Origin of the sequence: Nocardia sp. NPDC057353 (genome assembly GCF_042667085.1) — a bacterium.
In the GTDB taxonomy this organism is placed as follows: Bacteria; Actinomycetota; Actinomycetes; order Mycobacteriales; family Mycobacteriaceae; genus Nocardia.
Map to the genome: position 1 here is coordinate 54,380 of NZ_JBHVAK010000012.1, position 55,990 is coordinate 110,369.

At 73.3% G+C, this 55,990-nt stretch carries 52 protein-coding genes and 2 pseudogenes (2 of these 54 cut by a window edge); 18 read left to right on the plus strand and 36 right to left on the minus strand.

All coding sequences use genetic code 11. The features are described from left to right. Together ACFUUZ_RS08830 and ACFUUZ_RS08835 are read right to left on the minus strand one after the other, a co-directional pair. Positions 1-1,430 carry the 5' portion of a cation:proton antiporter gene (locus tag ACFUUZ_RS08830; RefSeq protein ID WP_378694037.1) on the minus strand. The gene continues 163 nt to the left of window position 1, outside the view, so only the first 1,430 of its 1,593 coding nucleotides appear in the window; it begins with the start codon at positions 1,428-1,430; its stop codon lies off the left edge, out of view. A 12-nt stretch (positions 1,431-1,442) separates the two neighbouring features. Then, positions 1,443-2,105 carry a TetR/AcrR family transcriptional regulator gene (locus ACFUUZ_RS08835; RefSeq protein WP_378694039.1) on the minus strand — a complete coding sequence of 221 codons (663 nt, stop codon included), beginning with the start codon at positions 2,103-2,105 and terminating at the stop codon, positions 1,443-1,445. A 44-nt stretch (positions 2,106-2,149) separates the two neighbouring features. Between ACFUUZ_RS08835 and ACFUUZ_RS08840 the strand changes: the two genes are divergently transcribed. Further along, complete coding sequence (locus ACFUUZ_RS08840; RefSeq protein ID WP_378694041.1) at positions 2,150-2,827, plus strand: SGNH/GDSL hydrolase family protein; 678 nt, start codon at positions 2,150-2,152, stop codon at positions 2,825-2,827. Here the strand turns inward: ACFUUZ_RS08840 and ACFUUZ_RS08845 are convergent. Continuing rightward, complete coding sequence (locus tag ACFUUZ_RS08845; protein WP_378694043.1) at positions 2,800-3,756, minus strand: helix-turn-helix transcriptional regulator; 957 nt, start codon at positions 3,754-3,756, stop codon at positions 2,800-2,802. The two genes, ACFUUZ_RS08840 and ACFUUZ_RS08845, sit on opposite strands and share 28 nt — an antisense overlap. Before the next feature lie 93 nt (positions 3,757-3,849). Here ACFUUZ_RS08845 and ACFUUZ_RS08850 point away from each other — a divergent pair, with 93 nt between their 5' ends. Next, positions 3,850-4,260, plus strand: a complete 411-nt coding sequence (locus ACFUUZ_RS08850) for a VOC family protein (protein ID WP_378694045.1) — start codon at positions 3,850-3,852, stop codon at positions 4,258-4,260. A 3-nt stretch (positions 4,261-4,263) separates the two neighbouring features. Here the strand turns inward: ACFUUZ_RS08850 and ACFUUZ_RS08855 are convergent, their stop codons facing one another. The 10 genes from ACFUUZ_RS08855 to ACFUUZ_RS08900 form a co-directional block, all read right to left on the minus strand. Continuing rightward, entirely contained in the window at positions 4,264-5,061 is a 798-nt protein-coding gene (locus ACFUUZ_RS08855) for an HAD family hydrolase (RefSeq protein ID WP_378694047.1), read from the minus strand. 140 nt (positions 5,062-5,201) lie between these two features. Next, positions 5,202-7,457 carry a hypothetical protein gene (locus tag ACFUUZ_RS08860; RefSeq protein ID WP_378694049.1) on the minus strand — a complete coding sequence of 752 codons (2,256 nt, stop codon included), beginning with the start codon at positions 7,455-7,457 and terminating at the stop codon, positions 5,202-5,204. 592 nt (positions 7,458-8,049) lie between these two features. Then, the gene (locus ACFUUZ_RS08865) at positions 8,050-9,642 is read right to left on the minus strand and encodes an FAD-dependent oxidoreductase (protein ID WP_378694051.1); all 1,593 of its coding nucleotides are present in this window, start codon (positions 9,640-9,642) and stop codon (positions 8,050-8,052) included. 1 nt (position 9,643) lies between these two features. Then, positions 9,644-10,648 (minus strand): diiron oxygenase, encoded by a 1,005-nt coding sequence (locus ACFUUZ_RS08870; protein WP_378694053.1) that lies wholly within the window; start codon positions 10,646-10,648, stop codon positions 9,644-9,646. A gap of 135 nt (positions 10,649-10,783) precedes the next feature. Further along, positions 10,784-11,773, minus strand: a complete 990-nt coding sequence (locus ACFUUZ_RS08875) for a sulfate/molybdate ABC transporter ATP-binding protein (protein ID WP_378694055.1) — start codon at positions 11,771-11,773, stop codon at positions 10,784-10,786. After that, positions 11,770-12,576 (minus strand): sulfate ABC transporter permease subunit CysW, encoded by an 807-nt coding sequence (cysW, locus tag ACFUUZ_RS08880; RefSeq protein ID WP_378694056.1) that lies wholly within the window; start codon positions 12,574-12,576, stop codon positions 11,770-11,772. The genes ACFUUZ_RS08875 and cysW overlap by 4 nt, the downstream gene beginning before the upstream one ends. Continuing rightward, positions 12,573-13,415 carry a sulfate ABC transporter permease subunit CysT gene (gene cysT, locus ACFUUZ_RS08885; protein ID WP_378694140.1) on the minus strand — a complete coding sequence of 281 codons (843 nt, stop codon included), beginning with the start codon at positions 13,413-13,415 and terminating at the stop codon, positions 12,573-12,575. The genes cysW and cysT overlap by 4 nt, the downstream gene beginning before the upstream one ends. 117 nt (positions 13,416-13,532) lie before the next feature. Beyond that, complete coding sequence (locus ACFUUZ_RS08890) at positions 13,533-14,591, minus strand: sulfate ABC transporter substrate-binding protein (RefSeq protein WP_378694057.1); 1,059 nt, start codon at positions 14,589-14,591, stop codon at positions 13,533-13,535. A gap of 157 nt (positions 14,592-14,748) precedes the next feature. Continuing rightward, positions 14,749-14,838 (minus strand): Ms4533A family Cys-rich leader peptide, encoded by a 90-nt coding sequence (locus ACFUUZ_RS08895; RefSeq protein WP_357021258.1) that lies wholly within the window; start codon positions 14,836-14,838, stop codon positions 14,749-14,751. Positions 14,839-14,933: 95 nt separating this feature from the next. Then, a complete protein-coding gene (locus tag ACFUUZ_RS08900) occupies positions 14,934-15,203 on the minus strand; it encodes a hypothetical protein (RefSeq protein ID WP_378694058.1) in 270 nt (89 codons plus the stop codon). 55 nt (positions 15,204-15,258) lie between these two features. On the opposite strand from ACFUUZ_RS08900, the gene ACFUUZ_RS08905 reads away from it, so the two are divergent. Beyond that, entirely contained in the window at positions 15,259-17,292 is a 2,034-nt protein-coding gene (locus ACFUUZ_RS08905; RefSeq protein WP_378694059.1) for a glycoside hydrolase family 15 protein, read from the plus strand. Positions 17,293-17,302: 10 nt separating this feature from the next. Here the strand turns inward: ACFUUZ_RS08905 and ACFUUZ_RS08910 are convergent, their stop codons facing one another. The 3 genes from ACFUUZ_RS08910 to lepA form a co-directional block, all read right to left on the minus strand. Continuing rightward, positions 17,303-19,108 (minus strand): dynamin family protein, encoded by a 1,806-nt coding sequence (locus tag ACFUUZ_RS08910; RefSeq protein WP_378694061.1) that lies wholly within the window; start codon positions 19,106-19,108, stop codon positions 17,303-17,305. Positions 19,109-19,226: 118 nt separating this feature from the next. Next, on the minus strand, positions 19,227-21,410 hold the full coding sequence (locus tag ACFUUZ_RS08915; protein WP_378694063.1) for a hypothetical protein: 2,184 nt from the start codon (positions 21,408-21,410) through the stop codon (positions 19,227-19,229). A gap of 202 nt (positions 21,411-21,612) precedes the next feature. Next, a complete protein-coding gene (lepA, locus tag ACFUUZ_RS08920; protein WP_378694065.1) occupies positions 21,613-23,502 on the minus strand; it encodes a translation elongation factor 4 in 1,890 nt (629 codons plus the stop codon). 51 nt (positions 23,503-23,553) lie between these two features. Between lepA and ACFUUZ_RS08925 the strand changes: the two genes are divergently transcribed. Then, positions 23,554-24,105 (plus strand): type II toxin-antitoxin system PemK/MazF family toxin, encoded by a 552-nt coding sequence (locus tag ACFUUZ_RS08925; protein WP_378694067.1) that lies wholly within the window; start codon positions 23,554-23,556, stop codon positions 24,103-24,105. A gap of 11 nt (positions 24,106-24,116) precedes the next feature. Here the strand turns inward: ACFUUZ_RS08925 and ACFUUZ_RS08930 are convergent, their stop codons facing one another. From ACFUUZ_RS08930 to ACFUUZ_RS08945, 4 genes are all read right to left on the minus strand, one after another. After that, positions 24,117-24,905: an aquaporin gene (locus ACFUUZ_RS08930; protein ID WP_378694068.1), complete on the minus strand. Its 789-nt coding sequence runs from the start codon at positions 24,903-24,905 to the stop codon at positions 24,117-24,119. A 65-nt stretch (positions 24,906-24,970) separates the two neighbouring features. Beyond that, a complete protein-coding gene (locus ACFUUZ_RS08935) occupies positions 24,971-25,813 on the minus strand; it encodes a transglutaminase domain-containing protein (protein WP_378694070.1) in 843 nt (280 codons plus the stop codon). Then, entirely contained in the window at positions 25,810-26,772 is a 963-nt protein-coding gene (locus tag ACFUUZ_RS08940) for an alpha-E domain-containing protein (RefSeq protein ID WP_378694072.1), read from the minus strand. The genes ACFUUZ_RS08935 and ACFUUZ_RS08940 overlap by 4 nt, the downstream gene beginning before the upstream one ends. Next, positions 26,772-28,406, minus strand: a complete 1,635-nt coding sequence (locus ACFUUZ_RS08945) for a circularly permuted type 2 ATP-grasp protein (protein ID WP_378694074.1) — start codon at positions 28,404-28,406, stop codon at positions 26,772-26,774. Before ACFUUZ_RS08945 ends, ACFUUZ_RS08940 begins: the two co-directional genes overlap by 1 nt. Positions 28,407-28,623: 217 nt before the next feature. On the opposite strand from ACFUUZ_RS08945, the gene rpsT reads away from it, so the two are divergent. Together rpsT and ACFUUZ_RS08955 are read left to right on the plus strand one after the other, a co-directional pair. Continuing rightward, a complete protein-coding gene (gene rpsT / locus ACFUUZ_RS08950) occupies positions 28,624-28,884 on the plus strand; it encodes a 30S ribosomal protein S20 (RefSeq protein ID WP_378694076.1) in 261 nt (86 codons plus the stop codon). Positions 28,885-29,047: 163 nt separating this feature from the next. After that, positions 29,048-29,296 (plus strand): hypothetical protein, encoded by a 249-nt coding sequence (locus ACFUUZ_RS08955; protein ID WP_378694077.1) that lies wholly within the window; start codon positions 29,048-29,050, stop codon positions 29,294-29,296. A 284-nt stretch (positions 29,297-29,580) separates the two neighbouring features. Here the strand turns inward: ACFUUZ_RS08955 and holA are convergent, their stop codons facing one another. Continuing rightward, complete coding sequence (gene holA / locus ACFUUZ_RS08960) at positions 29,581-30,552, minus strand: DNA polymerase III subunit delta (protein WP_378694079.1); 972 nt, start codon at positions 30,550-30,552, stop codon at positions 29,581-29,583. 180 nt (positions 30,553-30,732) lie between these two features. On the opposite strand from holA, the pseudogene ACFUUZ_RS08965 reads away from it, so the two are divergent. Next, positions 30,733-30,849 (plus strand): annotated as a pseudogene (locus ACFUUZ_RS08965) (hypothetical protein); the annotation flags it as partial. Between the two features lie 81 nt (positions 30,850-30,930). On the opposite strand, the pseudogene ACFUUZ_RS08970 reads toward ACFUUZ_RS08965, so the two are convergent. Both ACFUUZ_RS08970 and ACFUUZ_RS08975 read right to left on the minus strand, forming a co-directional pair. Continuing rightward, positions 30,931-32,190 (minus strand): annotated as a pseudogene (locus ACFUUZ_RS08970) (ComEC/Rec2 family competence protein); the annotation flags it as partial. A gap of 281 nt (positions 32,191-32,471) precedes the next feature. After that, positions 32,472-33,335 (minus strand): ComEA family DNA-binding protein, encoded by an 864-nt coding sequence (locus ACFUUZ_RS08975; protein WP_378694080.1) that lies wholly within the window; start codon positions 33,333-33,335, stop codon positions 32,472-32,474. A 464-nt stretch (positions 33,336-33,799) separates the two neighbouring features. Here ACFUUZ_RS08975 and ligD (ACFUUZ_RS08980) point away from each other — a divergent pair, with 464 nt between their 5' ends. The 3 genes from ligD (ACFUUZ_RS08980) (at position 33,800) to ACFUUZ_RS08990 (ending at position 35,949) form a co-directional block, all read left to right on the plus strand. Further along, the gene (gene ligD / locus ACFUUZ_RS08980) at positions 33,800-34,762 is read left to right on the plus strand and encodes a non-homologous end-joining DNA ligase (RefSeq protein ID WP_378694082.1); all 963 of its coding nucleotides are present in this window, start codon (positions 33,800-33,802) and stop codon (positions 34,760-34,762) included. A 27-nt stretch (positions 34,763-34,789) separates the two neighbouring features. Beyond that, a complete protein-coding gene (locus ACFUUZ_RS08985) occupies positions 34,790-35,308 on the plus strand; it encodes a GNAT family N-acetyltransferase (RefSeq protein ID WP_378694084.1) in 519 nt (172 codons plus the stop codon). Between the two features lie 83 nt (positions 35,309-35,391). After that, entirely contained in the window at positions 35,392-35,949 is a 558-nt protein-coding gene (locus ACFUUZ_RS08990) for a TetR/AcrR family transcriptional regulator (RefSeq protein ID WP_378694086.1), read from the plus strand. Between the two features lie 180 nt (positions 35,950-36,129). Here ACFUUZ_RS08990 and ACFUUZ_RS08995 read toward each other — a convergent pair whose 3' ends face one another. From ACFUUZ_RS08995 to ACFUUZ_RS09030, 8 genes are read right to left on the minus strand one after another with little or no spacing between them, the layout of a single operon-like run. Then, the gene (locus ACFUUZ_RS08995) at positions 36,130-36,972 is read right to left on the minus strand and encodes a DegV family protein (RefSeq protein ID WP_378694088.1); all 843 of its coding nucleotides are present in this window, start codon (positions 36,970-36,972) and stop codon (positions 36,130-36,132) included. A gap of 3 nt (positions 36,973-36,975) precedes the next feature. Next, positions 36,976-37,752: a diglucosylglycerate octanoyltransferase gene (gene octT / locus ACFUUZ_RS09000; RefSeq protein WP_378694090.1), complete on the minus strand. Its 777-nt coding sequence runs from the start codon at positions 37,750-37,752 to the stop codon at positions 36,976-36,978. Then, positions 37,742-38,401, minus strand: a complete 660-nt coding sequence (locus ACFUUZ_RS09005) for a histidine phosphatase family protein (RefSeq protein WP_378694092.1) — start codon at positions 38,399-38,401, stop codon at positions 37,742-37,744. The genes octT and ACFUUZ_RS09005 overlap by 11 nt, the downstream gene beginning before the upstream one ends. After that, on the minus strand, positions 38,398-38,820 hold the full coding sequence (gene rsfS / locus ACFUUZ_RS09010) for a ribosome silencing factor (RefSeq protein WP_378694094.1): 423 nt from the start codon (positions 38,818-38,820) through the stop codon (positions 38,398-38,400). Before rsfS ends, ACFUUZ_RS09005 begins: the two co-directional genes overlap by 4 nt. Next, entirely contained in the window at positions 38,817-39,458 is a 642-nt protein-coding gene (nadD, locus tag ACFUUZ_RS09015; RefSeq protein ID WP_378694096.1) for a nicotinate-nucleotide adenylyltransferase, read from the minus strand. Before nadD ends, rsfS begins: the two co-directional genes overlap by 4 nt. Positions 39,459-39,477: 19 nt before the next feature. Beyond that, positions 39,478-40,890, minus strand: a complete 1,413-nt coding sequence (locus ACFUUZ_RS09020; protein ID WP_378694098.1) for a VWA domain-containing protein — start codon at positions 40,888-40,890, stop codon at positions 39,478-39,480. Positions 40,891-40,893: 3 nt separating this feature from the next. Next, positions 40,894-41,772 carry an AAA family ATPase gene (locus ACFUUZ_RS09025; RefSeq protein WP_378694100.1) on the minus strand — a complete coding sequence of 293 codons (879 nt, stop codon included), beginning with the start codon at positions 41,770-41,772 and terminating at the stop codon, positions 40,894-40,896. A gap of 23 nt (positions 41,773-41,795) precedes the next feature. After that, the gene (locus ACFUUZ_RS09030; protein ID WP_378694102.1) at positions 41,796-43,064 is read right to left on the minus strand and encodes a glutamate-5-semialdehyde dehydrogenase; all 1,269 of its coding nucleotides are present in this window, start codon (positions 43,062-43,064) and stop codon (positions 41,796-41,798) included. A gap of 64 nt (positions 43,065-43,128) precedes the next feature. Here ACFUUZ_RS09030 and ACFUUZ_RS09035 point away from each other — a divergent pair, with 64 nt between their 5' ends. From ACFUUZ_RS09035 to ACFUUZ_RS09070, 8 genes are all read left to right on the plus strand, one after another. Continuing rightward, positions 43,129-44,019: a ribokinase gene (locus ACFUUZ_RS09035; protein ID WP_378694104.1), complete on the plus strand. Its 891-nt coding sequence runs from the start codon at positions 43,129-43,131 to the stop codon at positions 44,017-44,019. Positions 44,020-44,177: 158 nt separating this feature from the next. Then, positions 44,178-45,401, plus strand: a complete 1,224-nt coding sequence (locus tag ACFUUZ_RS09040) for an RtcB family protein (RefSeq protein WP_378694106.1) — start codon at positions 44,178-44,180, stop codon at positions 45,399-45,401. Between the two features lie 151 nt (positions 45,402-45,552). Continuing rightward, positions 45,553-47,682, plus strand: a complete 2,130-nt coding sequence (locus tag ACFUUZ_RS09045) for a RecQ family ATP-dependent DNA helicase (protein ID WP_378694108.1) — start codon at positions 45,553-45,555, stop codon at positions 47,680-47,682. A 50-nt stretch (positions 47,683-47,732) separates the two neighbouring features. Next, a complete protein-coding gene (gene ligD, locus ACFUUZ_RS09050) occupies positions 47,733-48,698 on the plus strand; it encodes a non-homologous end-joining DNA ligase (RefSeq protein WP_378694110.1) in 966 nt (321 codons plus the stop codon). A 4-nt stretch (positions 48,699-48,702) separates the two neighbouring features. Beyond that, positions 48,703-49,638 carry a D-isomer specific 2-hydroxyacid dehydrogenase family protein gene (locus ACFUUZ_RS09055; RefSeq protein ID WP_378694112.1) on the plus strand — a complete coding sequence of 312 codons (936 nt, stop codon included), beginning with the start codon at positions 48,703-48,705 and terminating at the stop codon, positions 49,636-49,638. Between the two features lie 96 nt (positions 49,639-49,734). Then, a complete protein-coding gene (locus ACFUUZ_RS09060) occupies positions 49,735-50,436 on the plus strand; it encodes an ESX secretion-associated protein EspG (RefSeq protein WP_378694114.1) in 702 nt (233 codons plus the stop codon). 68 nt (positions 50,437-50,504) lie between these two features. Beyond that, complete coding sequence (locus tag ACFUUZ_RS09065) at positions 50,505-50,879, plus strand: hypothetical protein (RefSeq protein ID WP_378694116.1); 375 nt, start codon at positions 50,505-50,507, stop codon at positions 50,877-50,879. Beyond that, positions 50,876-52,324 carry a hypothetical protein gene (locus ACFUUZ_RS09070; RefSeq protein WP_378694118.1) on the plus strand — a complete coding sequence of 483 codons (1,449 nt, stop codon included), beginning with the start codon at positions 50,876-50,878 and terminating at the stop codon, positions 52,322-52,324. Before ACFUUZ_RS09065 ends, ACFUUZ_RS09070 begins: the two co-directional genes overlap by 4 nt. Before the next feature lie 3 nt (positions 52,325-52,327). Here the strand turns inward: ACFUUZ_RS09070 and proB are convergent, their stop codons facing one another. The 5 genes from proB to ACFUUZ_RS09095 all read right to left on the minus strand — a co-directional run. Then, positions 52,328-53,461, minus strand: a complete 1,134-nt coding sequence (gene proB / locus ACFUUZ_RS09075) for a glutamate 5-kinase (RefSeq protein ID WP_378694120.1) — start codon at positions 53,459-53,461, stop codon at positions 52,328-52,330. Beyond that, a complete protein-coding gene (obgE, locus tag ACFUUZ_RS09080) occupies positions 53,461-54,915 on the minus strand; it encodes a GTPase ObgE (RefSeq protein ID WP_378694122.1) in 1,455 nt (484 codons plus the stop codon). Before obgE ends, proB begins: the two co-directional genes overlap by 1 nt. A gap of 117 nt (positions 54,916-55,032) precedes the next feature. After that, positions 55,033-55,299 (minus strand): 50S ribosomal protein L27, encoded by a 267-nt coding sequence (gene rpmA / locus ACFUUZ_RS09085; RefSeq protein WP_357021081.1) that lies wholly within the window; start codon positions 55,297-55,299, stop codon positions 55,033-55,035. 19 nt (positions 55,300-55,318) lie between these two features. Continuing rightward, positions 55,319-55,630, minus strand: a complete 312-nt coding sequence (rplU, locus tag ACFUUZ_RS09090) for a 50S ribosomal protein L21 (RefSeq protein ID WP_067654543.1) — start codon at positions 55,628-55,630, stop codon at positions 55,319-55,321. A gap of 277 nt (positions 55,631-55,907) precedes the next feature. Then, positions 55,908-55,990: the end of a translation initiation factor IF-2 N-terminal domain-containing protein gene (locus ACFUUZ_RS09095; RefSeq protein WP_378694124.1), read on the minus strand. The gene runs 3,766 nt beyond the window's last position; the window shows 83 of its 3,849 coding nt (coding positions 3,767-3,849); its start codon lies off the right edge, out of view; the stop codon is at positions 55,908-55,910.

The following is a 55,990-nucleotide window of genomic DNA, read 5'->3' on the forward strand; positions in this document are numbered from 1 at the left end:
CCGGCGTGCGGGACCCCGAGTTCGGTGGCGCGCAGCAGCTCGAGCAGTTCGCGGCGCTCGAACTCCGCCTCGGCCGGGTCGGTCTCCGGCAGGATCCGGCGCGCGATCGGCCCGATGGTGCCGCCCTGGATCAGCAGCGAGAGCGTCGCCACCGCGAAGGCAACGAAGACCAGCAGTGAGCGGTGCGGGGCGTCCGCGGGCAGGGTCTGCGCCGCCGCCACCGTGACCGCGCCGCGCATCCCGGCCCAGACCACGACGAACCCCTGCCGCACGCCGAGCGGCTGGGCCCGCAGGTAGTCGATGTCGGAGAGGGCGCGGCGCACCCGGGTGCCGAGCCGCTCGGCCCGGCGGGCGCCGAGCTGTCGCGGCTCGAAGGCGCCCGCGGCGAGCCTGCGCTGGAAGTCGAGCATGCGCGGCTGCACCGCGACGCTGCGCCGGGCCCGGCGGCCGAGCCCGAAGAGCAGCACCCCGACGTAGGCGGCGCGCACCAGCAGGCCGAGCAGCAGCGCGGCCACCGCGATCAGCGCGGCGGTGCCGAGCCCGGCGTGCTCCCGGTGCACCTCGCCGACGATGCCGGAGAGCTGCAGCCCCATGGTCAGGAAGACCAGCCCCTCCAGCACCACCTCGACGGTGCGCCAGTTGATCGAGTCGTTGAGCCGGTTGCGCGGGGAGAGTCTGCGCGGCGCGCCGTACCCGGTGACCAGCCCGGCCACCACCGCCGCGACCAGGCCGGAGCCGCCGAGCAGCTCCGCGGGCACCGAGGCGAGGAAGGGGACGGTGAAGGAGAGCACGGTGTTCACGGTGGCGTCGGGGATCCGGCTGCGCACCGCGAGGGTCGCCCGGCCGACGACCGCGCCGACCGCGGTCGCCACCGCGACCGCGAGCACGAAGCTGCCCAGCGCGGCCCCGAAGGAGAACGCGGCGGCGGTGGCCGCGACGGCGGTGCGCAGCAGCACCAGCGCGGTGGCGTCGTTGAGCAGCGATTCGCCGTCCAGGATGGCCACCACCCGGGGCGGCACCCGGCCGCGCTCGACCATCGAGGTCGCCACGGCGTCGGTGGGGCTGAGCACGGCGCCGAGCGCGATCCCCCACCACACGCTCAGCCCGGGGATCACCGCGGCGAAGAACAGCCCGAGCACCACCGCGCCCGCCACCACGAGCACCACCGAGAGCCCACTGATCGCCCTGAGGTCGCGCCGGAAGTTCATGGCGGGCATGGAGACCGCCGAGGAGTAGAGCAGCGGCGGCAGCAGCACCTGCAGGACCAGCTCCGGGTCGATGTCCAGCTCGGGCACGGCGGGCAGGACGCTGCCGAGCAGCCCGGCGCCGACCAGGAGCAGCGGCGCCGCGATGCCGAGCCGCGGGCCGATGGTGGCGGCCGCGGCGATAAGCACGAGCATGACGACACCGCCCAGCAACAGACCGGTCATCCGCCAACCCTCTCAGGCGACGAGCCGGTCCACCAGGGTCCGCGCGGCGGCGACGCTCGCCGCGTCACCGAGCTGATTGGCGGTATTGGCGGCGGCGACCAGGGCGTCCAGCTGGAAGGCGAGGAGTTCGGGTTCGGCGTCCGGGTGGGCGTGGCCGATCTGGCGGGCGAGGAAGCTCAGCCAGTCGTGGTGGTCGGCGGCGACGGCATCACGCACCGGGCCCGGTCTGCTGTCGAACTCGGCCAGGGTGGCTACCCGGAAGCAACCGCCGCGCAGCACGGGTGCGGTGACGAAGGCGAACCAGCCGTCGATCAGGGCGCGCAGCCGTTCCGCGCCGCGCGGGTGCGCCAGCGCGGGCCGCACCACGTGCTCCACGAAGATCGCGCGGGCGGCGGCCACCGCGGCCTGCTGCAGCGCCTCCTTGGTGCCGAACAGGGTGGCGACGCCGCTCTTGCTGAGCCCGAGTTCGTCCGCGACCCGGGCCAGGCTGAGCCCGGTCAGCCCCTCCACCGAGGCGATGTCGGCCGCGCGGTGCGCGATGGCGGCGCGGGCTCGGTCGCCCTTGGCGCGCCTGCCGTCGGCGGCGGGCGGCGCCGGTTCGGCGGGCGGGTCGTAGGTCACGAAGCCCATTGTGCGGCACCCCTTGTCCAGAAGCACGAACGGTCGTACTGTCATCTTACGCACGATCGTTCGTGTTGTTTTCTTCCGAGGGAGACCCCATGCAGACCTTCACCGAAGCCGACGACCCCGCCCTGCTCACCGTCGAGACCGCCGCCGCGCTGCTCGCGGATGCCCCGTGGCACCGGTTCGCGGTGGTCGGCGATTCCATCGCGCGCGGCATCGGCGACTCCGTCCCCGGCTACCGGGACGCGGGCTGGGCCGACCGGGTGGCGGACGCGCTGCGCCTGGTGCGACCGGAGCTGGCCTACCTGAACACCGGCCGCACCAGCGCCACCAGCGCCGAGGTGCTGACCGGGCAGCTCGACGCCGCCCTCGCCTTCGAGCCCGACCTGGTGCACATCGTGTGCGGCGGGAACGACCTCTTCGCCCCGGAACCGGATCTCGCGGCCACGCACGCCACCCTGGACACGCTCTTCGCGGCCTTCGCGGCGCGCGGCACGCGGATCTCGACCTTCACCCTGACCGATGTCTGGGACCGCGAGCAGATGCGCGCGATGCGCGGCATGCGCGAGCGGATGTCGGCGCTCAACGACGTGATCCGCGCGGTGGCGGCGCGCTACGACGCGGTGCTGCTGGAGCTGTGGCCGCACCCGATCCGGCTGCGCCCCGACCTGATGAGCGCCGACCTCATCCACTTCTCCATGAGCGGGCAGGCCGCGCTGGCCACGGCGGTGGTGCAGCGGCTGGCTCAGGAGCTGGAGGCGGTGCCGCGGTAGCGGGCCAGCAGCTCGGCGCCGATCCTCGCGAGCTCGGCGCGGACCGACTCCGGCTCAACGACCTCGAGTTCCGCGCCCCAGCCCGCGAGCTGCTGGGCGATCATCCGCGAGGTCGGCGCGGTGATCCGGACCCGGGTGCGGCCGTCGTCCGCGGTGCCGAGGACGGTGCAGTGCCTGCCCTGCTGGTCCTCCAGCACCGGGAGCAGGTGCGTGGCGATCAAGACGACCGCGCTCTCGGCGGCGCGGCGCCGCTCCATGGCGCCGACCACCTCGCGCCAGGCCGCCGCCGGGTCGAAGTCGGCGGGCCGCTCGAAGGTCTCGCCGGTGGGCTCGGCGGCGGTGACCCGGTCCAGCCGGAAGGTGCGGCGGCCGCGATCGGTGCCCGCGATGAGGTACCAGATGCCGTCCTTGTTGACCAGGCTCAACGGGTCGACGAGGCGGCTGCTCCGCTCGCCCCTGCGCTGGTACTCCAGGCGGAGCCGGTCGCGCCGGATCACCGCGTCCTGCACCGCGGCGACCAGCGGCGGTGCCGCGGTGGCGTGCGCACCCCAGCCCGCCGGGTCGAGGACGACGGACCCGGCGGCGGCCTCGGCCTCGCCGCGGAAGGTCCGGGGCAGGGCGCGGACCAGTTTGCGCAGCGCCGAGCGCCCCTCAGGCACCGCGCCCGCCGCGGGCCCGGCCAGCAGGAACAGCGCCCTGGCCTCGCCCGCGGTGAGGCCGGTCAGGTCGGTGCGGGCGCCGCCGACCAGCTGCCAGCCGCCGCCCCGCCCCGGCTGCGGGTACACCGGGACCCCGGCCCGACCGAGCGCCTCCAGGTCGCGCCGGGCGGTCGCCACCGAGACCTCCAGCTCGGCGGCGACCTCGGCCGCCGTCACCCGCCCGCGCCCCTGCATGAGCAGCAGCACGGCGACCAGTCTGTCCGCTCGCATGATCGTCATCCTCCCGCACAAAGTGCGCAAAAGATGAGTACTTAACGGCGGAGGATCGATCTCGACACCGAATCCCGACCCGAGGAGACCGACATGCTGCGCGGACTGGCGACGCTCACCTTCTACGCCGACGACCTGGAGGCGGCCAGGGACTGGTACACCGAATTCCTGGGCACCGCCCCCTACTACACCGTCGCGGGCGGCTACTACGAGTGGCGGATCGGCGACTACCAGGCCGAGTTCGGCATCGTGAACCGCGCCTACGCCCCCGCCGGAGCCTGCGGCACGCCGGGCGGCGCCATCGCCAACTGGGCGGTCACGGATCTGCAGGCGACGCTGAACCGACTGCTCGAACTCGGCGCCACGCTCTACGACCCGATCACGCCGCGCGGCGAGGGCACCGGCTTCGTCACCGCGTCGGTGCTCGACCCGTTCGGCAATGTGCTCGGGCTCATGCTGAACCCGCACTACGAGGAGATCCTGGCCAGGACCGGGCCCGCGTAGCGGTCAGCGGAACCAGCGCTCCAGGACGAGGGCGACGCCGTCGTCGAGCACGCCCGCGGTCACCTCGTCCGCCAGTGCCCTGATCTCGGCGGGGGCGTCGGCCATGGCGACCGAGTGACCCGCCCAGGCCAGCATCTCCCGGTCGTTGAGGTGGTCGCCGATGGCGAGGGTGGCCTCCGGCGGCACCTCCAGGGTCTGGCGCAGCTGCTCCAGCGCCCAGCCCTTGGAGACGCCGTGCCTGGAGACGGTGAGCCAGGGGCCGAAGTCGCCGTGGATCCAGGCGGTGCCCGGCACGTCGAACTCGCGCAGCAGCGCCGCCATCTGCTCGTCGGTGCCGCCCGGCCACCAGCCGCTGAGCCGGGGCGTGTGCTCGCTGCCGAGCAGGCCGTGGTCGACCACCCGGACGTGCCCGAGCGGGTAGTCGCTGGGGCCGTCGCCGGTGACCCACATGCCGACCCCGACCTTCTCCACCGCGAGCACCATCTCCGGCGCGCCCGCCCGGAGCGCGGTGATGGCGGGCAGCGGGTCGAAATCGGCGACCGCCAGCGCCTCGCCGCGGGCGACGTCGAGGTGGACGGCGCCGTTGGAGCAGAGGGCGTGGCCGTCGAGCAGGCCGAGCTCGGCCAGGACCGGCGCCACCGAGAGCATGGAGCGGCCGGTGGTCACGACGACGTGCGCGCCCGCGGCGACGGCGGCGCGCACCGCCGCCACCACCCGAGGGCGGACCGGCGAGCCGGACTTCAGCAGGGTGCCGTCGACATCCAGCGCGATCAGCCGCGGTTCTCCCCCGAAAGCATGCACTTCTCCATTCTGCCCCGGCCACCCGGGCGCGCCCGAAGTTTTCCCTCGGCGATCCGGTTCGGGACCGGACCCACCTCGAGCGAGCGCCGCGGGTGGCCGGGCAGGCCGCGGGCTGGTCGCCCGCGGCCCCCGACCGGTCGCTACCGGTCGGAGCCTTTGCCGCCGGAGTTGCCGGAGCCGCCGGAGTTGCCCGCACCGGAGCCGCCGCCCGAGCCGCCCTTGCCGGCCTTGCCGGACCCGGCGTTGCCCGAGCCGCCCCGGTCGGAGCCGTTTCGGCCGGAGCCGCCTCGGTCGCCCGAGCTGTCGTCCCCGGAGTCACGGGCGTTCGAGCCACCGGCCTTGCCGCCGCCCCCCGAGCTGTTCCCGCCGTCGCCGCCGGAGCCGCCGCCACCATTGCCACCGCCGGAGCCGTTGCCACCGTTGCCGCCGTCCCCACCACCGGAGCCGCTGCCACGGTCGCCACCGCCGGAGCCGCTGCCACCGTTCCCGCCACCGGAGCCGTTCCCACCGCTGCCACCGCCGGAGCCGTTCCCGCCGCCGGAGCCATCACCGCCACCGGAGCCGTTCCCACCGTCGCCGGTGGAGCCGTCGCCATCGGAGCCGGTGGAGCTGTCGCCACCGCCTGGGTCGCCACCGCTTCCGGCGCCTGCGCCGCCGCTGCCACCCGCGTCGCCGCTGCCAACCGCACCGGTTCCGCCTGTGCCGGTGCCGCCTGACCCGCCACCCCCCGAGCCGGCAGCGCCCGGACCGCCATTACCCGGACCGGGGTCGCCCGGACCGACACCGGCATTCGGGGCGCCGCCCGAACCCTCGGCACCCGGACCACCGCCGGAGGCGCCGACAGCACCGCTGTTGGCGACCCCTCCGCCGGGGGCGGGCGCACCGGACTCGGCACCGGCCGGACTCGCTCCCGACGTCCCCGCCGCGCCGGCGCTCGTCTCGCCCGCCACCGGCGCCGCGGCGCCTTCCGGCCCGGCGGGCGGCGCACCCGGCGACACCGCGCCGACACCGACGGTCCCCCACCCCGGCCCGATTCCCCGCCGCTCGTCCAGCCCGAAGCCGAAGCGCTGCAGGAACGGCAGCGGATTGGTGAAGCGCGCCGGGTTCGCGTAGGTGCAGTGCTCGGAGGCAGACCGCGGCACACCGTCCCCACCCCTCCCACCTCGGGAGACCGGGGTGAGCGGCGGCCCGAACACCCGAACCGTCGCCGCGCCCGGACTACCGGGCACAACCGGCCCGCCGACCGCGACCGGCACCCCACCACCCGGGACGACCGCGCTCCCGAGCGCGGCAGCCCCCCAGCCGCCCGCCGATGCGGACCCGTATCCCGGCACCAGCGCCACCCCCTGCCCCGGGAGGAACCGATCGAAGCTCGGCCCGGATTGCGCAGCGGGACCACCGAACACCGTCGCGGCGGACATGGCCAGCGCGGAGACCAGTGCGGCGCTGGAGAACACGCCGATGGGCGCGACGGGCTCGGCGCGCCGCAGCGGCGGCGCCAGGGTGCGCACCGCGAAGTGCGCGGCGCCGAGCGCGACGGTGTGCCCGGGGTCGGCACCGCGGAGCACCGGCAACCCGAGTTCGCCGAGGGTGCGGGCCACCTCGGGCGGCCGGGCCGCACCGCCGACCAGCAGAATGCCGGTGAGCTCGACCGGGTCGAGGCCGCTGCCCGCCAGGCAGTCGAGAACCAGAGGGAAGCTGGCCCGAATGTGCTCCGCGCGCAGCCCTTCGGTGTCCAGCCCGCGAATGCCGGGCGAGCCGGGCCGCCGGTACGCCTGCTCGGCGATCAGCGCGCCGAGCGGCTCGCCGCCGAAATCGCGCGAGCGCACGGGGGTTCCGACGATCGGATGGTCCGGCCAGTCCGGCCCGACCCGGACGACACCGAGATCGAGGCTGGTCGCGCCGAGGTCGTAGACGAGCACGAAACCCGTTCCGAGCGGACCGGTCTCGTGCTCCAGCCACTCGGTGGCGGCGACCGGCTCCGGCACCGGGAGCACGTGCCCGACCCCGGCGAGGTCGAGCGCCTGCGCCAGCCGGTCGATATCGTCCGCGCGGTAGACGGCGGGGTGCGCGAGCGCGACCCCGGCCCCGACCTGCTCCGCGTGCAGCAGGTCGCGCACGGCCGCGGCGACCAGCGCGGCGGGGGTCCACAGCCGCCCGGCGACGACGACGGGCTCGGCCTTCGCGGTGAGGTCGGCGAAATTCGCTGCCGGACCGCCCCACTCGGCGTCCGCCCCGACCCGCGCGACGCCGGGCGCCCCGATCCCGGCGGTACCGCGGCTGTCGAAGGCGATGGCCGTGGGCCGTACCCGCACCGACGGCCGCGGTTGCCCGGTGGTGGCCGAGGCCGTCACCGAGGTTGCCGAGCCCATGCTGATACCCACGCCAGTAGTCATCGCCATCCCGTCAACGCACCGTGACCACGTCCAGCACGCCGGATGCCCGGGTGGCCGCGGTCGTCTTCCGCACAGCCACTACAGATTAGCTGCTGCCTGCCCGGAGCCCTGCCGAATTGGCATGAAGCACCGCATTTTTAGGCCGACCGGTTGGCGTCGGGGAACAAAACCGCAGTGGAGAGCGGATTCGGACCGGTCGGCTCGCTTCACCGGCCGCGCGTGTCGTACAGCAATGGCTACCGATCAGCGACCCCCGAAGGCCGGCCGGAGAAGCCGAGCCGGGAACGGCACACCCGATCACCGACCGGTCGGTAACGAGAAAATAGCCGAGTAACGAAAGCGGCGCCGCCGGACCTGGGGGGAAGTCCGGCGGCGCCTACTCGAAGCGCGGCCCGCAGGGGGGTTCGGACCGCGATACGGGCCAGTTCTTGGGGGGAGTAGCTGACCCATTGCCGATGCTACGCCAGCACCCCGATATCCGGCGCTTTTCGTCATCAAATCGACATGTCAACCCCGAGAACCAGGCGAATTGCCCGAAGATCGCGGTCGAATCGCGCAGGCTGCCCGGCCCGGTTTGCGGGATTCGGCTCGGTCAGCTCTGCGTGAGCAGGCTCCGGAACCGGGAGCGCTTGGTCGCGGGCAGCGCGGCGCCGCCCGGCCGCACCCGCGGCGCCCGCAGCCGGACCAGCCGGTCGAACTCGTCGGCGCCGCGCGGCGGCGTGCCGAGCAACCCGGCATTGAAGTCCGCCGCGAGCTGCCGCACCGTCTCCTGCGCGCAGGACTTGTTGGTGCCGATGAAGCCGGTCGGGCCGCGCTTGATCCAGCCGGTGACGTAGCTGCCGGTGACCGGTGCCCCGCCCGGCTCGGCGAGCACCCGGCCCGCCTCGTTCGGCACCACCCCGCGCACCTCGTCGAAGGGCAGCCCGGGCACCGCGACGCCCCGGTACCCGACCGAGGTCAGCACCAGCCCGGCGTCGATCCGCTCGACCTCGCCGGTGGGCACCGCGGCCACCCGGCCGTCGGCGCCCGCCGCCAGCGCGGTCCGCGCGACCTCCACCCCGGTCACCCGGTCGGTCCCGATGATCTCGGTCGGCGCGGCGAGGTAGCGGAAGACGATCCGCCGCCGCGCGCCGACCGGCCGCCGCGCGACCTCGTGCAGCAGCCGCAGCTTCTGCTCGACCTTGTAGGGCAGCTCCGGCGTGATCGGCGGCAGCTCGCCCTCGACCACGATGTCCACGTCGGCGCCGAGCAGCCCGACGAACTCCGGGACGGTGAAGGCGGACTCGGCCGGGCCGCGCCTGCCGAGCACCACGACCTCCTCGACCTTGCTCTCGCGCAGCGCGCGCAGGGCGTAGGGCGCGATGTCGGTGCCGGCGAGCAGCTCGGGGTCGGCGGTGAGGATCCGCGCGACGTCCAGCGCCACGTTGCCGTTGCCGACGATCACCGCGCGCTTCTGGTCCAGGTCGAACCCGGCGTGCGCGTGGTCGGGGTGGCCGTTGTACCAGGCCACGAAGTCGGTGGCGGAGACGGTGCCGGGCAGCCCCTCCCCCGGGATTCCCAGCTTGCGGTCGGTGGAGGCGCCGACGGCGTAGATCACGGCGTGGAAGTGGTCGCGGAGCTCGTCCGGGGCGATGTCGGCGCCGATCTCCACGTTCAGGTACGAGCCGAACCCCGGCTGCGCCGAGATCACGTCGAAGAGCGCGCTGACCTGCCTGGTCCTGCCGTGGTCCGGCGCGACGCCGTGCCTGGCCAGGCCGTACGGCACCGGCAGCCGGTCCAGCACCGTCACCGCCACGTCCGGCTGGGTGAGCAGCTCGTCCGCCGCGTACATGGCGGAGGGGCCGGAGCCGACGATCGCCACCCGCAGCGGGCTGCGCTCGGTCTCGATCCGCGCGGCGGGCACCGGCCGCGCCAGCAGCGGGCGCGGCCGGGCCTGGCGGTAGAAGTCCGCGTTGATCTCGATGAACGGCTGCTGCTCCGGCGTCAGCTTCTTCGACGAGGTGATGGCGTCCACCGGGCAGGCCGAGGCGCAGGCGCCGCAGTCGACGCAGGCGGCCGGGTCGACGTAGAGCATCTCCGCGGTGGCGAAGTCCGGCTGGTCCGGCGTGGGGTGGATGCAGTTCACCGGGCAGGCGTAGACGCAGGAGGCGTCGCTGCAGCAGGACTGGGTGACGACGTAGGGCATGTCAGGCGGTCTTCACCAGGCGCAGCGGCTCGGAGCGGAAGCGGGTGACGTGGCCGTCGATGCCGAGCGCCTTCCACAGCCGCCGGGAGACCGGGTTCATCATGCCGATCTTCTCGGCCAGCATCCGCACGTCGCCGAAGTAGTCGGCGAAGACCTGCTTGGCCTCGTCGGAGCCGTAGAACAGCTCCTTGCGCACCGAGTCGGGCACGTCGAACTCGTCGAAGAAGGTGCGCGGCGGGGTCGCGATGGCCCGGCCCAGGATCCACATGATCAGCGGCATGGCCAGCGAGAGCACGAAGCGCTGCCGAGCATTGCGCTCCGGCACGTGCTGCTCCAGGAACTCGTGCGCGAAGGAGATGTGCCGCGCCTCCTCGGCGATGTGGATCGCCATCACGCCGCGCATGATCGGGTGGATGCTGTCGGTGGAGCGCAGGATGTCCTTCTGGATGTGGTCGATCGGCTCCTCGCCCGCCAGCACCGCCATGAAGAACAGGTTCGGGAAGTTCACCGCGACCGGCACCGCGAGGTGCCGCAGCTGGCGCACCAGCGGGCCCATGCCCGGCACGTCAACGCCGATCCGGTTCACCATCTCCTGGAACATCAGGGTGTGGTTGTGCTCCTCGATCATCTCGTGGGAGCAGTAGCGGAACTCCGGCGAGCCGTTCGGCAGCCCGAAGACATGCTGCATCATGCCGCTGATCAGGATGGCCTCGAACTGCAGCCCGACCTTGGCGATATTCGCCTGGCGGTACTTGCCGATCTCGATCTGCCGCTCCTTCGGGAGCGCGAGGTACCACGGGTGCCTGCCGAGCGGGTCGGCGGACGGCGGCAGGATCCAGCGCTCCTCGCCCGCGTCGGCGGCGAAGTCCGGGTTGTCCCAGTCGATGTCCTCGAACGGGTCGAAGTTCTTGTTGACCGAGCCCTCCGACAACAGCAGCAGCTTCGCGGCGTACTCCTGGGCCCGCGCGAGGTCGGGATCCGCGAAGGGCTTCTCGGCTGTCGACATCGTCGTCACTGCCTCTCGTAGGTGGCTTTAACTGTATCCCATAGTTACACCTACGAGCAGTAACGTCAACCGCCGCACAGCAGAAGGGGCGGGGTATGTCACGGCATACCCCGCCCCGAACCGAGAAATCGCGCTCTAGACCTCCGGGATCCTGGTGGCGCGGACGTAGACGGTCTCGCCCTCGGCGAGCCGCAGCGCCTCGGCGTCGCCGCGGGTGACCTGGGCGGCGAAGAGATCGCCGGTGGCGGCGTTCTTCAACTCGACCCTGACCTCGAAGCCGAGCCGGACCACCCGCTCGACGGTGGCGCGGGTGACGCCGGAGGACTCCGCGGTGCCCTCGTGCTCGGCCAGCGCCATGCTCGGATCCCGGCCGACCCGGATGTCGTGCGGCCGGACCAGGTGGCCGTTGAGCCGGGCGACCTCGCCGAGGAAGGACATGACGAACTCGTTGGCGGGCCGGTCGTAGACGTCCTCGGGGCTGCCGACCTGCTCGATCCGGCCCTTGTTCATGACCGCGATCCGGTCGGCGACGTCCAGCGCCTCCTCCTGGTCGTGCGTGACCAGGACCGTGGTGACGTGCACCTCCTCGTGCAGCCTGCGCAGCCACTTGCGCAGGTCGGCGCGGACCTTGGCGTCCAGCGCGCCGAACGGCTCGTCCAGCAGCAGCACCTTGGGGTCGACCGCGAGCGCGCGGGCCAGCGCCATGCGCTGCCGCTGCCCGCCGGAGAGCTGCGCCGGGTAGCGGTGCTGGAAACCGTCCAGCCCGACGATGCCGAGCAGCTCGTCCACCCGCTTGGTGATCTCCGGCTTGGGCCGCTTGCGGATGGCCAGCCCGAAGGCCACGTTGTCCCGCACGGTCATGTGCTTGAAGGCCGCGTAGTGCTGGAAGACGAAGCCGATGTCGCGCTTCTGCGGCGGCACCCTGGTGACGTCGCGGTTCTCGATCACCACCACGCCGGAGTCCAGCGACTCCAGCCCGGCGATCGCGCGCAGCAGCGTCGACTTGCCGGAGCCGGAGGGGCCGAGCAGCGCGGTGAGCTCCCCGGCGGGGATCTCCAGCGTGACGTCGTCCAGCGCGGCGAACGTGCCGTAGTGCTTGTTCGCGTTGGTCACGGTGATCGTCATCGGGAGCTCCGCTTGCGGTCGAGGAGGGTCATGAGCAGCAGGGTGATCAGGGCGAGCGCCATCAGCACGGTCGCGGCGGAGTAGGCGCCGAACACGTTGTGGTCGTTGATGTAGCGGCCGTGCACCAGCAGGGTCAGGGTGAGCGACTTGCCGGGCAGCGCGGAGGAGACCATGATCACCGCGCCGAACTCGCCGAGCGAGCGGGCAACGGTGAGGACGACGCCGTAGGTCAGCCCCCAGCGGATGGCGGGCAGCGTGACCCGCCAGAAGGTCTGCCAGCCGGAGGCGCCGAGCGTGGCCGCCGCCTGCTCCTGCTCGTCGCCGATCTCGCGGAGCACCGGCTCCACCTCGCGCACCACGAACGGCAGCGTGACGAAGATGGTCGCGAGCACCATGCCGGGCAGCGCGAAGATGACGTTGATGCCGAGCTCCGCCAGCCCGCCGAACCAGCCGCCGACGCCCCAGAGCAGGATCAGCGAGACGCCGACCACCACCGGCGAGACCGCGAACGGCAGGTCGACGATGCCCTGCACCAGGCTGCGGCCCGGGAACTTGCCGCGGACCAGCGCCAGCGCGGTGACGATGCCGAAGACCACGTTCACCGGCACCACGATCACCAGGATGATCAGCGAGAGCTGGAACGCCGAGATGGCGGCCGGGGTGGTGATCGATTCGAAGAAGGCCAGGATGCCGCGCTCGAAGGTGCGCCACAGGATGACCAGCAGCGGGAGCACCAGCAGCACGAACAGGTAGCCGAGCGCGATCACGCGCAGCGAGAGCCGCGCCGGAAGGGAGAGTTTCATCGGCTCGCCGCCTCCCGCCGGGAGCTGCGCTCGGCGAGCAGCCGGAGCAGCAGCAGCGAGGCGAACGAGATGGCGAGCAGCACCACCGAGACCGCGGCGGCGTTGACCTGCCGGTCGATCTCGATCTGCTTCTGGATGTACTGCGACGCCACCTCGGTCTTGCGCGGGATGTTGCCGCCGATCAGCACCACCGAGCCGTACTCGCCGATGGCGCGGGCGAAGGCCAGGCCGCCGCCGCTGAGCACCGCGGGGGTGAGCGTGGGCAGCACGATCCGCCGGAAGGTGGTCCAGTTGCTCGCGCCGAGCGAGAGCGCGGCCTGCTCCACCTCGCGGTCGGCCTCGATCAGCACCGGCTGCACCGCGCGCACCACGAAGGGCAGCGTCACGAAGGCCAGCGCCACCACCAGGCCGGGCTGGGTGGCGTTGAGGTGGATGTCGACCGGGCTCTCCGGGCCGTACAGCGAGAGCAGCACGATGCTGGCCACGATGGTCGGCAGCGCGAAGGGCAGGTCGATGAGGGCGTTGACGATGCCCTTGCCGGGAAACTCGTCGCGGACCAGGACCCAGGCCACCAGGGTGCCCATCACCACGTTGAGCACGGCGACGATCACCGAGACCATGACGGTGATGCGCAGTGAGTCCAGCGCGGCGGGCGCCGTCACCGCGTCCCAGAAGCCGGCCCAGCCGTCCTGGAACGAGGTCACGGTGAGCGCCGCCAGCGGAAGCACCACGATGATGCTCAGCCACAGCACCGCGGTGCCGATGCCGAGCGGGCCTACCGATCCGGTCACTTTCAGCCAGGAGCGGTCCCGGCGCGGCTTCGCGGGCTCGGTGAGCACGGTCGGGCCCGGCGCGGGCTTGCTGTCGGGAACACCGGAGCCGGGCTCGCGCCCGGCTCCGGATGCACTGCTCTCGGTCACGATCGTCCAGTATCCCGTGTGCTCCGAGTCACGACGTCACTTGGTCGCGTTCTCGTAGATGACCGCGACCTTGCCGGTGTCCGCGGTGAACAGATCCTTGTCGACGGCCTTCCAGCCGCCGAGGTCAGCGATCGTCCACTCCTTCTGCGGGGTCGGGAAGTCGGCGGTGAACTCCGCGGCGATCGCCGGGTCGACCGGGCGGAAGCCCGCGGCGGCCCAGGCGCGCTGGCCCTCCGGGGTGAACTGGAAGTCGCGGAAGGCGTTCGCCTTCTCCAGGTTCGGGCTGTTCTTCAGCACCGCGATCGGGTTCTCGATCTTGAAGGTGACCGGCGGGATGACGTGCTCGATCTGGTCGCCGTTGCGCTCCGAGAAGATGGCCTCGTTCTCGTAGCTGAGCAGCACGTCACCGGTGCCCTGCAGGAAGGTCTCGGTCGCCTCGCGGCCGGACTTCGGCTGCACCTTCACGTGCTCGGGCGAGACCAGCTGGGCCAGGTAGTCCAGCCCGGCCTGCTGGTTCTTGCCGCCGTCGGACTTGGCGGCGTAGGGGGCGAGCAGGTTCCACTTGGCCGCGCCCGAGCTGAACGGGTTCGGGGTGACCACCTCGACGCCGGGCTTCAGCAGGTCGTCCCAGTCCTTGATGCCCTTGGGGTTGCCCTTGCGCACCACGATGGCGACCACGGAACCGAACGGGATGCCCTTGTCCGCGCCCGCGTTCCAGCTCGCGTCGACCAGCCCGGCGTCGACCAGCCGGGTGATGTCCGGCTCGACCGAGAAGTTGACCACGTCGGCGGCGGCGCCGTCCTTGACCTTGCGGGACTGGTCGCCGGAGGCGCCGTAGGACTGCTGGACCTGGACGCCCGCGCCCGCCTCGGTCTTGTTGAACTCGGGGATCACCTTGTCGAAGCCGGGCTTCGGCACGGCGTAGGCGTAGAGGTTCAGCGTGCCACCGCTGCCGTCGGCGCCCCCGCCTTCGGTGGAATCGCTCGCGCCGCCGCCGCAGGCGGTGAGCGCGACGGCCGCGAGCGCCGTGAGGGCGACCGCGAGCGGCTTGCGACGGGACCGGGTACGACCGGCGAACAACGACCTGCGAGACATCGCTGGACCTTCCTGTGTGATCCGCCGCGACGGGGTGACTGGGGTGCGGCGGACATCCGAGACGGCGCGCCGGACCGCACAGCGATCCGTTGATTTCGGAGCCCCGTCGCCGGATGCGCGCCGGTTCATCGAACGGACGCGACGGTGACCCCGCGAATCACCGACAGAGGATATCGGCGACTGCGAGGTTGCCGACAGCGATCAACGCCAATTCATGGCGGACCTGCGGGACGGCACTCGGAGACACGGGCAGACTGTAGCAGGATCAGCGGGTCAGCAGCCAGGCGACGACGACCAGCACCAGCAGCGCGACCAGCGCCAGCTGCACCCGTGAGCGCGGCATCAGCGCACCACCGCCGGGCCCGCGGCGGCCGCGTCAGCGACACCGGCGAGTCCGGCGCCGGGGTCGGCGGGCCCGACCGGGGAGGGCGCCTCCGGCGTCCGGTCCCGGCCGAGCAGGTGCAGCACCGCGCGCAGCGTGCGGTCCAGCCCGAAGGCGATGGCCACGCTGATCGGCACCATGCCGAGCAGCACGACGAGGAACTGCGGGATGAACGGCAGCCCCGCCACCCAGAGTTCGAACCCGTCCCACCAGCCTGCGATCTGCTCCACGCCCCCCAGCCTAGTGGTCGCCGCCGTGCCGGGAACGACCCGGCATCATGGGGGTATGGCGCCGACCGATCACCCCGAACAGACCGCGCTCAGCGATTCGCCTCCGGCCGGGGCGCTGCCCGCCGCCGCCGAGCCGGGCGGCGGCGAGGTGCCGCTGCTCAACCCGACCACCGAGGCGCAGCGCTACGGCGCCTACCCGCCGATCGACGACTACGCCTTCCTCAGCGACTGCGAGACCACCTGCCTGATCGCCAGCAACGGCGCGGTGGAGTGGATGTGCGTGCCGCGCCCGGACTCGCCGAGCATCTTCGGCGCCATGCTGGACCGCAGCGCGGGGCACTTCCGGATCGGGCCGTACGGCCGCAATGTCCCCGCCGCCCGGCGCTACCTGCCCGGCGGCATGATCCTGGAGACCACCTGGCAGACGGAGACCGGCTGGCTCATCGTCCGGGACGCGCTGGTGCTCGGGCCGTGGCACAACAACGACCAGCGCAGCCGCACGCACCGCCGCACCCCCATGGACTGGGACGCCGAGCACATGCTGCTGCGCACGGTGAAGTGCGTGAACGGCACCGTCGAGCTGGAGATGAGCTGCGAGCCCGCCTTCGACTACCACCGGGCCGCCGCGCGCTGGGAGTACACCGGCAAGGTCTACGAGGAGGCGACCGCCACGATGGCGGCCGACCCGACGGCGGGGCCGACGCTCACCCTCACCTCCGACCTGCGGCTCGGGCTGGAGGGCAGGGAGGCGCGGGCGCGCACCAGGATGGTGGAGGGCGACGAGGTGTTCGTCGCGCTCACCTGGTCCGAGCTGCCCGCGCCGAAGAGCTACGCCGAGGCGGCGCAGAAGATGTGGGCCACCATCGAGAGCTGGCGGCAGTGGATCACCCTCGGCAAGTTCCCGGACCACCCGTGGCGCAACTACCTGCAGCGCAGCGCGCTCACGCTGAAGGGGCTCACCTACGCCCCGACCGGCGCGCTGATGGCCGCCGCCACCACCTCGCTGCCGGAGACCCCCGGCGGCGAACGGAACTGGGACTACCGCTACAGCTGGGTGCGCGATTCCAGCTTCGCGCTCTGGGGGCTCTACACGCTCGGGCTCGACCGCGAGGCCGACGACTTCTTCGCCTTCCTCAACGAGGTCACCACCGGCCAGGACGGCGCGCCCGTTCCGCTGCAGGTGCTCTACGGCATCGGCGGCGAGCGGGAGATCACCGAGAGCACCCTTGACCACCTGGCCGGGTACGACGGCGCCCGCCCGGTGCGGGTCGGCAATGCCGCCTACGACCAGGTGCAGCACGACATCTGGGGCACCATGCTCGACTCGGTGTACCTGCACGTGCGGTCGAGGCAGCAGGTGCCGGAGACGCTGTGGCCGCTGCTGGAGCGGCAGGTGCTGGCCGCCGTCGAGCACTGGCGGGAGCCGGACCGCGGGATCTGGGAGGTGCGCGGCGAGCCGCAGCACTTCACCTCGTCCAAGATCATGTGCTGGGTGGCGCTCGACCGCGGCGCCCGCCTGGCCGAGCTGCACAACCTGGCCGAGCGAGCCGCCGAGTGGTTCGAGATCGCCGAGGAGATCAGGGCGGACGTGCTCGCCAACGGCGTGGACGCGGACGGCGTGCTCACCCAGGCCTACGGCAGCGCCACCCTGGACGCCTCGCTGCTGCTCGCGGTGCTGGTGCGCTTCCTGCCCCCGGAGGACGAGCGGATCCGGGCCACCGTGCTCGCCATCGCCGACCGGCTCACCGTCAACGGGCTGGTGCTGCGGTACGACACCGAGACCACCGACGACGGCCTCTCCGGGGAGGAGGGCTCCTTCGCGATCTGCTCCTTCTGGCTGGTCTCCGCGCTGGTGGAGATCGGCGAGCTGCAGCGGGCCAGGCACCTCTGCGAGCGGCTGCTCGGGCTGGCCAGCCCGCTGCGGCTCTACGCCGAGGAGATCGACCCGCGCAGCGGCAGGCACCTGGGGAACTTCCCGCAGGCCTTCACCCACCTGGCGCTGATCAACGCGGTGACGCACGTCATCCGGGCGGAGCAGACGCGCGACGCCGGGTTCTTCCAGCCCGCGCACTCCCCGCCCGCCCGCTGACGGGCCGGGGTCAGTACGGAGCGAGCGCCTCGGCCCGGCCGCGGACGGCACGCAGCTCGTCCAGGTGGCGCTCCAGCTCGGCGAGGCGCTCGGCGCGCCGGTGGCCGTACCGGCCATCGGCCTCCGAGGCCACCCGGAGCACCTCGTCGGCGCCGCGCAGCACCTCGGTGGCCAGCTCGGTGAAGTGGTCGCGCAGCGCGCGCTGCACCGCGCGCAGCCGGTTCCGCGACTCCTTGCCGACCTGGAACACCACGTCGTCCATGAGCCGCGCCACCGCCACCTTCGCCTCGGCGCGCCTGCGCAGCTTGCGCGCCTTGCGGTCGTCCCAGAGCGCGTTCACGCCGAGCAGCACGCCTGCACCGGCCGAGTACCAGTTCACCAGCGACATGCCGAGCAGGCTGGTGGCGAGGCCGACCATCAGGATGCCGCCGTAGGAGCCGCGCAGCGCGGAGAGGAACTGCTGGGTGACGCCGGGCTTGCCGCTCTCCAGCGGCTCCAGCGGCGCCACCTCCTCCAGCACCTCGCCGGGGTTGGCCAGCCGCAGGTCGGGCAGTGGCGGCTTGCGGTGGTGCGCCGGGAACTTCCCCGCCACCTGCTCGCACAGCTCCACCGAGCGGTAGTGCGCGACCACGAAGTTCTCCTCGACCGCCTCGCAGATCCTGGCGTCCAGGTCGGCGGCGAACTCCTTCCAGCGCTTGGCCGGGTCGGTGTCGGCGATCTCGGCCTCGGCGTCGCGCACCAGGCTGCGCAGCCGGTGCCGCAGGTCGTGCTCGATATCGGCCATCAGCTCGGTGCTGCCGTCCACCAGCGTCACCTGCCAGTTGGCGGTGCGCTGCCGGAGCTGGTCGGCCTCGTCCCTGGCCAGCGATAGTCGCCGGGTGATCTCGGCGCGCCTGCGCGGGTCGCGCAGCGACTCCTGCTCGGTGCGCAGCGAGCTCTCCAGGTGCCCGGCGAGCAACCGGATGTCGCCGATCGCGGCGTCCCTGGCCACCACGTCGGCGCGGTTGACCACGAAGTCGCGCAGGTGGTCGACGAGCTGCGGCAGCCCGGACTCGATGTCGCGGTGGTAGTCGCCATCGGCGACCGCGTCCAGGTGCAGCTGCGCGGAGATCGGGGCGACCGCGAGGCCGAGCCCGGCCGAGTCGAGCAGGTCCCGGTTCCGCTGCTGCACCGCGGACCAGTGCGGGTACTGGTCGATCTTGGTGAGCACGCAGATGACGGTCGGGCAGACCCGGTGGATGCGGTCCAGCTGCTCCAGCTGCTCGGCGTCGAACTCGGCGCCCGCGTCGGTCACGTAGAGCACCGCGTCGGCGGCGGCGATCATCGACCAGGAGGTGTGGTCGTCCCCGGTCGAGCCGGGCGCGTCCATCAGGACGATGCCGTCGGCCAGGAACGGGCTCGGCTCGGTGTACTCGATCCGGACCACGCCGTCGGTGGCGGCCAGCGCCGCGGCGGCGCCGCGCGGGTCGATCGGGGTGCGCTCGGTGCGTCCGGGCGCGCTCGACTTCACCAGCACCGCCGCGGGCTCCGTCCCGTACTCGACGATCACCGGGACGCCGGAGCCGTCGGTGCCGCTCACCGGCGCCCCGATCAGGCTGTTCACCACGGTGCTCATCCCGGACCTGGGTCGGCCGACCACCACCAGCCGCACCCGCGGGTCGCTGAGCTTGGCCAGCGCCATGCCGATGCGGCCGTTCAGGTCCTCGCGCCCGGCGAACCGGGCCGTCTCCCGGAGATCCTCGAGAATCCGGATGAGCGGCGCCATGACCTCCGGATTCTTCGCCGTCGCGGCCTCGAGCCCGGCTACGACAGACAAGCCGATCTCCTCACTCTCGATCGTCGCGATGCCGACCGGCGCCGCGATGTTTCCAGCCATAGTGGTGCATCGGACCGGCTGCCGCATCGGCGCGGTACGAAACCGCTCGGTCCGGCTGCTACAGCAGCGCGCCGCCGTGGTCGCCGGGCAGCGGATGCAGCAGGTCGCCGTGGGCGAACCCGCCCGCGCCGCCGAATTCGCTCGCCGCCAGCGTGTGCGGGTGGTGCTCGGTCAGCGCGGGCAGCTGCCACCAGTGCCCGCTGCCGTCGTCCGCGATGCCCTGTGCGTTCGGCTTCGGCTGGGTGGCCGGGTTGGGCGGCGCCGGGACGGCCGGATTGTCCACTGTCGGAACGGTACCGGGCTGATCCGCGGCGGGCGGCCGCACCCCGGTCGGCACGGCGGGCGCCGAGGTGGCTGGCAGGTCGACGGTCGGCGCCGTGCCGGTGCCTGGCCCGCCGCTGTCGCCCGCCGTCGGGCTGCCGGTGCCGGGGGCGCCGGTGCTCGGGCGCACGGGGTCCGGCTGCTCCGCGGTGCTCGGCCGGGTCGGCGCCTCCGGGCGGGTGGTCGGCGCGGCGGGCGCCGAGGTCCCCGGGGTGCCGGGGTCGGCGCTCGGGGCGGTGCTGCCCTGGCTCGGCCGGGTGGGGTCGGTGTCGCCGGTGGGCGGGGTCCTGGTGACGGTGACGTCGGGCAGCGTGGTCGGCGCGGGCTTGGTGGTGACGCCGGTCTCGGCGCCGGGCCGGGTGGTCGGGGTGCCGGGCTCCGCGGACGGCACCTGGACGGTGGTCCTGGTGACCGTGGTCGGCAGCCCGGTGCCGGGAACGGTCGTGTCCCCCTGCGGCGACGTGACATCGGTGGGTGCCGTCGTCCCCGGCTCCGGCCGGAACGGCGGCGCCACCACCGGCGGGAACAGCAGCGGGAGGTCGGCGGCGGGCGCGGTGAGCGGGGACGGCCCCGGCGGCGGCGCGAGCACATTGGCGATCGGCGTGCTCGCGGCATCCGGCTGGATCGTGGTCTGCAGCGGGGTCGCGGCCACCACCGGCGGCGCGGCCACCGCGGGCGCGACCGCGATCGGCACCGCGGCGGCTGGCGCCACCGGTGCGGGCTGCGGCGCGGGCGCGGCGGCGGCCTGCACCGGGGCGGGTGCGGGCACGAAACCGTGGCCCGCGGGCGCGCCCGCCCCTGACCCGCCGAGCCCGGAGCTCAGCCCGGACCCGCCCGCGCCCGGCAGCGCGCCGTCGGTATTCGTCCGCCCGGCGCCCGGCGTCGAGCCGAGCCACTCGCCGAAGCGGTCCAACTGGTCGCCGATGCCGGTGCCCGCGGCGGCCTCGACCCTGACCCCCGCGGCGGCCTCCACCCGCATGTCGGTGTACAGGTAGGCGCCCTGCGGCCCGAGCCCGAAGTCGACGGTGAAGTGCGTGTCGATCTCCAGCCCCGCCTCGACGCCGAGGTAGACGCCGAACGGGTCGCTGCCGATTCCGTCGAACAGCCCACCGCCGAAACCCGTTCCCGGCGTGCCGGGCTCGTGGTGGCCCGCCTCGTCGGCGGCCCCGAGGTCGGTGTCCGACATCCGGGTCAGCCCGAGCGGGTCGGCGCCGGGCGCGGTGAAGGTGGTGTCGCCGGTGCCGAATCCGTGCCCGGCCTGGCCGAGGCCGTGCGCGGGCAGGCCGAAGCCATCGGCCTGGTCCTCGTCCTCGGGCGTGCCGCCGATCCCCTCCCACCAGCTCGGCATGTCCGGTACCTGGAAGTGCGGCAGGCCGGTGCCCGGCACCGCGAAATCAGCGCCGGGCCAACCGGTTCCGGGCCCGACCGCGGCGGAGTCCCAGCCGGGGGTCAGCGGGATCTGCCCGGCGCCGGGCGCCTGCCCCAACTCGAGGCCCGGGGTGGTCGCGCCCGCCCAGCCGGTGCCGGGCGGGACGGCGGCGACCATGCTGTCGCTGCCGGGCGGCGTGCCGAAGCGGAGCCCGGGCGCGGTGGCGTCGGCATCGGGCAGCGGCGCGGGTGCGTCCTGGTGCGCGACCCGCTGCGGCGCCACCTCGGCCGGTTCCGGGTCCGGAAAGGTCAGCACCGGGCTCGGGACGTCGGGATCCGGGTCGCTGCTGCGCGCCCAGCCCGCGTTCCAGCTGTCCAGGTGCTGCTCGGAGCCGGGCTGGGCGGGCACCCCGCCGCCGTTGGCGGCCACCAGCGCGCCGCCGGTGACGTAGGCGCCCGCGCGCGCGGTGCGCGCGACGCCGTTGGCCACGCGGTATGCGGTGTCCCCGCGCTCGCCCGTCTCGTCGTCGTCGAAGGGCAGATCACGCGTCATTGAAGCTCCAGCTCTCGATTTCCTGCGGCGCACCACACCGGGCGTCCCGCGGAGTCGGCCCCACCCTATTCGGCGGGTCCGGAGCTGTCATATTCTCCGCCGCTCGCAGCGCTCGGTTGTGGTGAGCACCCCTACCTTGCCAAAGCCGGGAGGGGAGCGAAAGCCCCGTTTCAGCGGGGCGCGGCGGAGCTGAGGTTCGGCGCTACTTCTTGTCCTTCGGCTTGTCCGCGGCGGCGTCCGAGGAGAGCGCGGCCACGAAGGCCTCCTGCGGCACCTCCACCCGGCCGATCGTCTTCATCCGCTTCTTGCCTTCCTTCTGCTTCTCCAGCAGCTTGCGCTTGCGGCTGATGTCGCCGCCGTAGCACTTGGCCAGCACGTCCTTGCGGATGGCGCGGATGTTCTCGCGGGCGATGATCTTCGAGCCGATGGCGGCCTGGATCGGCACCTCGAACTGCTGGCGCGGGATGAGCTCGCGCAGCTTCGTGGTCATCTTGTGGCCGTACCCCTGCGCGGCATCCTTGTGCACGATGGCGCTGAACGCGTCCACCGCCTCGCCCTGCAGCAGGATGTCCACCTTGACCAGCGCCGAGACCTGCTCGCCCGACTCCTCGTAGTCGAGGCTGGCGTACCCGCGGGTGCGCGACTTCAGCGAGTCGAAGAAGTCGAAGATGATCTCCGCCATGGGCAGCGTGTAGCGCAGCTCGACCCTGGTCTCGGAGAGGTAGTCCATGCCGCCGAGCTCGCCGCGGCGGGACTGGCACAGCTCCATGATCGAGCCGATGAACTCGCTCGGCGAGATGATGGTGCACTTCACCACCGGCTCGTACACCGAGCGCACCTTGCCCTCCGGCCAGAACGAGGGGTTGGTCACCACGTGCTCGGCGCCGTCCTCCATGTCCACCCGGTACACCACGTTCGGCGCGGTGGAGATCAGGTCCAGGTCGAACTCGCGCTGCAGCCGCTCGCGGGTGATCTCCATGTGCAGCAGGCCGAGGAAGCCGCAGCGGAAGCCGAAGCCGAGCGCCACCGATGTCTCCGGGGCGTAGGTCAGCGCGGCATCGTTGAGCTGCAGCTTCTCCAGCGCGTCGCGCAGATCGGGGTAGTCAGAGCCGTCCACCGGGTAGAGCCCGGAGTAGACCATCGGGCGCGGCTCGCGGTAGCCGGTGAGCGGCTCGGCGGCGCCGTTGCGGGCGGCGGTCACGGTGTCGCCGACCTTGGACTGCCGCACGTCCTTCACGCCGGTGATCAGGTAGCCGACCTCGCCGACGCCGAGCCCGGCGGTCGGCTTCGGCTCCGGCGAGACGATGCCGATCTCCAGCAGCTCGTGCGTGGCCCCGGTCGACATCATCTTGATCTTCTCGCGCGGGGTCAGCTTGCCGTCCACCACGCGCACGTAGGTGACGACGCCGCGGTAGGTGTCGTAGACCGAGTCGAAGATCATGGCGCGCGCCGGGGCGTCCGCCTGCCCCTGCGGCGCGGGCACCTGCCGGACCACCTCGTTCAGCAGCTCCGGGACGCCGACGCCGGTCTTGCCGGAGACCCGCAGCACGTCGCCCGGCTCGCAGCCGATGATGTGCGCGATCTCGGCGGCGTAGCGGTCCGGGTCGGCGGCCGGGAGGTCGATCTTGTTCAGCACCGGGATGACCGTGAGGTCCTTGTCCAGCGCCAGGTACAGGTTCGCCAGCGTCTGCGCCTCGATGCCCTGCGCCGCGTCCACCAGCAGCACCGCGCCCTCGCAGGCCTCGAGCGCGCGCGAGACCTCGTAGGTGAAGTCGACGTGCCCGGGGGTGTCGATCAGGTGCATGACGTAGTCGTCGCCGTCCAGCTGCCACGGCAGCCGGACGTTCTGCGCCTTGATCGTGATCCCGCGCTCGCGCTCGATGTCCATCCGGTCGAGGTACTGCGCGCGCATCTGCCGCTCCTCGACCACTCCGGTGAGCTGCAGCATCCGATCGGCGAGCGTCGACTTGCCGTGATCGATGTGGGCGATGATGCAGAAGTTCCGGATCCGGGACGGATCGGTGAACGTGGTGTCGGCGAAGCTGGCGGGCACTCCACTCCTCGGCTCTGGTCTGCGGCGAACGGGCTCCATCGTCCCACGAGCACGGTGGAGCCCCCGTCAGCGGTTCGTTATTCTTCCCGCATGGCCCGCACGTGGAACTCCATCGGCAAGCAGCTCGGCACGATCGCGAAGCAGCAGGGGCCGAAGCTGGTCCGGCAGCAGGGCCCGAAACTCGCTGAGCGGCTGCTCGGTTCGCTCACCGGGAGCAAGCGCGGGAACGTCTCGGTGCGGCCGACCGCATCGGTGCCGGTGCCGACCGCCGAGCGCGCCAGGCAGATCGTCTACGCCCCGCAGCTGGACGGCCGCGCCGACCCCGGCGAGATCGTCTGGACCTGGGTGCCCTTCGAGGAGGACCCGAGCAACGGCAAGGACCGCCCGGTGCTGGTGGTCGGCCGGGACCGGCGCACCCTGCTCGGGCTCATGCTCTCCTCGAACGCCGACCGCGCGCACGATTCCGACTGGATCGGCATCGGCAGCGGCAACTGGGACCACGACGGCAGGCCCAGCTGGGTCCGGCTGGACCGGGTGCTCGACGTGCCGGAGGCCGGGATCCGCCGGGAGGGCGCGGTGCTCGCCCGCAAGACCTTCGACCTGGTCGCGCACCGGTTGGTCGCCGAGTACGGCTGGCACTGAGCCCCGTTCGCTCAGGAGACGACGTCGCGCGCCCGGCCGAAGAGCAGCCCGTACAGCAGCGCGCCGAGCACCCCGCCGAGCAGCGGGAAGACGATGAACGCCCAGAGCTGCCCCATCGCCCCGTCCTGGTAGGGGGCGACCGCGATGCTGCGCGCCGGGTTCACCGAGGTGTTGTCCACCGGGATCGAGATCAGGTGGATCACCGCGAGCGTGAAGCCGATCGAGATGCCCGCCAGCGGCAGGTCGGAGATCTGGTCGGTGGAGGCGAGGACCACGAAGACCAGCAGCGCGGTCAGCATGACCTCGACGATGATCATCGCGGCCATGCCGTAGCCGTTCTCGATCACCACCATGCCGAGCGGGCCGGTGGTGGCCGACGGGCTGTGGCTGCCCCAGCCGTTGGCGCCGAGGCCGTCCACCGCGCGGTCGTAGCTGGGCAGGTTCTTGGCCAGCGCGAAGAGCACCAGCCCGGCCAGCAGCCCGCCGATCAGCTGGGCGATCCAGTACCCCACCGCGCTGACCACGCCGAGCCTGCCGAGCAGTAGTTGCCCGAGGGTCACCGCGGGGTTCACGTGGCACCCGGAGATCGGCCCGATCGCGTAGACCAGGAAGAGCAGGGAGAGCCCGAAGGCGAGCGCGACCCCCAGCGCGCCGACCCGGTCACCGGCCAGCACCGCCGTACCGACGCCGCCCATCACCAGGAAGAAGGTGCCGAACGCCTCGGCACCCCACTTCTTCACATCGGGAATCGGCCGCTGCTCGATCGCTTCTTCGACGATTTCCTGCGCCGTGGGAGACATACCGCCACCTCGTGCTTCCAAAGGAAACTGCATAGTTGCTGAGAGGTCGAGCGGTCCTGAAATTACTACGCGAGGCGGGTGATCTCCACCACCACGCGCATGTCGGTCGAGCCGCCGCCGGAGAAGATGCCCTTCAGCGGGGGCACATCGGAGTAGTCCCGCCCGACGCCGACCGCGATGTGCTGCTCGTTGATCGCGATGTCGTTGGTCGGGTCGTACCCCCACCACTGGCCGGTCCACGCCTCGATCCAGGCGTGCGACTGCCCCTCGACGGTGGCCCCGATCTCGGCGCCCGGCTGCGGGTGCAGGTACCCGGAGACGTACCGGCTCGGAATCCGCATGGCGCGCAGCAGCAGCAGGGTCAGGTGCGCGTAGTCCTGGCACACGCCCCGGCGCTCGGCGAAGGCCTGCACCGCGGAGGTGTGCACCGAGGTGCTGGCCGGGGTGTAGTCCATCTCCCGGTACACCCACTCGGCCGCCCGCACCACCGCCTTGGCGGGCGAGCCGGTGCGCGCGAGCTGCGCGGCCAGCTCGCGCAGCTCGGCGTCGGGCGGGACGTAGGGCGTCGGCGCGAGCAGTTCGTCGAAGCGGTCGGCCACCGCGTCGGTGTGCAGCTCCTCCCAGCTCAACTCGTCGGCCGGGCCGGGGAAGGGCTCGGTCTCCACCACCGAGGAGCCGATCACCTGCAGCTCGGTGTGCGGGGCGTGCAGGTCGAAGGCGGTCACCGTGGTGCCCCAGTAGTCGGTGTAGCGGTAGGAGCGGGTGGCGGGGGCGGTCTCCACCCGGTTCAGCACCACGTTCTGCCTGTGGTCGCCGCGCGGGGTCAGCCTGGCCTCGTTGAAGGACCGGGTGACCGGCGTGTCGTAGACGTAGTCGGTGGTGTGCACCACCCTTGTCCGCCAGCTCACAGCTCCACCCGCTGGTCGTGGCTGCCCTGCAGGTCGGTCCAGGCCACCCAGGGCGCCGCGTGGAAGTACTGCAGCGCCACCGCCTCGCTCACCTCGCGGCAGGTGCGCTGCAGCGAGAGCAGCCGGGTCTGCAGGTCTTCCAGCAGCACCCCCGGCGGCAGGAACTCCAGCTCGCTGCGGGCCCGCCCGAGCAGCCGCTGCGCCTCGTGCCGCGCCCCGACCCGGCTGCTGGGCCGCTGGTCCAGCTCGGCCAGGCAGGACTCGGCGACCTGCACCGAGTGGAACACCGAGCGTGGGAAGAGCCGGTCGAGCAGGATGAACTCGGCCACCCGGTTGGCGTCCAGCGCGCCGCGGTGCGTGCGCAGGTAGGTGTCGTGCGCCCCCGCCGAGCGCAGCACCGTCACCCAGGCGGGTGACGAGGTGCGGTCACCGGCCCGGGAGAGCAGCAGCCGCACGGTCATGTCGACCCGCTCGATGGCCCGGCCGAGCAGCAGGAAGCGGTAGCCGTCGTCCCGGCTCATGGTGGAGTCGGAGAGCCCGGCGAACATGGCCGCGCGGTCCTGCACGAAGTGGAAGAACTCGTGCGGGCCGAGGCCGCGCGCCGCGGACTCGGCGGCGGCCAGCCCGTTGTACGTGGCGTTCAGGCACTCCCACATCTCCCCCGAGGTCACCTCGCGGGCGCCGCGGGCGTTCTCCCGCGCCTTGCCGACCGAGTCCACGATCGAGCCGCCGTGCGCGTCGCTGAAGGCCACCAGCTCGGTCACCGACCAGACGTCGAGCGCCCCGGCGGGCGGCTCGATCCCGAGCACCCGGAGCAGCAGCCGCGAGGTGCGGTCCGGGTCGACGGTGGCGTCCTCCAGCAACTGGTGCACCGCGACGTCGAGGATCCGGGCGGTGTCGTCGGCGCGCTCAACGTAGCGGCCGATCCAGTAGAGCGATTCCGCGTTCCTGGCCAGCATCAGGTGCTCCCTCCGGTCCCGGGCCCGGCCGAGCGGGCCGCCTGCTGTTGCTGCTGCTGTTGCTGCCCGACCTGCTCGGCGCTCAGCGCCCGGCCGGACTCGAAGGCGGGCGACTGCGGCGGCTCGGCGACCAGCTCGCCGCCGCCGAGTTCGCGGTCGGCCGGGGCGGCCTGCGCGGAGAGCACCCAGGTGTCCTTGCTGCCGCCGCCCTGGCTGGAGTTCACCACCAGCGACCCCTCCGGCAGCGCCACCCGGGTGAGCCCGCCGGGCAGCACCCAGATCTGCTCGCCGTCGTTCACCGCGAACGGCCGCAGGTCGACGTGGCGCGGCACCAGGGCGTCGCCGACCTTGGTCGGCACCGTCGACAGCTGCACGACGGGCTGTGCGATCCAGCCGCGCGGGTCGGCCCTGATGTTCTTCCCGACCTCGTCGAGCTCGGCGCGCGAGGCGTCAGGGCCGATCACGATGCCGTAGCCGCCGGAGCCCTCCACCGGCTTGATCACCAGCTCGTCCAGCCGGTCGAGCACCTCGGTGCGCTCGTCCTCCAGCCAGCAGCGGAAGGTGTCGACATTGCGCAGGATCGGCTGTTCGCGCAGGTAGTACTCGATGATGGTGGGCAGGTAGGCGTAGACGAGCTTGTCGTCGCCGACCCCGTTGCCGACCGCGTTGGCGATCACGACATTGCCCGCGCGCGCCGCGTTCAGCACCCCCGCCACGCCGAGCACCGAGTCCGGGCGGAAATGCATGGGGTCGAGGAAGGTGTCGTCGATGCGCCGGTAGATCACGTCCACCTGCCGCTCGCCCGCGGTGGTGCGCATGTAGACCACGTTGTCGCGGCAGAACAGGTCGCGCCCCTCGACCAGCTCCACCCCCATCTGCCCGGCCAGCAGCGAGTGCTCGAAGTAGGCCGAGTTGTGCACGCCGGGGGTCAGCACGACGACCGTCGGGTCGGCCTCGTTCGGCGCGGCCGAGGCGCGCAGCGCGCGCAGCAGGTGCGCCGGGTAGTCGCCGACCGCCCGCACCCGGTGCGAGCGGAACAGGTCGGGGAAGACCCTGGCCATCGTGCGCCGGTTCTCCATCACGTAGGAGACGCCGGAGGGCGAGCGCAGGTTGTCCTCCAGCACCCGGAAACCGCCGCGCTCGTCCCGGATGACGTCGATCCCGGCCACGTGGATGCGCACCCCGTTCGGCGGCGCCACCCCGACCGCGGCGCGGTGGAAGTGCGCGCACGAGGTGACCAGCCGCTTCGGCAGCACCCCGTCGCGCAGGATCTGCCGCTCGCCGTAGACGTCGGCGAGGAAGAGCTCCAGCGCCCGCACCCGCTGCCTGATCCCGGCCGCGAGCTCGGACCACTCCGCGTCGGCCAGCAGCCGCGGCACCAGGTCCAGCGGGAACGGCCGCTCCTGGCCGGAGTGCGAGAAGGTGATGCCCTGGTCGACGAAGGCGCGACCGAGCGCCTCGAAGCGCGCGGCCAGCTCGTCGGCGTGGATCGGGGCGAGCGCGGCGAACAGCCCGGCGTAGGGTGGCCGCACGGCGCCGTCCGGGCCGAACATCTCGTCGAATGCCTCGCGGAACCGGCCGGGGCCGTAACCGTCGAAGACACCGGTCGTGGTGGCGGGGTGCGTGGCGGACATCTTTCCGAGGGTGCAACGCGCGTGTCCGGTTCGCGTGAGACGCAGGTTAATTTCGCGCTACGAACGATCGGGGTGCGATTTCGTCCGCGCGCGGCCTGCTGGTAACCTCGACCTTCGGCGCAGCGTTACCTGCTGGTCCGAGCCGTTCCGGTTCGACCGCCGCATGCGCATGAGCTTTCGAAGCACACCTAACCGACAGGAACCAGAGGATACCGGCGTGGCCAATATCAAGTCCCAGATGAAGCGGATTCGCACCAACGAGGCGGCGCGGCTGCGCAACCAGTCGGTGAAGTCCGCGCTGCGCACCGCGATCCGCAGCTTCCGGGAGGCCGCCGACTCCGGCGACAAGGACGTGGCGGCCGAGCGCCTGCGCTTCGCCAGCCGCAAGCTGGACAAGGCTGCCTCCAAGGGCGTCATCCACGCCAACCAGGCGGCGAACAAGAAGTCCGCGCTGGCCCTGGCCTTCAACAAGATCTGAGCACCCGGCGCCGCTCGGCGCCCGCAGTACGCCGCCGCCGTGGCCTCGACGACCACGGCGGCTTTTGTCGTGTCCACCGGCGGTGCGGCGGCGGTCCCGGTGCCGGTGGGTCGCCCGCGCGGGGTTCCACGCGCTGTCGGCCGCGCCGGCTACGATTCGGCACATGGTGACCGTGTACGCGAATCAGACCGTGGTCCGAGCCGAGGATCTGCCGGAGGTGATCCGGGCCGCCGAGGTGCTCGGGCTGGGGATCAAGATCGAAAACGTGTTGGTGCCCGACGACGAGGGCGGCGAGGCGCTGGAGTGGATCGTCACCCGGGACGACGAGGTGCCGTCGTACGACGAGTGGGACGGGCGGTTCGAGGAGTCCGAGGTCGAGGACGAGGGGTTGGTGCTCACGTCCGCGGAGTGAGGCGTCGCTGACGGGCCGGTGCGGTTCGGACTCCCGCGCCGGCTAGGATTGCCGCCCGACGTCCCTGCCGGCCGACGTCCCTGCCCGCCGTGGCCCGTCGCGGACAGCGCCCGCGGCACCGTCGCGGCCGAGGAGGGCGCGGGCTGCAACCCGGCATCCCTGCACACCGCCGCCCGCGAGGTGACGACTGGGTCGTCGACGTACAGAAGCGGTTCAGCGGCCGCGGGCCCGCCGCGGACAGCGGCTGCGGGCAGGTCGAGGGACGCGGCTCGAAACCTGGCCGGTCAGTTGTCGCCGTGCAGGTCGCAGATGCGACCCAGTGCTTGCTCGAGGGCGTAGCCGGAGTCGGCGGCGCCGCCCTTGACGTCGGCGTTGAGGGTGGCGACGACCTGCATGGCGCTGCCGATCTTCTCCGGGCTCCACCCCCTGGCCTGCGCCTTGGCCTTCTTCACCTTCCACGGCGGCATGCCGAGCTGCTGCGCCAGCTGCATCGGGTCGCCGCGCCCGGCGGAGCCGACCTTGGCGATGGTGTGCACCGAGTCGGCGAGGGCATCGGCGAGCAGGACGTGCGGGACGCCGCGGTCGTCGGCCCAGCGCAGCGCCTCCATGGCGGCGGCGCGGTTGCCGACCACGGCGAGCTCGGCCACGTCGAAGCCGCTGACCTCGGCGCGGCCGGAGTAGTAGCGGCGCACCGCGGCCACGTCCAACCTGCCGCCGGTGTCGGCGGCGAGCTGGGAGCAGGCGGCGGCCAGCTCGCGCAGGTCGGAGCCGACGGCGTCCAGCAGCTCCTGCACCACGTCGCCGCCCGCCCTGACGCCCGCCGCACGGAACTCGCCGCGCACGAAGTCGACCTTCTCCGCCTGCTTGACGAGCTTGGCGCAGTGGTGCACCCGCGCCCCGCCCTTCTGCAGGGTGCCGGCGAGCGCCTTGGCTCGGCCGCCGCCGGAGTGCAGGACCACGAGCACCACCCCCGGCGGCGGGTCGGCGGCGGCCGCGCCGATGAGCGTGACCGCCTCCTTGCCCGCGTCGGCGGCGGATTCCAGGATGATCAGCCGGTCCTCGGCGAACAGCGAGGGGCTCAGCATCTCCGCGAGCTCCGCGGTGGTGGCCTCGCCTGCGCGGCGCCGCTCCACCGGCACCGCCTCCGGGTCCGGCGCGGTGGCCCTGACCTCGGTGGTGACCGCAGCCACCGCCCGCTCGATCAACAGCTCCTCGTCGCCGAGCACCAGATGCACCGCTGCCGCCTGCTCGCTCACGCGGTCGATCCTACGGTTCGCTGGTGACACGGGTTTCCGGCGCCGCTCGCCGGAGCCCCGGTGCGGCGGAGACATCACGGTTCACCGCGCGGGGAACGGCGGAACCGACGGTGACGTCGGCGGGCTCGGCAATTCCGGCGGGCGCAATTCCGGCGGGCGCAATTCCGGCGGGCGCAATTCCGGCGGGCGCAATTCCGGCGGGCGCAATTCCGGCGGGCGCAATTCCGGCGGTTGCGGTTCCGGCGGTTGCGGTTCCGGCGGTTGCGTGGCCGGCGGGGGCGTGGCCGGCCGGGGTGACCCCCGGCGTGCCGGAGGCGCGGGCTCGGCCCGGTCCCCTCTGCGCACCGCCCTGGCGTGGAGCCCGAGATGAACGCCCAGAAGTAGTACCGCGAGAACGATTCCGGTGAGTGCCCCGCCGGGTATGGCGACGGTGGCGCCGGGTATTCGCGCGGTGTGCTCGGCGACCTCGAGCAGCCACCAGAGCGGGAGGGCGGCGGGGCGGAGCAGGAGTTCGGCGGGAAGCGCCCAGGCCCAGGCCACGGCGGCGGCGAGGGCACCGAGCACGGTGATGACGGCGATGACCGGCGCCACGAGGACGTTGGCGAGGACGGCGACGAGGCTCAGCTTGCCGGTCGCGGCGACGACCAGCGGTGCGGTGACCGCGAAGGCCGCGGCCGAGACGGCCACGAGCTCGGCGGGAGCCCGCCACCAGCCGTGGCCGCGGAGCGCGGCGGCCCAGCCGGGGGCGATGAGGATCAGGGCGGCGGTGGCGAGGACGGAGAGCGCGAAGCCGATGCTCACCGCGAGCGCGGGCCAGACCGCGAGGAGCAGGATCACGGCGCCGCACAGGGCGGGCAGCGCCTGCCTGCGCCTGCCGGTCAGCAGGGCGAGCACCGTCACCGAGCCCATGGCGGCGGCGCGCAGGACGCTCGGATCGGGCCGGGCGATCACCACGAAGAGCAGCAGCGCCAGCGCGGCGGTGGCGGCGCAGGCCGCGGGCGGGAGGGTCAGGACCCGGCAGAGCGCGAGCACCGCAGTCAGGACGATGGTGACATTGGCGCCGCTGACCACGCAGAGGTGTTGCAGCCCCGCGGTGGCGAAGTCGTCCCGCACGTCGTCGGTGAGCCCGGAGGTGTCGCCGAGCACCAGTGCGGGGAGCACGCCCGCGGCGTCGCGCCCGAGTACCCTCCGGGCCGCCTCGGTCAGGGAGCTGCGGACCGGCACAGCTGCCCGCTGCCACCAGGGTGGCTGCTCCAGGACCGCGGGCGGGGCATTCGCGCGCAGGACGGCGACGGTGAGGTCGCGGGTCCGCGGTGCCATCGGCCGGGCCTGGAAGCGGAGGAGCGCGCCCGGCGTGATCCGGCCCCACCCGTCGCCGCCCGCCAGGATGGTGACCGTCCCACCCGCCCGCACCCGCTGCCCCGCGTGCCGGTACTCGACCAGGTCGGCGCGCAGCACCCAGCGCCGCTGGTCGCCGAAGGATCTGCCGCGCACCGGTTTCGGGTCGTCCGTCGGCACGGCGAACACCTGCACCGAGGCCCGGTCCGGCAGGGCGCGCAGCGGGTGCGCGGCGACCCGCTGCTCCCGCCAGGCGGCCGCGGTCGCGAAGCCGGTGCCGAGCAGGAGCGCGGCCACCATCCCCCAGACCAGGAACCGCCACCGCTCGGCGCGGCGCACGCCGCCGCGCAGCAGCCAGATCCAGAGTCCGCAGGCGGCGCCGACGAGCAGGACCGCGAGGACCAGCCCGCCGACCCAGCCCGCGGTGATCGCGACGACCGTCGCCGCCCAGCAGAGCACGGCCGCCGGGACCAGGCGGGCGTCGAGTGCCCGCGGCTCGGGGGCGGGCGGCTCCTCCGGCCGGACGATCGGCCAGTAGCCGGAGAGCGTGGTCACCGGGTCCCCCGGCGGGCGCTGCCCGCTCACAGCGTGACCAGCTCGCGGAGCCGGGCCAGCCGCGCCGGGCCGATGCCCTCGACGTCGGCGAGCTGCTCGATGTCGCTGAACCTGCCGTTGCTGTTCCGCCAGGCCACGATGGCGCGGGCGGTGACCGGGCCGACGCCGGGCAGCGCGTCGAGCTCCGCCTCGGTGGCGGTGTTGAGGGCGACCTTCGCCGCGGCGCCGGGGGCCGCGCCCTGGGTGCCGGGGCGGGCCGCGCTGCCGGTGCCCGCGGTGCTGCTGGTGCGCGGCGGGGCTGCCGGGTCGGCGGTGCCGACCAGGATCTGGTCGCCGTCCGCGACCTTCTGTGCGAGGTTGAGCCCCTGCAGGTCGGCGCCGGGCAGCGCGCCGCCCGCCGCGGCGAGCGCGTCGGCGATCCTGGCGCCGGGCGCGAGCCGCAGCAGGCCGCCGTGGTGCACCAGGCCGACGACGCTCACCACCAGCTCGCCTGGGGTCTCGTGCGCGGGGGCGACATCGCTGCGGGCGGGGTCGGGGCCCGCGCTGCTCGGCGCCGCCGCCATGCGCACCGCCGGTACCGGCGCCACCTGGCTGATCACCGGGCGATCGCGCCACACGGCGTACGCGGAGATCACCACGGCCAGCAGGCCGACCAGGGCGAGTGCCGCCGCCGCGCGTCGGGTGACGGCGGTTCGGGCCGCGGCGAAGTGGGTGGGCAGCAGGCGTTCGTACCAGCGCGGCGGGCGGGCTCGGTCGTGCAGCCAGTCGGGTTCGCCGATGGCGTCGGGGCCGGTGGCCCCGGTTCGCCCCAGCGGGCGCGGCGACTGCCGTGCGGGTGTTCCCCGCCGGGCTCGTCGTCCTCGGGATCGGCGGCGCGGTCGCCGGGCCACGGGTCGGTCTCGCGCCAGCGGCGGAGCCTGCGCCTGGCGTCGAGCTGCTCGGTCTTGGCGGCCCAGCGGGGGTCGGCGACCGCGGGCTGTGCGCCCGGCGGATCCGTCGGCAGTGGAGCCCGGAGGGGGCCGGTTGCCGCCGGTTCGTCGCGGGCGGCGGTGAGGACGCCGAGGCGCCTGCGGATGCGGTCGTGCTCCTCGTGTCGTGACATGGGGCCGACGCTAGGTCGGGACGCCGCTCCCCCTCCGGCGGCGACCTGCGGATTCCGTTCCCCTGTGGATATCCGCGGAGCTGGGGACAACTCGGCGTGGCAGGCGCGGGCAGGGCACAACCCCCTCGATCGATTGCTGGAATTTAACTAAAGTCCTGACCCTTTCCATCTCATTTGCCACTCAAGTATCTGTGCGCAGCTCGTGCCACTTTCATTGCAAGGCAGTAGAGACGCTGAAAGTATGCTGTGCGCATGGTGGCGAACCCGGCACCGATGCTGGCCGTCTCCGGACAACCGCCGGACGACGCCGCGCTGTGGGCGGTCGAGATGAAATGGGACGGGGTGCGCACGATCGTCCGGATCGACGCGAACGGTTGCCGGTTCACCAGCCGGAATGCCAGGGACATCTCGCGCTCCTACCCCGAGCTCGGGGCGGCGCTCGACGCCGTCGCCCCGGACTTCCCGCTGGTCGTCGACGGCGAGATCGTCGCGCCCGATCCGCGGACCGGGGCGCCCTCGTTCGGGCGGTTGCAGCACCGGATGCACGTGGCCGCCCCGGCGGCGGGGCTGCTCGAGGCCTACCCCGTCGAGTTCGTGGTCTTCGACGTGCTCGAGCTCGACGGCGAGTCGCTGCTCGGCAAGCCGTACGTCGAGCGCAGGGAGCGCTTGGCCGCACTGGAGCTGGGCGGGGAGCTGGTGCCGGTGCCGCCCAGCTGGTCCGGGGTACGCCCGGCCGCCCTGCTCGAGGTGGCGGCGCAGCACCACCTCGAGGGGATCGTCTGCAAGCGGCTCGACTCGACGTACCGGCCGGGGCGGCGCTCGCCCACCTGGGTCAAGACGCCGCTGCGGCGCAGCACCGAGGCGATCGTCGCGGGGTGGCTGCCCGGCAGCGGGCGGTTCAGCGGGACCTTCGGGTCGCTGGTGCTGGCGGCGCACGACGACGGCGGCCGGCTGGTGCACATCGGGAATGTCGGCACCGGGTTCACGGCGGCGGTGCGGCGCTCGCTGCAGGGGCAGCTCGACGAGCTGGCGCGGTCTTCGGTGCCGCTGCACCGGGCGCCGGCGCGGTCGGCGGTGCCCGGGGTGCGCTGGGTCGACCCGGTGCTGGTCGCCGATATCGAGTTCCGGGAGGCGAGCTCGTCCGGGTTGCGGCACCCGAGCTGGCGCGGGCTGCGCTCGGACAAGACCGCGGACGAGGTGCGGACGCCGTCCTGAGCCGGGCCGGGCGGATAGGGTCGGACCGTGCCGGAGCTGATCGCGCCCACCGCGGCGCTGCACGCCGCCTGGCTGGCGGCGCACCGGGAGTGGGGTCCGGGGACGCACGAGGACGGATTCGGGTTGCGGGCGGGGGACGAGGTCACGTCGGCGGCGGGGTTCGCGGCGTGGGTGCGCAGGCTGGCGGCGGAGTCCGGGCAGTGCACGTATCGCTGGATCGTCGAGGACGGGCAGCTGCTCGGGGCGATCGCGCTGCGGCACGGGACGGACGGCGCTGTGCTGCGGGCCGGGCACATCGGCTACGGGGTGCGGCCGTCGGCACGCGGGCGCGGGGTCGCGAGCTGGGCGCTCGCGCGGATGCTCACGGTGGCGCGGGAGCGCGGGATGGGGCGGGTGCTGCTGGTCTGCGCGGACGGGAACGCGGCGTCGGCGCGCACGATCGAGCGTGCGGGCGGGGTGCTCGAATCGGTGCGCGACACCGAGCTGGGCCCGGCCCGCCGGTACTGGATCGCGCTCGATCGGCGCGGTGGCCGCGCGGCGCCCTGACGGACGATCCCGATGGCGAACAGGACGAAGCGGACCGGAGATGCCAACCGGACCGCGCTGTCCGGACTCGCTAGAGTGGGCGGATGACTTCACCCGGGCGGGTCAACAGGGGCCCGCGTGCCGCCGCGGACAACCGCGCCGCGCTCATCGCCGCGGCTCGGAAAGTGTTCGCCAGCAGCGGGTTCGACGCGCCGCTCAGCTCCATCGCGCGCACCGCCGGGGTCGGGCAGGGGGTGCTGTACCGGCACTTCCCGAGCCGGGACGCGATCGCGCTGGCGGTGTTCGACGAGAACATCGCGGAGGTGGAGGCGCTGGCCGCCGACCCGGAGACGCGGGTGGACGCGGTGCTGGAGGTGATCGTCGAGCAGGTCACCGCGTCGGCGGCGTTCGTGGCGATGCTGCGGCCGACCGGCAGTGAGCCGCGATTGCTGGCGGTGGCGGAGCGGTTCACCGCGCTGATCGCGAAGAAGCTCGCGGATCCGGCGCAGCGCGGGGATCTGGACCCCGCGCTGGACGCCGCCGACGTGGTGCTCGCGGTCGCCATGCTGGCGAACGTGCTCTCCGAGTCGGATCCGTCGGCCCGGGGCGAGACCGCGCAGCGCGCGTGGAAGTTGCTGCGCCACGGGCTCGTTCCCCGGTGACGCGGGAGATCCCCGCGCCGCGCGGGGGTTGCGCGCCCGCGCGGCAATCCCGGACAGCGCTCGACCGAGCAGGGGTGCGCGCACTCGCGAAAGTACCGCGGGCGCACGCTGAGTAGCGCGCCACAACCGGGAGGCAACGCGGCACCGATCGCACCGCCGTCGGTGCCGCGGGTGCTGTTCTCAGCCCCCGCAGCCACCGGGGATCACGACGATCCCCACGGCTCCCGCCCCGAGGTGCACGGCCAGCGCCGGGCCGAACTCGGCCTCGACCAGCTCGCCGACCTCCGGCAACTGCTCGCGCAGCTGACCGGCGACGGTCGCGGCGGCGTCGGCGGCGCCGAGGTGCTGCACGCCGACCGCGGCGGGCTCGCCCCCGACCGCCTCGACGGCGGCGGCGACCAGCCGGCTGTACGCCTTGGACCGGGTCCGGACCTTCTCCCGCAGCTCGAGCCGCCCCTCGACGATCTGCAGCAGCGGCTTGGTGACGAGCTCGCTGCCGAAGAACGAGGCCGCGGTCGAGAGCCTGCCGCCCTTGCGCAGCTGCTCGGTGCGGTTGACCAGGATGAAGGTGCGGGCCCGCCCGGCGGCGGCGACGGCGGCCTCGTGCACCGCGGCCAGGTCGGCACCCGCGGCGGCCCGGCGGGCGGCGCTCAGGACGGGGAGCCCGGTGGCGAGCCCGGCGCCGAGCGAGTCGACCAGCCGGATCCGCTCCGAGCCGAGCTCGGCGATGGCCTGCCTGCCCGCCTCCCAGGTGGCGGAGAGCTGCTGGGAGAGGTGCACGGCGACCACTCCGGCGCCGCCGCTGCGCGCCAGCGCGCGCTCGTAGACCGCGCGCAGCTCGCCGGGCGAGGCGGCGGAGGTGCTGACGTCGTCCGAGCCGTAGTCGACGTCGATCGGGTCGATGCCCTCCCTGATGGTGCGGTCACCGACCAGGACGTGCAGCGGGACGACGACGATATCGAGTTCGGCGACGAGGTCGGCGGGCAGTGAGGCGGACGAATCGGTGACGACCACGACGGCCACGGTCTACCGGCCCTCCCGCACGCTCTCCGCGGCGAGCCCGGGGTGGGCCGCCAGCACCTTCAGCATCGACTCCGCGACCGCGGCGTGCCCGGCCCAGCCCCAGTGGATGCCGTCCGGGTTGCCCGCGCCGGAGAGCACGTTCTCGCGCACCGCCGCCCCGAGATCGACCAGCGGGACGCCGCTGCGCGCCGACCACGCGGTGAGCGCCCGCACCATGGGTTCCCGGCCGGTGTGCACCTTGCCGTACGCCGCACAGACGTGCACCGAGGGCAGCACCCCGATCATCGGCAGCTCGGGGCGCAGCCCGGCGAGCGCCTCCCTGGACTGCTCCAGGTAGTCGACGCTGACCCGCGGCGGCAGCGCGACCGGCCTGCCCAGCCTGGACAGGTGCGGCTGGGCCGCGTTGTAGGCCTCGCGCACCCGGCGGCGCAGCTCCGGCGGGCGGACGTAGCGGATGAGCTCCCGCAGCGCGGTGGGCAGCGGCGATGGCAGCGAGTCCATGCCGCCGGTGGCGAAGATCACCGCGCCCGCGCGCGGGATCGCGGCCCAGATCCTGGGGTCGCCGATCAGCGCCCAGTAGGCATCGCGGCAGGTCCAGCCGATCCGCCCGACCAGCTCGACGTCCCACCCGAGTTCGGCCGCGACGAGGTTCGGCCAGATCCGCGGGTGGTCGGCGGAGAGCCCGCCGCGCGGCCCGAAGTAGGCCAGCGAGTCCGCGATCACCAGCAGCGTCGGCCTGCCGCCCGCGGGCGCGTCGAGAGGCTGCGCCTCAGAGGACATCCGGGGCCACCTTCGCCGCCGCGTTCCACACGTCCAGCCGCCACCCCGGCCGCTCGAAGCTCGGGCCGTGCGCGCTCAGCTGCACCCAGCTGGTGTTGGCCAGCCCACCGAGGATCGGCCAGTTCTGCGGCGGCAGGTCGAGCAGCGCGGCGGTGAGCGCCGCGATCAGCCCGCCGTGCGCGACCAGGAAGATGGTGCGCCCCGGCCAGTCGTCGCGCTCCCGGTACAGCTCGTGCGCCAGCGGCAGCGCGCGGGCGCCGACCTCGAGCTTGCTCTCGCCGCCGGGCGGGGTGTAGGTGGCGTCCATCCGCCAGGCCACCCGCGCGCCCGGGTAGTCGCGGTCGACGTCGATGTGGGTGAGCCCCTCCCAGATCCCGAGGCTGGTCTCGCGCAGCCGCGGGTCCAGCGTGACCGGCAGCCCGGTGCTGTCGCCGAGCGCCTGCGCGGTGTCCCTGGCCCGGCGCAGGTCGGAGGAGACGATGGCGATGGCATTGCGCGAGTTGAGTTCGCGCGCCGCCTCTTTCGCCTGCCTCCTGCCGAGCTCGGTGAGGTCGGTGTCGATCTGGCCCTGCATGCGGTCGGCGGCGTTCCACTCGGTCTGCCCGTGCCGCAGCAGGATCAGCGTGCGCACGCCGGCGTTCTTGCTCACTCGGCGGCACCGTCCGCGGAGCGGACATCAGCGTCGCTGTCCACCGGGCGGCCGTCGGGGCCGATGCCAGGCACCGGGACGGTCGGGCAGTCCTTCCAGAGCCGCTCCAGGCCGTAGTAGTTGCGCTCGTCGTTGTGCTGGATGTGCACCACGATGTCGACGTAGTCGAGCAGCGCCCAGCGACCCTCGCGGGTGCCCTCGCGGCGCACCGGCTTGTGCCCGGCCGCGCGCAGTTTCTCCTCGATGTTGTCGACGATGGCGTTGACCTGCCGCTCGTTCGGCGCCGATGCGATCACGAAGCAGTCGGTGATCACCAGCTGCTCGGAGACGTCGAGCACCACCACATCGGAGGCCAGCTTCTCGTCCGCCGCCACCGCGGCGACCCGCGCCATCTGCACCGCTTCATCCGATGCGCTCATTCGCTACCTTCCGGTCCGTTCGGCACGTACAGGTGCCGCTTCGATATGTACTGCACGACGCCGTCGGGCACGAGGTACCAGACCGGGCGGTCCTCCGCGGCCCTGCGCCTGCACTCGCTCGACGAGATGGCGAGCGCGGGGACCTCGATCATGGTCACCGCGTCGGCGGGCATATCGCGCAGGTACTCCGCCAGGTGGTCGGCATTGAGTTCGTACCCCGGCCGGCTCACCCCGACGAACTTCGCCAGCTCGAACAGTTCGGCCCAATCCTGCCACGAGAGGATATTGGCCAGCGCGTCCGCACCGGTGATGAAGTACAGCTCGGCGTCGGGGTAGCGGTCGCGCATCTCGCGCAGGGTGTCGACGGTGTAGGTGACCTTGCCGCGGTCGATGTCGGCCCGGCTCACCGAGAAGCTCGGGTTGGAGGCGGTCGCGATGACCGTCATGAGGTACCGGTCCTCGGCCGCGCTGACCTTCTTGTCCGCCTTCTGCCACGGCTGCCCGGTCGGGACGAAGACCACCTCGTCCAGCTCGAACCGGTCGGCGACCTCGCTCGCCGCGACGAGGTGCCCGTGGTGGATGGGGTCGAAGGTGCCGCCCATCACCCCCAGCCGGGCCTGCCGTCCTGTTTCCCGCATGGCTGCCGAGCTTAACCGGTCACACCGGGAGCAGCCGGGACACGACCTCGGTCAGCTGCCTGGCCGAGCGGCACTCGTGCATCTCGATGATCTCGGCGTACTTGCGCGCCGCCGAGTCGCCGGAGCCCCAGTGCGTGGTCGCCTCCGGGTTCAGCCAGTGCGCGTGCTTGGCCGTCCCGACCAGCGACGCCAGCGTGGCCAGCCGGGGGTCGCGGTAGTTGGTGCGGGCGTCGCCGAGGATCAGCAGTGAGCTGCGGCTGGTCACGGCTTCGGGGAAGCGGTCGGCGAAGCCGTTCAGGGCGGCGCCGTAGTCGGAGTGGCCGTCCAGCCCGACCACGTCCGCCTCGGCGAAGATCCTGGTCATCGACTCGTCCAGCTGGGTGTGCGGGTCGAAGAACCGGGTGACCTCGTCCACCTGGTCGACGAAGGCGAAGATCCTGACCCGGGAGAACTGCTCGCGCAACGCGCTGACCAGCAGCAGGGTGAAGTTGCTGAACCCGGCGACCGAGCCGGAGACGTCGCAGAGCAGCACCAGGTCCGGGCGCCCCGGCCGGGGCTTGCGGTTCACCAGGTCGATCGGGACGCCGCCGGTGGACATGGATTTGCGCAGCGTGCGGCGCAGGTCGATCTCGCCGCGCTTGGCGTGCCTGCGCCTGGCCGCGAGCCTGCTGGCCAGGATCCGGGCGAGCCGCTGGGTGCTGCGCCGCAGCTCGGCCAGCTCGCGTTCGGAGGCGCGCAGGAAGTCGACGTCCTCGGCCTGCCTGGCGACGCCGTAGCTCGCGACCCGCTCGCGGCCGATCCGCTCCGCCACCCGGCGCCTGGTCTCCGCCTCGACCCCGGCGCGGAAGCCCTCGATCCGCTGCCTGGCCTGCCGCCGGGCGATCTCGGTGTCGAAGTCGGAGGCGTCCGCGGGCAGCCGCAACCCCTCCAGGATCTTGGCCAGCAGCGTCTGCGGCTGCACGTCGCGCAGTGCCTGATAGGCGGAGAAGGACGGCCCGCGCGCGGACTGGTACTGCCCCATCTGCTCGACCAGCTGCCCGATCAGCTGCTCCAGCTGCGGGCCCGGGTTCTCCTGGGCGAGCAGCTCGGCGAGCATGGCGCGCAGCTCGGGGATGTCGACCCGGCCGTCCGGGGTGCGCGGGATCTCGATGTCGTCGGCCCAGTTGCCGCGCTCGCCGAGCGCGACCGGGAACCACAGGTCGAAGAGGCCGTCGAAGGTGGAGCGGTGCGTGCTGCGGCGCAGCAGCGCGCAGGCCAGCCCCTCGCGCAGCACCTCGCGGTCCATCAGGTCGAGCACGGTGAGTGCCAGGCCCGCGTCCACCGTCTCCGACGGCCCGACCGGGATGCCCCTGGTGCGCAGCGCCTCCACGAAGCCGACGAGGTGCCCGGAGAGGCCGTGTGGCGCGTGCAGCGACGGCTGTTCGACAGCCACGGCCTAGGCCAGCTTCAGCTCGTTCAGCGCCCGCTCGTGGTCGCTGCGGTGCTTGAGCACCACGCCGAGGGTGGAGCGCACGACATTGTCGTCCAGGTCGGTCATGCCGAGCGCGAGCAGGGTGCGGCCCCAGTCGATGGACTCGGCCACCGACGGCAGCTTCTTGAGCTGCATGCCGCGCAGCACGTGCACGATCCGCACCAGCTGCGCCGCGACGGCGGGGGCCAGGTCGGGCACCCGGCTGGCCAGGATGCGACGCTCCAGCTCCGCGTCCGGGAAGTCCAGGTGCAGGTAGAGGCAGCGCCGCTTGAGCGCCTCGGAGAGCTCGCGGGTGGCGTTCGAGGTGAGCACCACGAACGGCTTGCGGGCCGCGGTGATGGTGCCGAGCTCGGGCACGGTGACCGCGAAGTCGCTGAGCACCTCCAGCAGCAGCCCCTCGATCTCGACGTCGGCCTTGTCGGTCTCGTCGATCAGCAGCACGGTCGGGTCGGTGCGCCGGATGGCGGTGAGCAGCGGCCGGGAGAGCAGGAACTCCTCGGTGAAGACGTCGGCCTTGGTCTCCTCCCAGTCGTTCTCGCTGGACGCCTGGATGCGCAGGATCTGCTTGGCGTGGTTCCACTCGTAGAGCGCCCGCGCCTCGTCCACGCCCTCGTAGCACTGCAGCCGGACCAGCTCGGCGCCGCTGGTCTGCGCGACCGCGCGGGCCAGCTCGGTCTTGCCGACCCCGGCGGGGCCCTCGACCAGCAGCGGCTTACCCAGCCGGTCGGCGAGGAAGACCGAGGTGGCGGTGCCCTTGTCGGCGAGGTAGCCGGTCTCCGCCAGGCGGTCGATCACATCCTCGACCGAGGCGAACACGGGTTCCTGTACGTCGGTGGTGCCCACCGTGCCGTCCTTTCCGTTCGGGGTCAGACCGGCCGGACCTGGCCGTCGCCCCAGACGATCCACTTGGTGGAGGTGAGCTCCGGCAGCGCCATCGGGCCGCGGGCGTGCAGCTTCTGCGTGGAGATGCCGATCTCCGCGCCGAAGCCGAACTGCTCGCCGTCGGTGAAGGCGGTGGAGGCGTTCACCATGACGGCGGCGGCGTCCACCCTGGCGCTGAAGGCGCGGGCGGCGGCCAGGTCGGCGGTCACGATGGCCTCGGTGTGCCCGGTGCCCCAGGTGTTGATGTGCTCGACCGCGGCGTCCAGGTCGTCGACGACCTTCAGCGCGATGTCCAGGGTGAGGTACTCCTCGCCCCAGTCGACGTCGGTGGCGGGGACCAGGCCGGGCAGGTCGCCGTGGATGGTGACGCCCGCGCCGCGCAGCGCCTCGGTGAGCCTGGGCAGCGCGGTCTCCGCGACGGCGGCGTCGATCAGCACCGTCTCGGCGGCATTGCAGACGCTGGGTCTGCGGGTCTTGGCATTGAGGAGGATGGCCTCGGCCATCTCGAGGTCGGCGGCGGCGTGCACGTAGACGTGGCAGTTGCCGGTGCCGGTCTCGATGGTCGGCACGGTCGCGTCGCGCACGACGGCGGAGATGAGCCCGGCGCCGCCGCGCGGAATCACCACGTCGACCAGGCCGCGGGCCTGGATCAGGTGGGTGACGCTGGAGCGGTCGGCGCTGGGCAGCAGCTGCACCGCGTCGGCCGGGATGTCGAGCGCGGCAAGGGCTGCACGCAGCACATCGACCAGCGCGGCGTTCGAGTGCGCGGCCGAGGAGGAGCCGCGCAGCAGCGCCGCGTTCCCGGACTTCAGCGCCAGCCCGAAGGCGTCGACGGTGACATTGGGGCGGGCCTCGTAGACCATCCCGACCACACCGAGCGGCACCCGCAGCTGCCGGATCTCCAGCCCGTTCGGCAGCGTGGAGCCGCGCACCACCTCGCCGACCGGGTCGGCCAGCCCGGCCACCTGGCGCAGCCCGGAGGCGATGCCATCGATCCTGGCCTTGGTCAGCCGGAGCCGGTCCAGCAGCGAGTCGGCGGTGCCTGCGGCCTGCGCGGCCAGCAGGTCCTCGGCATTGGCGGCGAGCACGGTGTCGGCGGCGGCCAGCAGCGCGTCGGCGGCGGCGTGCAGCGCCTCGTTCTTCTGCGCCGTGGTGAGCTGCGCCAGCGTGCGCGAGGCGACCCTGGCCCGGCGCGCGGCCGCGTGCACCGCCTCCCGGACGCCGGACTCCTGCTCGGTCGTTCCTGCCGTCATGGGGTACAGCCTACCCAGCGGTATACCGCGCGCGGACGGCGCTATCCGGGCTACTGTCCGGCCGGTGAGTGCCGAACCCCCGCCCGCCGCCGTCACCGTGCTCGGCAGCGTGAACATGGACCTGGTCGCCACCGTCGGGCGGCGGCCCGCGCCCGGGGAGACGGTGCTCGGCACCGGGTTCGCCGCGGTGCCCGGCGGCAAGGGCGGCAACCAGGCGGTGGCGGCCCGGCGCAGCGGGGCGGAGGTGCGGTTCCTCGGGGCGGTCGGGGACGACGTGTTCGCGCCCGCGCTGCGGGAGTCGCTGGTCGCCGAGGGGATCGACGTGCGCGGGTTGCGCACCGCGGCGGGGCCGAGCGGGACCGCGACCATCGTGGTGGACGGGGACGGGGAGAACACCATCGTGGTGGTGCCCGCGGCCAATCACGCCTTCGCGGAGCTGGGTCCGGCCGAGCAGGCGGTGATCGCCGCGGCGGACATTCTGCTGTGCCAGTTGGAGATTCCGATTCCGGTGGTGGCGGCGGGTTTCGCGCACGCGCGGGCGAACGGGACGGTGACGGTGCTCAATCCGTCACCGGTGCAGCGGCTTCCGACCGAGCTGTGGGCGTCGGTCGACATCGCGGTACTGAACCGGGGCGAGGCCGAGGCGATCGGCGACGTGCTGGACCAGGTGCCGCACCGGGTCACCACGCTGGGCGCCGACGGCGCGCGCTACGACGGCCCGGACGGGTGCTTCACCGTCCCCGCCGTCCCGGTGCGCGCGGTCGACACCACCGGCGCGGGCGACGCCTTCACCGGCGCGCTCGCCGCCCGCTGGGCGCACGGCCCTGAGGCCGCGCTGCGCTGGGCCTGCGCCGCGGGCGCGCTCGCCACCACCGCGCTCGGCGCGACGGCGGCCGTCCCCGACGCGGCGACCATCGCGCGCGTGCTCGCCGAGCAGGACGCGCGGCCGGACTGAGGAACCAGCTCGCGGCGCACCGGGCACAGCAGGCCGCGGCACCCGCCGAGCTGCCCCGGCGCGAACACGCGGACCCGCCGCCAGGGCGGCGGAATATTGCCTCGCGCAGCGAACAGACCTTTCCCTACCGTTGACGTACCCGAACGGAAGGACGACCGATGTTTCCCGTCGAGCTGCGCGGCACCCGCGCGCAGACGCTCATGTGGGCCGAAGAGCACGAGATCGAGCAGTCCGCCCTGCGGCAGCTGCGCACCCTCGCACAGCTCGAATGGGTGCACGGCGTCCGCGTGATGCCGGACGTGCACCTCGGCAAGGGCGCGACGGTCGGCTCGGTCATCGCCATGCGGGACGCGGTCGCCCCCGCCGCGGTCGGGGTCGACATCGGCTGCGGCATGGAGAGCGTGCGCACCGACCTCACCGCCGCCGACCTCCCGGACGACCTGAAGGGGCTACGCTCCCGGATCGAGGCGGCCGTCCCGGTGGGCTTCAACGCGCACGGGTCCCAGGTGAACGTCACCGCACTCGGCGCCGAGGTCTCCCGGCTCGGCGCGAGCACGGCGACGCTGCGCACCGGCTGGGACCGGTTCTGGCACGGCTTCGACGAGCTGGACCGCAAGGTCAGGCCGCGGGAGGCCAAGGCGCAGAAGCAGATGGGCACGCTCGGCGGCGGCAACCACTTCATCGAGCTCTGCCTGGATCAGGCGGACACGGTGTGGGTACTGCTGCACTCCGGCAGCAGGAACATCGGCAAGGAGATCGCCGAGCGGCACATGGCGGTGGCCCGCGGGCTGCCGCACAACGCCGACCTGCCCGACCGCGACCTCGCGGTCTTCCTGGCGGGCACCGACGAGATGGCCGCCTACCGGCGCGACCTGACCTGGGCGCAGGAGTACGCGGCCAGGAACCGGGCCGTGATGCTCGCCCTGGTCTGCCGCGCGGTCCGGGACGAGTTCGCGGGCCGCACGGTGCGGTTCGAGCAGCCCATCTCCTGCCACCACAACTACGTGGCGGAGGAGGAGATCGACGGCATCCCCATGCTGGTCACCCGGAAGGGCGCGGTGCGCGCGGGCGCGGGCGACCTGGCGCTCATCCCCGGCTCCATGGGCACCCGCTCCTACGTGGTGCGCGGCAAGGGCAACCCGGCCTCCTACAACTCCGCCTCGCACGGCGCGGGGCGGCGGATGAGCCGGAACGCGGCCAAGAAGCAGTTCACGGTCGCGGACCTGGTCGCGCAGACCGAAGGGGTGGAGTCGCGCAAGGACGCGGGCGTCGTCGACGAGATCCCGGCCGCGTACAAGGACATCGACGCGGTGATCGCGGCGCAGGCCGACCTGGTCGACGTCGTCGCGACGCTGCGGCAGGTGCTCTGCGTCAAGGGGTAGTGGAACGGTGGCGGGCACCTGCGGTACCCGCCACCGTCGTGCGGCTGCCCGCCGCGGGGTCAACGGCCGCGGGCCGAGCCGCCGACGGGCCGCAGGGTGTGGCGCGCCCTCGGCGGGTCCTCGTGTCGGTCCGGTGCGGCACGATGGCCGTATGAGCCCCGACACCGGCACCGGGCCGGACCTCGCGACCGCATCGGCCCTGCGCGACGAGGCCGAGGAGCTGCTCCGCGAACTCGCGGGGCCGGAGGCCCGGCTGCGCGAGGACCAGTGGGTCGCGATCGAGGCCCTGGTCGTGCAGCGCAGGCGCGCCCTGGTGGTGCAGCGCACCGGCTGGGGCAAGTCGGCGGTGTACTTCATCTCGGCCAAGCTGCTGCGCCGGGCAGGCCGCGGCCCGACCGTGATCGTCTCGCCGCTGCTCGCGCTCATGCGCAACCAGGTGGCCGCGGCCGAGCGCGCCGGGGTGGTCGCCGCGACCATCAACTCCGGCAATGTCACCGAGTGGGACTCCATCCACGAGCAGGTCGCCGCGGGCACCGTGGACGTGCTGCTGGTCAGCCCGGAGCGGCTGAACAACCCCGACTTCCGGGACCAGGTGCTGCCCCGGCTGGCCGCCGACGCCGGGTTGGTCGTGATCGACGAGGCGCACTGCGTCTCGGACTGGGGCCACGACTTCCGGCCCGACTACCGGCGCATCCGCACCCTGGTCGCCGACCTCGGCGCCGACATCCCGGTGCTCGCCACCACCGCCACCGCCAACGACCGGGTGGTCACCGACGTGGCCGCGCAGATCGGCACCGGCGGCCGGATCGACGCCGACACCCTGGTGCTGCGCGGCACCCTGGACCGGGAGTCGCTGCACCTCGCGGTGGTCCGGATCGAGGACGCGGTGGAGCGCACCGCCTGGCTCGGCGAGCAGCTGCACCGGCTGCCCGGCTCCGGCATCGTCTACGCGCTCACCGTCGCCGCCGCCCACGACGTCGCGGACGTGCTGCGCGCCGCCGGGCACGAGGTCGCCGCCTACACCGGCCAGACCGACCCCACCGAGCGCGAGCACCTGGAGCAGGCGCTGCTGCGCAACGAGGTCAAGGCGCTGATCGCCACCTCCGCGCTCGGCATGGGGTTCGACAAACCGGACCTCGGCTTCGTGGTGCACCTCGGCGCGCCCTCCTCACCGATCGCCTACTACCAGCAGGTCGGGCGCGCGGGGCGGGCCACCGAGCGGGCCGAGGTGATCCTGCTGCCCGGCCCCGAGGACGCCAGGATCTGGAGCTGGTTCGCCTCGGTCGCCTTCCCGCGGGAATCGGTGGTGCGCGCGGTGCTGGACGCGCTCGACGCCGAACGCCCGCTCTCCACCGCGGCGCTGGAGCCGCGGGTCGAGCTGAACCGCTCCCGGCTGGAGATGGTGCTCAAGGTCCTCGACGTGGACGGCGCGGTGCGCCGGGTGCGCGGCGGCTGGCTCGGCACCGGCGAGCCGTGGCACTACGACGCCGAGCGCTACGAGCGGCTGGACCGCGCGCGCCGGGCCGAGCAGCAGGCCATGCTCGACTACCAGGCCACCACCGGCTGCCGGATGGTCTTCCTGCGCAGCCAGCTCGACGACCCCGGGCTCGCGCTCGGCGAGACCTGCGGCCGCTGTGACAACTGCACCGGTGCCAGGCTCGACCCCACCCCCGGCGCCGAGACCGTCGCCGCCACCAGGGCGCGGATCGCCCGCCCCGGCATCGACCTCGCTCCCCGCAAGCAGTGGCCGACCGGCATGAAGACGCTCGGCATCCCGCTCTCCGGCAAGATCGGCGCGGGCGCCGAGCCGGGCCGGGTGCTCGGCAGGCTCAGCGATCTCGGCTGGGGCCGCAGGCTGCGCACGCTGCTGGACGCCCCCGACGGCGCGGTGCCGGACGACATCGTGACCGCCTGCGTCGCGGTGCTCAGGGAGTGGGACTGGGCCGAACGCCCGGTCGCGGTGCTCGCGCTCGACGACGACCGGAACCACCGGCTCACCCGCAGCCTCGCCGCCCGGCTGGCCGAGGTGGGCAGGCTGCGCGACCTCGGCGTGCTGCACAAGCGCCCGGACCACCCGCCGGTCTCCGCCGCCAACTCGGCGCACCGGGTGGCCGGGCTGTACGGCTCCTGGGACGTGCCCGACCTGCACGACGTCGGCGGGCCGGTGCTGCTGGTGAACGCGCAGACCGAGTCCGGCTGGACCTTCACCGTCGCCGCCTGCGCCCTGCGCGCCGCGGGCGCCCCCGCGGTGCTCCCCTTCGCGCTGGCGACACCGACCTGAGCGGGCCGCGTGCCACGCATCGCGGCAATCCGGCCGCTAGGGTCGATGGCGTGCCCGGCAAATCGTCTCCCGCGCTCGAGCTCGACGTGGGCGAGCGCGCGGTCCGGATCAGCAACCCCGACCGGGTGTACTTCCCCGACCTCGGGCTGACCAAGCTCGACCTGGTGCAGTACTACCTGAGCGTCGGCCCCGGCATCGTGAACGCGCTGCGCGAGCGGCCGTGCATGCTGCACCGCTTCCCCAAGGGGCTGGCGGGCGCCAAGGTGCACCAGAAGCGGCTGCCCGCGGGCGCACCCGACTGGGTGCCGACGGTCCGGGTGTTCTTCCCCCGCTACGGCAGGCACGCCGACGAGCTCTGCGTGCGCGAACTCGCCGACGTCATCTGGGCGGTGCAGATGTCGACCGTCGAGTTCCACCCCTGGAACTCGCGCGCCGCCGACACCGAGCGCCCGGACGAGTGGCGGATCGATCTCGACCCCATGCCGGACTGCCCGTGGTCCCGGGTGCAGCGGGTGGCGGGCGTCGTGCACGAGGTGCTGGACGAGTTCGGCGCGGTGGGCTGGCCGAAGACCAGCGGCGGCAAGGGGTTGCACGTCTACGTGCGGATCGCGCCGGAGCACGGCTTCACCGCGGTGCGCAGGGCCGCGCTCGCCTTCGCCGAGGAGGTGCGGCGCCGCGCCCCCGACGACGTGACCACCACCTGGTGGCGCAAGGACCGCGACCCCGCCCTGCTCTTCGTCGACTACAACCAGAACGCCAGGGACCACACCATCGCCGCCGCCTACTCGGTGCGCGGCGTGCCCGATGCCACCGTCTCCACCCCGGTGCGCTGGGACGAGATCCCCGACATCGACCCGCGAGACTTCACGGTGCGCACCGTGCCCGCGCGCTTCGCCGAACTCGGCGACCTGCACGCGGGCATCGACGACGCCGTGTTCCGGATCGACCCGCTGCTGGAGCGGGCCGATCGCGACGGCGTCGAACCCGTCGACCTGGACAGCGAGAGCGAGGAGTAGCGAGTTGACGGTTCCGGTCGCGGTGGCCCCCGAGGTCTCGGACGAACTGCGCGCGGCGATCGAGGCGGGCGGCGGCGAGCTCGCCGACCCGGCCGAGGCCCGCGCCCTGGTCTGGGCGAGCAAGGCCGACGGTTTCCCGGAGCAGCTGCCCGCCGGCATCGAGTGGGTGCAGCTGCACGCCGCCGGGATCGAGGACTTCGTGGCGGCCGGGGTGCTGGAGCGCAACCCCGGCGTCCGCTTCACCTCCGCGGCGGGCGCCTTCTCCGCGACCGTGGCCGAGCACGCGCTCGCGCTGTTGCTCGCAGGCGTCCGCTACCTGCCCGAGCACCTGCGCGCGACCACCTGGCGGCAGCGGGATTTCCTGCCGCACGTCGGCACGGTACGCGGCAGCACCGTCGCCGTGGTCGGGGCGGGCGGGATCGGCAGGGCGCTCATCCCCTCGCTGCTGACGCTGGGCGCCGAGGTGATCGCGGTGAACCGCTCCGGCCGCCCGGTCACCGGGCCCGGCATCCCGGACGGGATCACCACGGTGCCCGCCGACCGGCTGGACACGGTGTGGCCGGTCGCCGACCACGTCGTCGTCGCGGCGCCCGCCACCCCCGACACCGAGCACCTGGTCGGCTCGGCGGAACTGGCTCTGCTGCGGCCGAACTCGTGGGTGATCAATGTCGCCAGGGGCAGCCTGATCGACACCGAGGCGCTGGTCGCGGCGCTGCGCGCGGGCACGATCGGCGGCGCCGGGCTCGACGTCACCGACCCGGAGCCGCTCCCGGACGGGCACCCGCTCTGGACCCTGCCGAACGTGATCATCACCCCGCACGACTCGAACCCGCCGCAGGTGCGGGTGGCCGCGTTCGCGGCGCACGTGCGGGAGAACGTGCACCGCTTCGCGACCGGCGCGGAGCTGCTCGCCCCGGTCGACCCGGGCGCCGGGTACTGATCGATCCGGTCCGCGCGCGGGGCGCGGTCTTTCGCCGTCGCGCGCGGCGCGGTTAGGCTCGGCACCTCAGCGGGTGCGGGGAGGATGTGATTCGGCATGGGTTGGCGCTTCACCCCGGACGAGTTCGCCCACGTCTGGCGGGAGACCGACAGCGACCGGGTGCCCTACCCGCTCCGCATCCTGGAGACCCCGCGCACCGAGGACGCCGCGGAGAAGCAGCGCGTCGAGCTCACCGCCCGGCTGCCGCACCGCGCCGACCCCGACCTCACCGCCTGCCTGCGGCTGCTCGCCGCGCCGCACACCAGGATCGTGGTGATCGGCGGCGGGCCGAAGCCCGGCGCCGAGCTCCGGCTGCTGGCCTGCGCGGTCTTCGACCACGCGGTGCTCGCGGTGCAGGAGCCGGGGCGGAAGCCGGAATTCGGTGGCGCGGTGCAGCTCTCGATCGGGCACACGAACCGGCTCGGCGCGCGGATCGCGCAGGCGCTGCCCCCGGCCCGGCCGGGCAGGCTGCCCGCGCGGGCCGCGGCGGTGGACGCGGTGCGGGACGAGGAGACGCTCGCCCTCCCGCCCGCCGCCCGGCTCATCCGGCGGCTGCTGCTGCAGCCGCACAGCGCCGAGGGGCACATCCGGGTCGAGGCCAGGCTGGACCGGCCGGACCCGCCGGCCGCGCTGCACTACACCTGGATGGACGTCGAGGGCGACGGCCGCTACCTGATCAAGTCCGGTGACACCGTGCACCTGGTGCCCGCGGGCACCGAGCAGCTCGCCGCGCAGCTGCAGAAACGAATTCCGGGCTGAACTTCGGTGTCGGTGACCGGGCGTCTCGGGCTACGCTGAAGCCGTCCGACGATCTCCGGGGGTGCGTGATGACGATCGAGACCAGCCGAGCCGATATCGCGAGATTCGGTCAGCAGGCGCGGGAGGGCTCCGTCGCATTCGATCCGGCGGCCGCGCGGCGGTGCGCCGAGATGTACGACCACCAGGCCGACCGGCTGCTCTACCTGCAGCAGCGGCTGGAATCCGTGGGCGAGCTGCACGGGTTCGGCGGCTTCGTCTCCGCGCAGCAGCTGCAGGCCGGGTTCGCGCACAAGGCGCGGGACGCGGCGGCGCTGCTCGACCAGTACATCGAGGCCGCCTACCGGATGAAGGAGGCGTTCCTGCTGAGCGCCGGGCTCTTCGAGGAGGCCGAGGCCGCCTCCGCCGCCGCGCTGCGCGCCGTCGACGCGAGGCAGCCGCGATGACCGGTACCGACCCGACCTACATCAGCTCGATGGAGCACTTCGAGTCGATGACGCACGAGGAGATCCACGCCCGCACCCAGCAGATCGACGCGGGCGAGATCCTGCGCGCCTCGGTCACCTGGCTGGAGGCGGCGGCGACGATCAGCACCTCCATGCCGCTGACCAGGGCCAGCGTCGACCGGGTGATGAACTCGATGGCGTGGGAGGGGGCGACCGCCGATGCCGCCTACGCGAGCGCGCGCAGCTTCGCCGCCTCGGTGGACGAACTGGCCGCCGTCATGGGGCAGGTCGGGGCGCGGCTCGGGGCCGTCGCGGCCGCCGCGGAGGCGGTGAAGGTCGCGGTGGTGCCGCCGGGGGACTCCGGGCCGGTCGGGGCCATCGCGCGGCTGCTCGAGTCGGCGCGGCTCATCGATGCGCAGATGGTGCAGGAGTTGCTGCGGCAGGAAGCGCTGCTCGCCATGAACATGGTGTACAAGCCCGCGTACCAGGCGGCGGGGGACGGTGTTCCCGCGCTGCCCGTGCCGCCGCCGCTGCCCGGCGGTTCCTCCGCGCTGCCGAACGATGCTGTGCCCGAATGGGATTCGTACCCGTCCGAGTACGGAAGCCCGGATTCGGCTCCCGGGGAGCCGGATTGGCCGGGTGGTTCCGGGCAGGTGCCCGACGGTCCCGAGGGTCACGCGCCCGAGGGAACCGATTCCGGTACACCGGTTCCCGACGACTCCAGCCCGGACGGGCAGGTACCCGACGGTTCTCCCCCAGGCGGGCAGGCTCCCGACGGCTCCGCCCCTGGTGGGCAGGTGCCCGACGGTTCCAGTCCGGGTGGGCAGGCACCGGGCGATACGGGCCCCGACGGGCAGGCTCCCGGGCCGGAAGGGCAGATCCCCGGCGAAGTCGGCCCCGAGGGACAGGCGCCGGGCTGGCCCGATCCCGGTGATCAAGCTCCGGGCGGCGCCGCTCCCGATGGGCAAGCACCTGGCACCGGCCCAGGTGATCCGGCTCCCGGTGGTGCCGATCCCGGCGGGCAAGCACCGGGCGGCCCCGAGGGGCAGGTGCCCGGGGAAGGTGCGCCCGCGGACCCGGCTCCGGAACCGCCGCCGAGTGACCTTCCGGCGACGCCGGAACCGGCTCCCGCACCGCCGCCGAACCCGGAGCCGGCACCCCCGCCGAGTCCCGCTCCGGCACCGCCGCCGTACCCGGAGCCGGCACCCCCGCCGAGCCCCGCTCCGGCACCCCCGCCGAACCCGGAACCGGCACCGCCGACCGAGCAGACGACACCGCCCCCGCCGGAACCGGCTCCCGCTCCCCCGCCGAGCGGCTCGGGCGACCCGACCCTGCCCGACCCGGACGGTCAGCCGGGCATCACCGGCCCGGTGCCGGAGGGCGGCGAGACCACTCCCCCGCCGGGGAGCACCACCGAGCAGCCGGGCGTCATCCCCGGCTCCTGACGGCTACACGCTGACCAGGTCGTCGGCGTGGATCACCGGCCGCTGCATGGTGTCCGGAAGCTCACCGGTGGAGCGGCCGAGCACGCCGGTCAGTTCGGTGCTGTCGTACTCGACGATGCCGCGCGCGACGACCCGCTCGTCGGGCGCGACCAGATCGACCACGTCCCCACCGAAGAACCGCCCGCGCACCCCGACGATCCCGGCGGCGAGCAGCGAGCGCCGCCGATGCGCCACCGCCTGCACCGCCCCCTCGTCGAGCAGCAGCGCCCCCCGGCTGTCGGCCGCGTGTCTGACCCAGAACTTGCGCGCCGACAACCGCACCGGCCGCGCCGCGAAGGCGGTGCCGACGGTGCCCGCGGTGAGCGCCGCCGCCGCGTCGGCCGCGGCGGCGAGCAGCACCGGCATTCCGGCGTCGGCCGCGAGCCTGGCCGCGGAGAGCTTGGACGCCATCCCGCCGGTGCCGAGCACCCCGCCGGTCCCGGCGATCACCCCGTCCAGGTCGGCGCTGCTGCGCACCTCGGGGATGAGCGTGGCGTCGCCCTTGCGCGGATCGCCGTCGTAGAGCCCGGGCACGTCGGAGAGCAGCACCAGCGCGTCCGCGCCGACCAGGTGCGCGACCAGCGCGGCGAGCCGGTCGTTGTCGCCGAACCGGATCTCCTCGGTGGCCACCGTGTCGTTCTCGTTGACCACCGCGACCGCGCCGAGCGAGCGCAGCCGGTCCAGCGTGCGCTGGGCGTTGCGGTGGTGCTCCCTGCGGGCGAAGTCGTCGGCGCTGAGCAGCACCTGCCCGACCGTGCGCCGGTACCGGGCGAACGAGTTCCCCCAGGCGTGCGCGAGCGCCAGCTGCCCGACGCTCGCCGCGGCCTGCTTGGTCGCGAGATCCCGCGGCCGCTGGGTCAACCCGAGCGGCGCGATGCCCGCGCCGATGGCGCCGGAGGAGACCACCACCACGTCCGACCCGGCCCGCATGCGCGCCTCGACGGCGTCCGCGAGCCGATCCAGCCGGACCGTGTCCAGCCCGCCCGCCAGGCTGGTGAGCGCGGAGGAGCCGATCTTCACCACCACGCGGCGGGCGCCCGCGATGGCCTGCCTGGCCTCGCTCAGCTCGATCCCGGAGCGTAGGTCAGCGCCCGTCATTACTCGTCTCCGTCCTCGACCAACCCGCGCCGGACCCGGGAGGCGTGCTTGCGCTCCGCCGCGCTGATCCGGTCGTTGTTCTCCAGCCGGACGTCGGTGCCGCGGCCGGTGGGCACCATGTCGACGCCCGCCGAGATCTGCGGCTCCCAGTCGAAGGTCACCGGGCCGATGGTCACCGAGGCGCCGGGCTTGGCGCCGAGCTTGACCAGCTGGTCCTCGACGCCGAGCCTGGCCAGCCGGTCCGCGAGATACCCGACGGCCTCGTCGTTGTCGAACTGGGTCTGCCGTACCCAGCGCTCCGGCCGGACGCCGCGGACCACGAAGCCGCCCGGCTCGTCCGGGTCGCGGGTGACGGTGAAGCCGGACTCATCGATGGCGATCGGCCGGATCACCGGCCGCTTCGGCTCCGCCTTCGGGTGCGCCTCGCGGTAGCCGCGCACCAGCTCGGCGAGGGCGAAGGTCAGCGGCCGCAGCCCAGCCCTGCTCACCGCCGAGATCTCGAAGACCGGCCAGCCGCGCGCCTCGAACTCGGGCCGCACCATCTCGGCCAGCTCGGCGGCGTCCGGCACGTCCACCTTGTTCAGGATGACCACGCGCGGCCGGTCGGCCAGGTCGCCGAGGCCGATGTCGCCCACCAGCGCGGGGCGGTAGGCGGCGAGCTCGTCCTCCAGCGCGTCCACGTCGGAGACCGGGTCGCGGCCGGGTTCCAGGGTGGCGCAGTCGACCACGTGCGCGAGCACGGCGCAGCGCTCCAGGTGCCGCAGGAAGTCGAGGCCGAGGCCGCGGCCGGTGCTGGCGCCGGGGATGAGCCCCGGCACGTCGGCGACGGTGAAGGTGGTCTCGCCCGCCAGCACGACGCCGAGGTTCGGCACCAGCGTGGTGAACGGGTAGTCGGCGATCTTGGGCTTGGCCGCGGAGAGCACCGACACCAGCGAGGACTTGCCCGCCGATGGGAAGCCGACCAGGCCGACATCGGCCACCGACTTCAGCTCCAGGACCAGCTCGTTCTCCTCGCCCTCCTCGCCGAGCAGCGCGAAGCCGGGCGCCTTGCGGGCCTTCGAGGCGAGCGAAGCGTTGCCGAGGCCGCCGCGGCCGCCGCGGGCCGCGACGAACCGCTGCCCGACGCCGACCAGGTCGGCGAGGACCTCGCCCTTCTCGTCCAGCACGACGGTGCCGTCCGGCACCTTGAGCAGCAGCTCCCCGCCGCGCTTGCCGTCCCGGTTGCTGCCCTCGCCCGGCTTGCCGTTGCCCGCCTTGGCGTGCGGGTGGAAGTGGAAGTCGAGCAGGGTGTGCACATTGGCGTCCACCTCGAGCACGACGTCGCCGCCGTTGCCGCCGTTGCCGCCGTCCGGGCCGCCGAGCGGCTTGAACTTCTCGCGGTGCACCGAGGCGCACCCGTGCCCCCCGTTGCCCGCGCGGACGTGCACGACGACCCGATCGATGAACTTGGACATGGATTGATCATCCTCCTTCAGGGGTCGCGGGCCCGTCCGGCCCGATGTGGAAACGCGAAAGCGGGCCAGGGTGTCTCACCCTGACCCGCTGACTTGGTGCGTGGAGTGGCGGCGGCGTCAGGCCTGGGCCGGCTCCGGGACCACGATGTTCACGGTCTTGCGACCCCGCTTGGTGCCGAACGCCACCGCGCCCGCCTCCAGGGCGAACAGGGTGTCGTCGCCACCGCGGCCGACGTTCACGCCGGGGTGGAAGTGGGTGCCGCGCTGGCGAACCAGGATCTCGCCCGCCTTCACGGCCTGCCCGCCGAAGCGCTTCACGCCGAGGCGCTGTGCGGCCGAGTCACGACCGTTGCGCGAGCTGGACGCGCCCTTCTTGTGTGCCATGGCTGCTTCTCCTCGCCGATTACTTGATGCCGGTGACCTTCAGGACCGTCAGCGGCTGACGGTGACCCTGGCGCTTGTGGTAGCCGGTCTTGTTCTTGAACTTGTGGATGCGGATCTTCGGGCCCTTGGTGTGCTCGACGACCTCGGCGGCCACATTGACCTTCGCCAGCTTGTCGGCGTCGGTGGTCAGGTCGGCGCCGTCGACGACGAGGACCGGGGCGAGCTGCACCGCGGTGCCGACCTTGCCCTCGATCTTCTCGACCTTCACCAGGTCACCGACCGCGACCTTGTACTGCTTTCCGCCGGTCTTGACGATCGCGTACGTTGCCATCGGTCGGCTTCCTCCACTCGACTGTGTCTTCGTTCTCTCGCGGCGCGTCGGCGCCACGACTGTCTTCGGTGTCCTGCCCCGGATCGTGCGCAGCCGTACTGCGCGAGCGATGCTCAGCGGGTTGCCGCACGATCCCGGTCGCGGCGCTGCGCGAAAGTCCGAAAGGACTTGACAGCAGCGCGTACATCGCCGGACAGCGACTGGGCAAGGTTACCAGAGGGCATCCTCGGACTCCCAATCGCCCCGGGACCACCGGTGGCCCCGGGGCGCGCGGGGTCTACTCGCCGTCGACCGGCGGGCCCGCGGGGCGACCGACCGCGCGGCGACGCGGTCGGCTGCGCGGCACCGGGACCGCGTCCT

What these genes read in the sequence shown, in the direction of transcription:
- ACFUUZ_RS08835 (WP_378694039.1), bottom strand. Translation starts at nt 2,105, where the DNA reads ATGACAGTACGACCGTTCGTGCTTCTGGACAAGGGGTGCCGCACAATG.
- ACFUUZ_RS08840 (WP_378694041.1), top strand. Translation starts at nt 2,150, where the DNA reads ATGCAGACCTTCACCGAAGCCGACGACCCCGCCCTGCTCACCGTCGAG.
- ACFUUZ_RS08845 (WP_378694043.1), bottom strand. Translation starts at nt 3,756, where the DNA reads ATGCGAGCGGACAGACTGGTCGCCGTGCTGCTGCTCATGCAGGGGCGC.
- ACFUUZ_RS08850 (WP_378694045.1), top strand. Translation starts at nt 3,850, where the DNA reads ATGCTGCGCGGACTGGCGACGCTCACCTTCTACGCCGACGACCTGGAG.
- ACFUUZ_RS08860 (WP_378694049.1), bottom strand. Translation starts at nt 7,457, where the DNA reads ATGACTACTGGCGTGGGTATCAGCATGGGCTCGGCAACCTCGGTGACG.
- ACFUUZ_RS08865 (WP_378694051.1), bottom strand. Translation starts at nt 9,642, where the DNA reads ATGCCCTACGTCGTCACCCAGTCCTGCTGCAGCGACGCCTCCTGCGTC.
- ACFUUZ_RS08870 (WP_378694053.1), bottom strand. Translation starts at nt 10,648, where the DNA reads ATGTCGACAGCCGAGAAGCCCTTCGCGGATCCCGACCTCGCGCGGGCC.
- ACFUUZ_RS08875 (WP_378694055.1), bottom strand. Translation starts at nt 11,773, where the DNA reads ATGACGATCACCGTGACCAACGCGAACAAGCACTACGGCACGTTCGCC.
- cysW (WP_378694056.1), bottom strand. Translation starts at nt 12,576, where the DNA reads ATGAAACTCTCCCTTCCGGCGCGGCTCTCGCTGCGCGTGATCGCGCTC.
- ACFUUZ_RS08890 (WP_378694057.1), bottom strand. Translation starts at nt 14,591, where the DNA reads ATGTCTCGCAGGTCGTTGTTCGCCGGTCGTACCCGGTCCCGTCGCAAG.
- ACFUUZ_RS08905 (WP_378694059.1), top strand. Translation starts at nt 15,259, where the DNA reads ATGGCGCCGACCGATCACCCCGAACAGACCGCGCTCAGCGATTCGCCT.
- ACFUUZ_RS08915 (WP_378694063.1), bottom strand. Translation starts at nt 21,410, where the DNA reads ATGACGCGTGATCTGCCCTTCGACGACGACGAGACGGGCGAGCGCGGG.
- lepA (WP_378694065.1), bottom strand. Translation starts at nt 23,502, where the DNA reads ATGGAGCCCGTTCGCCGCAGACCAGAGCCGAGGAGTGGAGTGCCCGCC.
- ACFUUZ_RS08925 (WP_378694067.1), top strand. Translation starts at nt 23,554, where the DNA reads ATGGCCCGCACGTGGAACTCCATCGGCAAGCAGCTCGGCACGATCGCG.
- ACFUUZ_RS08930 (WP_378694068.1), bottom strand. Translation starts at nt 24,905, where the DNA reads ATGTCTCCCACGGCGCAGGAAATCGTCGAAGAAGCGATCGAGCAGCGG.
- ACFUUZ_RS08940 (WP_378694072.1), bottom strand. Translation starts at nt 26,772, where the DNA reads ATGCTGGCCAGGAACGCGGAATCGCTCTACTGGATCGGCCGCTACGTT.
- ACFUUZ_RS08945 (WP_378694074.1), bottom strand. Translation starts at nt 28,406, where the DNA reads ATGTCCGCCACGCACCCCGCCACCACGACCGGTGTCTTCGACGGTTAC.
- ACFUUZ_RS08955 (WP_378694077.1), top strand. Translation starts at nt 29,048, where the DNA reads ATGGTGACCGTGTACGCGAATCAGACCGTGGTCCGAGCCGAGGATCTG.
- ligD (WP_378694082.1), top strand. Translation starts at nt 33,800, where the DNA reads ATGGTGGCGAACCCGGCACCGATGCTGGCCGTCTCCGGACAACCGCCG.
- ACFUUZ_RS08990 (WP_378694086.1), top strand. Translation starts at nt 35,392, where the DNA reads ATGACTTCACCCGGGCGGGTCAACAGGGGCCCGCGTGCCGCCGCGGAC.
- octT (WP_378694090.1), bottom strand. Translation starts at nt 37,752, where the DNA reads ATGTCCTCTGAGGCGCAGCCTCTCGACGCGCCCGCGGGCGGCAGGCCG.
- rsfS (WP_378694094.1), bottom strand. Translation starts at nt 38,820, where the DNA reads ATGAGCGCATCGGATGAAGCGGTGCAGATGGCGCGGGTCGCCGCGGTG.
- nadD (WP_378694096.1), bottom strand. Translation starts at nt 39,458, where the DNA reads ATGCGGGAAACAGGACGGCAGGCCCGGCTGGGGGTGATGGGCGGCACC.
- ACFUUZ_RS09030 (WP_378694102.1), bottom strand. Translation starts at nt 43,064, where the DNA reads ATGACGGCAGGAACGACCGAGCAGGAGTCCGGCGTCCGGGAGGCGGTG.
- ACFUUZ_RS09040 (WP_378694106.1), top strand. Translation starts at nt 44,178, where the DNA reads ATGTTTCCCGTCGAGCTGCGCGGCACCCGCGCGCAGACGCTCATGTGG.
- ACFUUZ_RS09045 (WP_378694108.1), top strand. Translation starts at nt 45,553, where the DNA reads ATGAGCCCCGACACCGGCACCGGGCCGGACCTCGCGACCGCATCGGCC.
- ACFUUZ_RS09060 (WP_378694114.1), top strand. Translation starts at nt 49,735, where the DNA reads ATGGGTTGGCGCTTCACCCCGGACGAGTTCGCCCACGTCTGGCGGGAG.
- ACFUUZ_RS09065 (WP_378694116.1), top strand. Translation starts at nt 50,505, where the DNA reads ATGACGATCGAGACCAGCCGAGCCGATATCGCGAGATTCGGTCAGCAG.
- ACFUUZ_RS09070 (WP_378694118.1), top strand. Translation starts at nt 50,876, where the DNA reads ATGACCGGTACCGACCCGACCTACATCAGCTCGATGGAGCACTTCGAG.
- proB (WP_378694120.1), bottom strand. Translation starts at nt 53,461, where the DNA reads ATGACGGGCGCTGACCTACGCTCCGGGATCGAGCTGAGCGAGGCCAGG.
- obgE (WP_378694122.1), bottom strand. Translation starts at nt 54,915, where the DNA reads ATGTCCAAGTTCATCGATCGGGTCGTCGTGCACGTCCGCGCGGGCAAC.
- rpmA (WP_357021081.1), bottom strand. Translation starts at nt 55,299, where the DNA reads ATGGCACACAAGAAGGGCGCGTCCAGCTCGCGCAACGGTCGTGACTCG.
- rplU (WP_067654543.1), bottom strand. Translation starts at nt 55,630, where the DNA reads ATGGCAACGTACGCGATCGTCAAGACCGGCGGAAAGCAGTACAAGGTC.